Origin of the sequence: Ruegeria sp. HKCCD7303 (genome assembly GCF_013111185.1) — a bacterium.
GTDB lineage: Bacteria > Pseudomonadota > Alphaproteobacteria > Rhodobacterales > Rhodobacteraceae > Ruegeria.
This window is the reverse complement of the sequence record NZ_WVRE01000007.1, coordinates 1-54,461: the sequence shown is the minus strand read 5'-3', so window position 1 is coordinate 54,461 and position 54,461 is coordinate 1. Positions and strand designations below refer to the sequence as shown.

At 56.5% G+C, this 54,461-nt stretch carries 67 protein-coding genes, 1 tRNA gene and 1 pseudogene (1 of these 69 running past the window's edge); 32 read left to right on the top strand and 37 right to left on the bottom strand.

What is annotated here, in order from left to right; genetic code table 11:
* From GS630_RS17070 to GS630_RS17035, 8 genes are all read right to left on the bottom strand, one after another.
* Positions 1-170, bottom strand: the 5' portion of a protein-coding gene (locus GS630_RS17070; protein WP_171619959.1) for a helix-turn-helix domain-containing protein. Its footprint begins 358 nt before the window's first position; 170 of the gene's 528 nt are visible here — the first part of the coding sequence; its start codon is at positions 168-170; its stop codon lies off the left edge, out of view.
* A 517-nt stretch (positions 171-687) separates the two neighbouring features.
* The gene (locus GS630_RS17065; RefSeq protein ID WP_171619961.1) at positions 688-897 is read right to left on the bottom strand and encodes a MerR family transcriptional regulator; all 210 of its coding nucleotides are present in this window, start codon (positions 895-897) and stop codon (positions 688-690) included.
* Positions 898-1,008: 111 nt separating this feature from the next.
* A complete protein-coding gene (locus GS630_RS17060) occupies positions 1,009-1,989 on the bottom strand; it encodes a hypothetical protein (protein ID WP_171619963.1) in 981 nt (326 codons plus the stop codon).
* A 22-nt stretch (positions 1,990-2,011) separates the two neighbouring features.
* Positions 2,012-3,181 (bottom strand): site-specific integrase, encoded by a 1,170-nt coding sequence (locus tag GS630_RS17055; RefSeq protein ID WP_171619965.1) that lies wholly within the window; start codon positions 3,179-3,181, stop codon positions 2,012-2,014.
* Between the two features lie 148 nt (positions 3,182-3,329).
* Positions 3,330-3,406 (bottom strand) — tRNA-Arg (locus GS630_RS17050).
* Between the two features lie 64 nt (positions 3,407-3,470).
* Positions 3,471-4,856, bottom strand: coding sequence for an ATP-binding protein (locus tag GS630_RS17045; RefSeq protein ID WP_171238474.1), 1,386 nt, complete (start codon positions 4,854-4,856; stop codon positions 3,471-3,473).
* A gap of 15 nt (positions 4,857-4,871) precedes the next feature.
* Positions 4,872-6,290 (bottom strand): NAD(P)/FAD-dependent oxidoreductase, encoded by a 1,419-nt coding sequence (locus GS630_RS17040; protein ID WP_171619967.1) that lies wholly within the window; start codon positions 6,288-6,290, stop codon positions 4,872-4,874.
* 3 nt (positions 6,291-6,293) lie between these two features.
* On the bottom strand, positions 6,294-7,052 hold the full coding sequence (locus GS630_RS17035) for a TVP38/TMEM64 family protein (protein ID WP_371809086.1): 759 nt from the start codon (positions 7,050-7,052) through the stop codon (positions 6,294-6,296).
* 269 nt (positions 7,053-7,321) lie between these two features.
* On the opposite strand from GS630_RS17035, the gene rpmH reads away from it, so the two are divergent.
* The 11 genes from rpmH to GS630_RS16980 all read left to right on the top strand — a co-directional run bounded on the left by rpmH (position 7,322) and on the right by GS630_RS16980 (position 16,167).
* On the top strand, positions 7,322-7,456 hold the full coding sequence (gene rpmH / locus GS630_RS17030) for a 50S ribosomal protein L34 (RefSeq protein ID WP_005980833.1): 135 nt from the start codon (positions 7,322-7,324) through the stop codon (positions 7,454-7,456).
* A 25-nt stretch (positions 7,457-7,481) separates the two neighbouring features.
* Positions 7,482-7,907 (top strand): ribonuclease P protein component, encoded by a 426-nt coding sequence (gene rnpA / locus GS630_RS17025; RefSeq protein ID WP_171619969.1) that lies wholly within the window; start codon positions 7,482-7,484, stop codon positions 7,905-7,907.
* Positions 7,904-8,143, top strand: coding sequence for a membrane protein insertion efficiency factor YidD (yidD, locus tag GS630_RS17020; protein WP_171619971.1), 240 nt, complete (start codon positions 7,904-7,906; stop codon positions 8,141-8,143). Before rnpA ends, yidD begins: the two co-directional genes overlap by 4 nt.
* Positions 8,144-8,205: 62 nt before the next feature.
* Positions 8,206-9,099 carry a tRNA 2-thiocytidine(32) synthetase TtcA gene (gene ttcA, locus GS630_RS17015; RefSeq protein WP_171619973.1) on the top strand — a complete coding sequence of 298 codons (894 nt, stop codon included), beginning with the start codon at positions 8,206-8,208 and terminating at the stop codon, positions 9,097-9,099.
* 65 nt (positions 9,100-9,164) lie between these two features.
* On the top strand, positions 9,165-10,700 hold the full coding sequence (locus tag GS630_RS17010; RefSeq protein WP_171620157.1) for a GGDEF domain-containing phosphodiesterase: 1,536 nt from the start codon (positions 9,165-9,167) through the stop codon (positions 10,698-10,700).
* Positions 10,701-10,826: 126 nt separating this feature from the next.
* Positions 10,827-12,656 (top strand): membrane protein insertase YidC, encoded by a 1,830-nt coding sequence (yidC, locus tag GS630_RS17005; protein WP_171619975.1) that lies wholly within the window; start codon positions 10,827-10,829, stop codon positions 12,654-12,656.
* Positions 12,653-13,390, top strand: coding sequence for an MOSC domain-containing protein (locus GS630_RS17000; RefSeq protein ID WP_171619977.1), 738 nt, complete (start codon positions 12,653-12,655; stop codon positions 13,388-13,390). The genes yidC and GS630_RS17000 overlap by 4 nt, the downstream gene beginning before the upstream one ends.
* Positions 13,387-14,040 carry a ribosome biogenesis GTP-binding protein YihA/YsxC gene (yihA, locus tag GS630_RS16995; RefSeq protein ID WP_171619979.1) on the top strand — a complete coding sequence of 218 codons (654 nt, stop codon included), beginning with the start codon at positions 13,387-13,389 and terminating at the stop codon, positions 14,038-14,040. Before GS630_RS17000 ends, yihA begins: the two co-directional genes overlap by 4 nt.
* A 60-nt stretch (positions 14,041-14,100) precedes the next feature.
* On the top strand, positions 14,101-14,964 hold the full coding sequence (gene argB, locus GS630_RS16990) for an acetylglutamate kinase (protein WP_171619981.1): 864 nt from the start codon (positions 14,101-14,103) through the stop codon (positions 14,962-14,964).
* Positions 14,965-14,986: 22 nt separating this feature from the next.
* A complete protein-coding gene (locus GS630_RS16985) occupies positions 14,987-15,673 on the top strand; it encodes a ferredoxin (protein WP_171238458.1) in 687 nt (228 codons plus the stop codon).
* On the top strand, positions 15,670-16,167 hold the full coding sequence (locus GS630_RS16980; RefSeq protein ID WP_171619983.1) for a histidine phosphatase family protein: 498 nt from the start codon (positions 15,670-15,672) through the stop codon (positions 16,165-16,167). The genes GS630_RS16985 and GS630_RS16980 overlap by 4 nt, the downstream gene beginning before the upstream one ends.
* A gap of 44 nt (positions 16,168-16,211) precedes the next feature.
* On the opposite strand, the gene GS630_RS16975 is transcribed toward GS630_RS16980, so the two are convergent.
* From GS630_RS16975 to rplO, 20 genes are all read right to left on the bottom strand, one after another.
* Complete coding sequence (locus GS630_RS16975) at positions 16,212-17,003, bottom strand: amino acid ABC transporter ATP-binding protein (RefSeq protein WP_280922860.1); 792 nt, start codon at positions 17,001-17,003, stop codon at positions 16,212-16,214.
* Between the two features lie 12 nt (positions 17,004-17,015).
* The gene (locus GS630_RS16970; protein ID WP_171181646.1) at positions 17,016-18,314 is read right to left on the bottom strand and encodes an amino acid ABC transporter permease; all 1,299 of its coding nucleotides are present in this window, start codon (positions 18,312-18,314) and stop codon (positions 17,016-17,018) included.
* A 3-nt stretch (positions 18,315-18,317) separates the two neighbouring features.
* A complete protein-coding gene (locus GS630_RS16965) occupies positions 18,318-19,550 on the bottom strand; it encodes an amino acid ABC transporter permease (protein ID WP_171181644.1) in 1,233 nt (410 codons plus the stop codon).
* A gap of 123 nt (positions 19,551-19,673) precedes the next feature.
* The gene (locus GS630_RS16960) at positions 19,674-20,690 is read right to left on the bottom strand and encodes an amino acid ABC transporter substrate-binding protein (RefSeq protein WP_171181642.1); all 1,017 of its coding nucleotides are present in this window, start codon (positions 20,688-20,690) and stop codon (positions 19,674-19,676) included.
* A 205-nt stretch (positions 20,691-20,895) separates the two neighbouring features.
* On the bottom strand, positions 20,896-21,603 hold the full coding sequence (locus GS630_RS16955) for an ATP12 family chaperone protein (RefSeq protein WP_171235897.1): 708 nt from the start codon (positions 21,601-21,603) through the stop codon (positions 20,896-20,898).
* Positions 21,604-21,606: 3 nt separating this feature from the next.
* Positions 21,607-22,278, bottom strand: a complete 672-nt coding sequence (locus GS630_RS16950) for an HAD-IA family hydrolase (RefSeq protein ID WP_171235896.1) — start codon at positions 22,276-22,278, stop codon at positions 21,607-21,609.
* A complete protein-coding gene (locus GS630_RS16945) occupies positions 22,275-23,318 on the bottom strand; it encodes an RluA family pseudouridine synthase (RefSeq protein ID WP_171238477.1) in 1,044 nt (347 codons plus the stop codon). The genes GS630_RS16950 and GS630_RS16945 overlap by 4 nt, the downstream gene beginning before the upstream one ends.
* Positions 23,319-23,438: 120 nt before the next feature.
* Complete coding sequence (locus GS630_RS16940; protein WP_171619985.1) at positions 23,439-24,245, bottom strand: crotonase/enoyl-CoA hydratase family protein; 807 nt, start codon at positions 24,243-24,245, stop codon at positions 23,439-23,441.
* Between the two features lie 98 nt (positions 24,246-24,343).
* Entirely contained in the window at positions 24,344-25,654 is a 1,311-nt protein-coding gene (locus GS630_RS16935) for a replication-associated recombination protein A (protein ID WP_171619987.1), read from the bottom strand.
* 3 nt (positions 25,655-25,657) lie between these two features.
* Positions 25,658-27,043, bottom strand: coding sequence for a trypsin-like peptidase domain-containing protein (locus GS630_RS16930; protein WP_171619989.1), 1,386 nt, complete (start codon positions 27,041-27,043; stop codon positions 25,658-25,660).
* 74 nt (positions 27,044-27,117) lie between these two features.
* Positions 27,118-28,173, bottom strand: coding sequence for a TauD/TfdA family dioxygenase (locus GS630_RS16925; RefSeq protein ID WP_171619991.1), 1,056 nt, complete (start codon positions 28,171-28,173; stop codon positions 27,118-27,120).
* A 123-nt stretch (positions 28,174-28,296) separates the two neighbouring features.
* Positions 28,297-29,187 (bottom strand): DUF2950 family protein, encoded by an 891-nt coding sequence (locus tag GS630_RS16920; RefSeq protein WP_171712136.1) that lies wholly within the window; start codon positions 29,185-29,187, stop codon positions 28,297-28,299.
* Between the two features lies 1 nt (position 29,188).
* Positions 29,189-30,511: a DUF3300 domain-containing protein gene (locus GS630_RS16915; protein WP_171619995.1), complete on the bottom strand. Its 1,323-nt coding sequence runs from the start codon at positions 30,509-30,511 to the stop codon at positions 29,189-29,191.
* Between the two features lie 139 nt (positions 30,512-30,650).
* Complete coding sequence (gene rplQ, locus GS630_RS16910) at positions 30,651-31,073, bottom strand: 50S ribosomal protein L17 (RefSeq protein ID WP_171181624.1); 423 nt, start codon at positions 31,071-31,073, stop codon at positions 30,651-30,653.
* A gap of 117 nt (positions 31,074-31,190) precedes the next feature.
* Positions 31,191-32,207, bottom strand: coding sequence for a DNA-directed RNA polymerase subunit alpha (locus GS630_RS16905; RefSeq protein WP_050605850.1), 1,017 nt, complete (start codon positions 32,205-32,207; stop codon positions 31,191-31,193).
* Between the two features lie 114 nt (positions 32,208-32,321).
* The gene (rpsK, locus tag GS630_RS16900; RefSeq protein WP_008757289.1) at positions 32,322-32,711 is read right to left on the bottom strand and encodes a 30S ribosomal protein S11; all 390 of its coding nucleotides are present in this window, start codon (positions 32,709-32,711) and stop codon (positions 32,322-32,324) included.
* 15 nt (positions 32,712-32,726) lie between these two features.
* The gene (rpsM, locus tag GS630_RS16895; protein WP_170328762.1) at positions 32,727-33,095 is read right to left on the bottom strand and encodes a 30S ribosomal protein S13; all 369 of its coding nucleotides are present in this window, start codon (positions 33,093-33,095) and stop codon (positions 32,727-32,729) included.
* A gap of 201 nt (positions 33,096-33,296) precedes the next feature.
* Positions 33,297-33,941, bottom strand: a complete 645-nt coding sequence (locus tag GS630_RS16890) for an adenylate kinase (RefSeq protein WP_171181622.1) — start codon at positions 33,939-33,941, stop codon at positions 33,297-33,299.
* Positions 33,938-35,302, bottom strand: coding sequence for a preprotein translocase subunit SecY (gene secY / locus GS630_RS16885; RefSeq protein WP_171181620.1), 1,365 nt, complete (start codon positions 35,300-35,302; stop codon positions 33,938-33,940). The genes GS630_RS16890 and secY overlap by 4 nt, the downstream gene beginning before the upstream one ends.
* Positions 35,303-35,411: 109 nt before the next feature.
* Positions 35,412-35,885, bottom strand: a complete 474-nt coding sequence (gene rplO / locus GS630_RS16880) for a 50S ribosomal protein L15 (protein WP_171091991.1) — start codon at positions 35,883-35,885, stop codon at positions 35,412-35,414.
* A gap of 318 nt (positions 35,886-36,203) precedes the next feature.
* Between rplO and GS630_RS16875 the strand changes: the two genes are divergently transcribed.
* Positions 36,204-37,238 (top strand): fatty acid desaturase, encoded by a 1,035-nt coding sequence (locus GS630_RS16875; RefSeq protein ID WP_171181618.1) that lies wholly within the window; start codon positions 36,204-36,206, stop codon positions 37,236-37,238.
* A 45-nt stretch (positions 37,239-37,283) separates the two neighbouring features.
* On the opposite strand, the gene GS630_RS16870 is transcribed toward GS630_RS16875, so the two are convergent.
* Both GS630_RS16870 and GS630_RS16865 read right to left on the bottom strand, forming a co-directional pair.
* A complete protein-coding gene (locus GS630_RS16870) occupies positions 37,284-38,000 on the bottom strand; it encodes a PIN domain-containing protein (protein WP_171619997.1) in 717 nt (238 codons plus the stop codon).
* Entirely contained in the window at positions 37,997-38,464 is a 468-nt protein-coding gene (locus tag GS630_RS16865; protein WP_171181615.1) for a helix-turn-helix domain-containing protein, read from the bottom strand. The genes GS630_RS16870 and GS630_RS16865 overlap by 4 nt, the downstream gene beginning before the upstream one ends.
* Positions 38,465-38,939: 475 nt before the next feature.
* Between GS630_RS16865 and rplB the strand changes: the two genes are divergently transcribed.
* The 19 genes from rplB to GS630_RS16770 all read left to right on the top strand — a co-directional run bounded on the left by rplB (position 38,940) and on the right by GS630_RS16770 (position 47,966).
* Positions 38,940-39,782, top strand: coding sequence for a 50S ribosomal protein L2 (rplB, locus tag GS630_RS16860; RefSeq protein WP_008757664.1), 843 nt, complete (start codon positions 38,940-38,942; stop codon positions 39,780-39,782).
* A gap of 3 nt (positions 39,783-39,785) precedes the next feature.
* Complete coding sequence (gene rpsS / locus GS630_RS16855; protein WP_005980699.1) at positions 39,786-40,064, top strand: 30S ribosomal protein S19; 279 nt, start codon at positions 39,786-39,788, stop codon at positions 40,062-40,064.
* Positions 40,065-40,067: 3 nt separating this feature from the next.
* On the top strand, positions 40,068-40,448 hold the full coding sequence (gene rplV / locus GS630_RS16850; protein ID WP_039538267.1) for a 50S ribosomal protein L22: 381 nt from the start codon (positions 40,068-40,070) through the stop codon (positions 40,446-40,448).
* A complete protein-coding gene (gene rpsC, locus GS630_RS16845) occupies positions 40,448-41,155 on the top strand; it encodes a 30S ribosomal protein S3 (RefSeq protein WP_171091997.1) in 708 nt (235 codons plus the stop codon). Before rplV ends, rpsC begins: the two co-directional genes overlap by 1 nt.
* A 12-nt stretch (positions 41,156-41,167) precedes the next feature.
* Positions 41,168-41,581: a 50S ribosomal protein L16 gene (gene rplP / locus GS630_RS16840; protein ID WP_117872242.1), complete on the top strand. Its 414-nt coding sequence runs from the start codon at positions 41,168-41,170 to the stop codon at positions 41,579-41,581.
* 235 nt (positions 41,582-41,816) lie between these two features.
* Complete coding sequence (locus GS630_RS16835; RefSeq protein WP_171181613.1) at positions 41,817-42,437, top strand: 2OG-Fe(II) oxygenase family protein; 621 nt, start codon at positions 41,817-41,819, stop codon at positions 42,435-42,437.
* A gap of 108 nt (positions 42,438-42,545) precedes the next feature.
* Complete coding sequence (locus tag GS630_RS16830) at positions 42,546-42,968, top strand: ester cyclase (RefSeq protein WP_171181611.1); 423 nt, start codon at positions 42,546-42,548, stop codon at positions 42,966-42,968.
* Between the two features lie 195 nt (positions 42,969-43,163).
* Positions 43,164-43,370, top strand: coding sequence for a 50S ribosomal protein L29 (gene rpmC / locus GS630_RS16825; protein WP_010437082.1), 207 nt, complete (start codon positions 43,164-43,166; stop codon positions 43,368-43,370).
* A gap of 4 nt (positions 43,371-43,374) precedes the next feature.
* Positions 43,375-43,605, top strand: a complete 231-nt coding sequence (gene rpsQ, locus GS630_RS16820; protein ID WP_171181609.1) for a 30S ribosomal protein S17 — start codon at positions 43,375-43,377, stop codon at positions 43,603-43,605.
* 75 nt (positions 43,606-43,680) lie between these two features.
* On the top strand, positions 43,681-44,049 hold the full coding sequence (gene rplN, locus GS630_RS16815; protein ID WP_008757934.1) for a 50S ribosomal protein L14: 369 nt from the start codon (positions 43,681-43,683) through the stop codon (positions 44,047-44,049).
* A gap of 2 nt (positions 44,050-44,051) precedes the next feature.
* The gene (rplX, locus tag GS630_RS16810; protein ID WP_171092002.1) at positions 44,052-44,363 is read left to right on the top strand and encodes a 50S ribosomal protein L24; all 312 of its coding nucleotides are present in this window, start codon (positions 44,052-44,054) and stop codon (positions 44,361-44,363) included.
* A complete protein-coding gene (rplE, locus tag GS630_RS16805; protein WP_171181607.1) occupies positions 44,356-44,916 on the top strand; it encodes a 50S ribosomal protein L5 in 561 nt (186 codons plus the stop codon). The genes rplX and rplE overlap by 8 nt, the downstream gene beginning before the upstream one ends.
* A 19-nt stretch (positions 44,917-44,935) precedes the next feature.
* Complete coding sequence (rpsN, locus tag GS630_RS16800; RefSeq protein ID WP_068340744.1) at positions 44,936-45,241, top strand: 30S ribosomal protein S14; 306 nt, start codon at positions 44,936-44,938, stop codon at positions 45,239-45,241.
* A gap of 13 nt (positions 45,242-45,254) precedes the next feature.
* Positions 45,255-45,647: a 30S ribosomal protein S8 gene (gene rpsH, locus GS630_RS16795; RefSeq protein ID WP_171181595.1), complete on the top strand. Its 393-nt coding sequence runs from the start codon at positions 45,255-45,257 to the stop codon at positions 45,645-45,647.
* Between the two features lie 11 nt (positions 45,648-45,658).
* Complete coding sequence (gene rplF / locus GS630_RS16790; protein WP_170467582.1) at positions 45,659-46,192, top strand: 50S ribosomal protein L6; 534 nt, start codon at positions 45,659-45,661, stop codon at positions 46,190-46,192.
* Between the two features lie 11 nt (positions 46,193-46,203).
* Complete coding sequence (rplR, locus tag GS630_RS16785) at positions 46,204-46,563, top strand: 50S ribosomal protein L18 (protein WP_039523386.1); 360 nt, start codon at positions 46,204-46,206, stop codon at positions 46,561-46,563.
* A 116-nt stretch (positions 46,564-46,679) separates the two neighbouring features.
* Positions 46,680-47,249 carry a 30S ribosomal protein S5 gene (gene rpsE, locus GS630_RS16780; RefSeq protein ID WP_155148691.1) on the top strand — a complete coding sequence of 190 codons (570 nt, stop codon included), beginning with the start codon at positions 46,680-46,682 and terminating at the stop codon, positions 47,247-47,249.
* A gap of 12 nt (positions 47,250-47,261) precedes the next feature.
* On the top strand, positions 47,262-47,450 hold the full coding sequence (rpmD, locus tag GS630_RS16775; RefSeq protein WP_050605831.1) for a 50S ribosomal protein L30: 189 nt from the start codon (positions 47,262-47,264) through the stop codon (positions 47,448-47,450).
* A 303-nt stretch (positions 47,451-47,753) separates the two neighbouring features.
* Positions 47,754-47,966: a DUF1127 domain-containing protein gene (locus tag GS630_RS16770; protein ID WP_171181592.1), complete on the top strand. Its 213-nt coding sequence runs from the start codon at positions 47,754-47,756 to the stop codon at positions 47,964-47,966.
* Between the two features lie 266 nt (positions 47,967-48,232).
* Here the strand turns inward: GS630_RS16770 and GS630_RS16765 are convergent, their stop codons facing one another.
* Genes GS630_RS16765 through rpsJ form a run of 5 tightly spaced genes read right to left on the bottom strand, consistent with a single transcriptional unit; the run spans position 48,233 to position 50,827 of the window.
* The gene (locus GS630_RS16765; RefSeq protein ID WP_171619999.1) at positions 48,233-48,865 is read right to left on the bottom strand and encodes a hypothetical protein; all 633 of its coding nucleotides are present in this window, start codon (positions 48,863-48,865) and stop codon (positions 48,233-48,235) included.
* On the bottom strand, positions 48,862-49,158 hold the full coding sequence (locus tag GS630_RS16760; protein WP_008757532.1) for a 50S ribosomal protein L23: 297 nt from the start codon (positions 49,156-49,158) through the stop codon (positions 48,862-48,864). The genes GS630_RS16765 and GS630_RS16760 overlap by 4 nt, the downstream gene beginning before the upstream one ends.
* Positions 49,155-49,772 (bottom strand): 50S ribosomal protein L4, encoded by a 618-nt coding sequence (gene rplD / locus GS630_RS16755; RefSeq protein WP_068340788.1) that lies wholly within the window; start codon positions 49,770-49,772, stop codon positions 49,155-49,157. Before rplD ends, GS630_RS16760 begins: the two co-directional genes overlap by 4 nt.
* Entirely contained in the window at positions 49,769-50,494 is a 726-nt protein-coding gene (gene rplC / locus GS630_RS16750; protein ID WP_170574972.1) for a 50S ribosomal protein L3, read from the bottom strand. The genes rplD and rplC overlap by 4 nt, the downstream gene beginning before the upstream one ends.
* 18 nt (positions 50,495-50,512) lie before the next feature.
* A complete protein-coding gene (gene rpsJ / locus GS630_RS16745; RefSeq protein WP_008756422.1) occupies positions 50,513-50,827 on the bottom strand; it encodes a 30S ribosomal protein S10 in 315 nt (104 codons plus the stop codon).
* 346 nt (positions 50,828-51,173) lie between these two features.
* Here rpsJ and GS630_RS16740 point away from each other — a divergent pair, with 346 nt between their 5' ends.
* Positions 51,174-52,238: a DUF1214 domain-containing protein gene (locus tag GS630_RS16740; protein WP_216599166.1), complete on the top strand. Its 1,065-nt coding sequence runs from the start codon at positions 51,174-51,176 to the stop codon at positions 52,236-52,238.
* Positions 52,239-52,331: 93 nt separating this feature from the next.
* On the opposite strand, the pseudogene tuf reads toward GS630_RS16740, so the two are convergent.
* Together tuf and GS630_RS16730 are read right to left on the bottom strand one after the other, a co-directional pair.
* Positions 52,332-52,472, bottom strand: a pseudogene (gene tuf / locus GS630_RS16735) (elongation factor Tu); the annotation flags it as partial.
* 34 nt (positions 52,473-52,506) lie between these two features.
* On the bottom strand, positions 52,507-54,333 hold the full coding sequence (locus GS630_RS16730; RefSeq protein WP_171620001.1) for an amidohydrolase: 1,827 nt from the start codon (positions 54,331-54,333) through the stop codon (positions 52,507-52,509).
* Positions 54,334-54,461 lie beyond the last annotated feature (128 nt).

Sequence of the window (54,461 nt, the reverse complement as noted above, 5' to 3'; positions counted from 1 at the left end):
AAAACCTTGCCGTTGTTGCCACCGTGGTAGCGGGTGTGAAGCTCCAACCAGAGCTTCACTGCAGGTCCGGACAACGCTCGCCATGCCGGAGATTTGATCATTGCATAAGGCAGAGGAACATATTGACCCTCATTCGACCGTTTACCCTCGGGAGGTCGCCGCCTACTCATGGCGACAACTCCGTGGGAAATGCTCGGGCAAACCATTCAGTTCAGGGATATCAAAACTGATATGCGCCCGGACGAGCCGGGTTAGGCCGGATTTGGACACACAATACCCGAGCGTATCCCAGGCCGCTCCCCCGGCCGGAAATTGGGGTCTCTGGCGCTGAAACAGCCATTGGATACCATCCCGGCAGACAGAGACGCGGTAGATACCATGGCGAAAGAGCTCACCGCTGTAGGTCTCAGCGGTTTCCCAATGATCAGTTCGTGAAAGAGAGCCAGTGTCTGGTTCCCCGTGATGACTGGTACTGTTCGACTTTGGAAAGGACATATCAGCCATGTTTGATCCGTCCTTTCCGTATGATCACCCGTTCGACTGAATGGCTTCGGGGCGACCAGTAGTACCGGCGCTCGTTTTGTCTTGTCTGCGCGGGGCATCCTGTGGCATCAACTGGACTTACTAGGGTGGCAGTTGATGTCACTGGAAAAGCCCCATCTCCGCGCTTGGAGGTGGGGTTTTTCATTATGCAGCCTTGTTGTTGGGATCGGTGCGTCGGGTCGAAAGCCAGGCATTCAGATCAGCGCCGTGATAGGCGATCCGCCGACCGATGCGGATAAAGGCCGGACCACACATGCGGTGGCGCCATTGAGCCAGCTTTTCGCGGTTTCCCAGCAATTGCATTTCAGGGTCTTCTGGGAAATAGACCCGGTCGTCATTGAAGACATTTGCCATCGTTGAAATCCTCTTGGATCAGTTGCGATGGCTCCCAATTATGGGCAGCTTTGTCGAAGTGTCACCAGACATTTTCCAGCGCTTAAGCGTCTTCCCGAAGTAAGAATATGCTTAAGCGTTTTTCCTGAACACCGCTTCGTACCTTGATTTGAAAGGCTCTTCTGAACGCAACGCCGTTCCATAGTCCGCATGAGTTTTTCGCGATTTTGGGAAGTCCAGTTGTTTATCAACTGACTTTTCCAAGGCTTGCTCGATTATTCTTTCTTCGCTGATCAAACCAACCGCGCCAGATAGTTGCTCGATTTCTTGCATCAGCAGTTCCAGGTTCTGAAGTCTACGATCCCGGGATGCACGTGCCCCGGCTTCGCCAGCCTTCTTTCGGGTGTTTGCCGCCAGAATTGCTGCAGCTTCAGTGCCACCTGAGATAGCCTCAATTTCCTTAGTTATGTAGCCCGCAGTAAAGTCGTCGTTTGTTACGAACTGAGACAAGAATAGTTTCGCTGAGAGACTAGCCAGAGACGAGTCAGGGAAATGGTTCAAGCAAAACTCAAATTTTGCAACTGCTGACCAATTTTCACCAAAGGTGTTTCTCATCCAAGCAACATGTTCGTCGCCCAACCAATCGAGAACACTTGGCAGAATACTGTAGTCCTTTTTTGATATGACACCCGCCTCGGCAAGCGCTTCGTAATAGACAAAATGAACCGCATCGTGATCGCCAGATCCAAACATAAATGACAGCATTCCGGAGGGGTCCAGGCCACCCTTTTCAACTATTTCTTTCAATCTCTTGGGAAAACCATAGTGGTCTCCGTATGTCATCCCAACTGGCATAGACTCTAAAGCCGCTAAAGCCGCTTCTTCTGTCGCGAAATAGCTTAATCCCACGACCTCTTTGTCTAGTCCTGTCCTAGTCCTTACCCAAACTTCCCATACTGTATCTCCGTCCCTTGTTTCGCTGAAATCATCACTAAATGAGTTTTTCAGAGAGGCTACAGACGGGCCTGGGAACGCCCCCACAATGACGGGGGATGCTTCGTGATGAATAACCTCTGTAAGCCGATTAGGCTTTGTCCATTTTTTATCCGTCATCAACTCATATCTATCTAAAATGCTAAACTGAAACAGACCTGCACCACTCTTCCATCAATTCTCGCCGCCTTTCCAACAAATCCGACCGTGCATAGGCGCGCTCCACATCTGAACCAACCTGATGGGCCAAGGACGCCTCTGCCAGTTCGCGTGGTGCATTTGCAGCCTCCGCAGCCCAATCCCGAAACGAACTGCGAAAGCCATGCACAGTAACGCCATCCTGCCGCATCCGGCGCAGCAGCATCAACATGGACATGTTTGACAAGGGCTGGTGCCGCTTTTGGCCCTCGAACACATAGTCAGAGGCCAGCGCGCGCAACGGCTCCAGAATGGTCAGCATTTCGTCGGTGAGAGGGACGCGGTGGACCTGCCCGCCCTTCATGCGCTCCGCTGGTATGGTCCAAAGGCGCGTATCGATATCGACCTCGGGCCATTTCATCTCCAGCACCTCTGAAGTCCGGCAGGCGGTCAGAATGGTGAACTGCAGCGCCTTGGCGGCCATGGCTGAGCGGGTCTGCAACTCGGCAAAGAACGCGGGCACCTCTTGCCACGGCATCGCATCATGGTGCTGGACCTTGGCTTTGACGGTGGGCAGCACCTTGCCTTCGCGGATCGCAGTCACCGGGTTCTCACCCGAGCGGAAGCCCTTGGACTTTGCCACGTCGAGCACTGTCTTGATCCGTTGCGACAATCGCTTTGCGGTTTCGTGTTTCTCGGTCCAGATTGGCGACAGGCACATCAGCACTTCGGGCTGATCGATGCTGTCCACGGGCATACGGCCGATCTTTGGGAACGCGTAGTCGCGCAAAGTGTTGAGCCACTGCTGCCCGTGTTTGGCATTCTTCCATGTCGGCAGGCGGTCGATGTGGACCTGTCTGCTGAGCTCTTCGAAGGTCGGGATCTCGCGCTTTGCATTGAAACGCGGGTTCAACCCGGCTTTCGCCATCCGACGATATTCGAGCGCTCTTTCTCGGGCCTGGTTCAAAGTCACGACATCAGCGCCGCCCAAACCGAAGTCCGTTCGCAGCGGTGCGCCCTTTCGGTTCTTCTGTCCTTTGACCGTTACGCGTACGATCCAACGCCGCGCGCCCGAGGGATCGACAACAAGGTACAAGCCAGAACCGTCGCCATGCCGACCCGGACCGAGATTCTCCACCAGCTTCTTTGTCAGCTTTCCGCTGAGCGCAGCCATGAAAATACCACAAAATATACCACTCAATGAAAGCATACTGGGATAATCAGATAAAATCCAACGAAACCCTCTAGCGCGGCCTCAGCCATAAAACACAAAGGTTTAAGCAACCTAGTGTGTTTCATCAAAATTTGGGAAAATCACCAAGTGGCGGACCGAGGAGGATTCGAACCCCCGACCCCTTGATTCGTAGTCAAGTACTCTATCCAGCTGAGCTATCGGTCCGCGTTGGTGAGGCGGTGTTTAGACCTGCCGCCCAGGACGTGCAAGTCGATTCTTCAAAAATATTTCAAAAAGTCATGTCGCCGCGCGGAAGGCTTATTTCGAACACGGTTCCTTCGGGTCCAGTCTGTTTCAAACTCAGGTCTCCACCATGTCCGCGCACAAGTTCCTGCGAAATCGCCAGCCCCAAACCCGAACCGCCCTTTCGAACTCCGCCCTGGAATGGTGTAAACAGGTTTTCGCGCGCTTTTGGTGGAAGACCCGGGCCTGTATCGCTGATTTCAATGCACCAGGTGTCTCCATATTCGCAGCCGGCAATTGTAACGCGCCCAGGCTTGCCCGCCGCAACCAGGGCCTGACGCGCGTTGCGCACGAGGTTCATGATAACCCGAAAAAGCTGCTCGGGGTCTGCGCGGACAATCAGATCTTCGGGAACTTCATTCACAATTTCGACGCAGGCATCGGCGACGGCAAGTTGTTCACTGGCTGCCACATCCGCGGCCAGCGACCGCACTGGAACCATCGTCAGCGTCGGGGCCGGTTCTTCCGCGCGCCCAAAGGCCAGCGTGCTTTCACACAAAGATACGGCACGGGTGATGGAATTCACCAATTTAGGGGCCATCCGACGAACCAGTGGATCATCGCTGGATTCGATCCTGTCCGTGAACAGCTGTGCCGATGTCAAAATATTGCGCAAATCGTGACTGACTTTGGCGACGGCACCACCCAGCTGCGCCAACCTCTCGCGCTGTCGCAGCGCCTGTGTGAGGTCAGTCTGCAGCATTTGCAGCGCCTCTTCAGCTTCGCGCAGCTCTGTCACTTTCGAGTTCGGCGAGATGATCCCCCGCGCGTCTTCGGGCGCGCTGGCATAGCGCTGCATATACCCCACTACGCTTTTGATTGGCCGTACAAGCACAACCCGTACAGCTAGGAAAAGCAGCGAAGCGGTGATAATCGAAATGACAAAAGACAAGCCAAGAATACGCAGGCCGTAGTCCACCATCGCCATTCGCAATGGCGCGCTGTCTGTGGTGACTTCAATCAGCAAGCCCGCACCTTTGACCGGCTCGCCAATAACTCGAATGATTTCATTTTCGGGCGTGACAATCCGGCTCATGGCGTCCCGGATCAGAACCCAGGGCCCCGCATCGCGCAGATCGTATGTCTTGGCAATTGAATCCGGAATCGGTGAAGACAACATAAGCTGCCGAACTTCGTCCCGACGCAAAACCACGTTATAAACACCCGCATTCGCCAACAGTTCGGCCTCGAGGTCATCAGCCAGCATATCGTCTGCCAGCAACGCCAGCGAAGCAATCTGGGCGCGCTCCAGACGGTTCAGCAGGAAATCCTCACGGAACCGAGCGATAGACGGGACAAAAATCAGGATTTCGGCCAACATAACGAAGACCGTCGTCAGGATCAGAAATCGGCCCGACAGCGAGTTCAAAATGCGCCCCTCCTCAGGTCAGGGAATCCAACGCTGGACGAACCTGACCACACGTTTAACTGTCTGATTCTCAAACAGCCTTGGCGTGAAATAAGCACCCGCCACGCGTTTGTTAAGCTCTCCGATCGTCGGATAGGGCGAAACCATTGCAGCAATCTGCCCCATCTTCAGGTTATTGGCCAATGCAAGCGACCACAAGTTGATCAACTCGCCTGCCTGATGACCCACGATTGTGGCCCCAACAGGACGGCCTTTGACAACCATGACCTTGATGAAGCCGTTTGTCCTACGCTCGGAAATGGCCCGGTCGTTGTGATGATAGTCAAAGCGGGCAATTTCGAGCCTGTCGCCATGCTGGTCGTGCGCTTGAGCTTCGGTCAGACCAACTTGCGCCAGTTCAGGATCTGTGTAGGTCGCCCAGGGGATATGAGCGGTCTTGGCTTTGGACGGCAGACCAAACAACGCCGAGCGAATTATGATACCCGCATGGTAGCCCGCCACATGAGTGAACTGCATCCCACCTGCAACATCACCAATGGCATAGATCCGGCGATTTGTCGTCCTGAGGGCTTCATCTGTCTTAATGCCGGTCCGGGTGCGGTCAATACCCGCCGCTTGCAGATTCAACCGGTCAATGTTTGCCTTGCGCCCGGCCGCGATCAAAAGATGAGATCCCTTGAGAATCTCACTGTTTTCGGTCACCACTTCTACCGCGCCTTCGCTGCCTCGGATCTGTGCCACCATGGCGCTTTCGCGGATATCGATACCTTCGCTACGTAGCGCTTCCAGCACCACCGCCGCGGCTTCGGGGTCGTCTTTGCCCAGCGCCCTTTGACCCTCTATGACCGTGACCTTACTGCCGAGGCGTCGATGGGCCTGCGCCATTTCCATACCGATCGGGCCACCGCCAATGATAAGCAAATGATCCGGCCGCTCGCGCAGGTCGAAAATAGTTTCATTCGTAAAGTAAGGAACCGCATCCAGCCCGGGAATCGGCGGCACCAGGGGCGATGACCCTGTTGCAATCACGATCCGGCGCGCAGTGACGAAGTGATCTCCTGCCTGCACTTGGTTGGAAGAGATAAAGGCACCGTATTCTCGGATCACCTTGACGCCAAGTCCTTCAAAGCGCTCTTGGCTGTCCATCGGTTCGATCTGGGCGATGACGTTATGCACATGGTCCTTGGCCGCCCCATAGTCGATCTGAGGAGTCACATCCGCTACCCCAAACGCCGCGGAATGCGTCTGACCATAAGCGGCCTTCCCGCTTGCGATCAGCGCCTTGGACGGGACGCAGCCGAAATTCAGGCAATCGCCGCCCATCTTGTGGCCTTCCAGCAAAACGACATCTGCACCCATCTGGCTGGCCCCAGCTGCAACTGACAGGCCGCCGGACCCGGCCCCAATGACCAGGAGGTCTGTTTTCAGTTCGGTCATGGCTCAGCTGTCCTTATTTGCGCGCAAGGCTTTGATGACGATGGGCAAAGCGGCCAGAACGCACAAGCCGATAATCGGTCCGATCACGAACGGCTCCCACAACAGAGACACATCCGGTGTTCCGCCGCGATCGAATACACCACCAAGCCCGACACCAATCCACGTGTAGACAATCCCCCCGGGAATAATGCCCAGGGCAGTGGTGATCAGGAAGTTGCGAAACTTCACGCCGACCAGAGCAGGCACCAGATTTGCAACAAAGAACGGAACAACCGGGACCAGCCGCAACAGGAACAGGACCGAAATCTCATTCTCGCGCAGACCATCCTTCAGCTTCTTGACCGTCCCTTCCGACGATTCCAAACGGGCGGTCAGCGACTCACCCAATCCCCAGCGTGCCGCCAGGAAAATAGCCGAAGCTCCGATGGTTGCAGCCACAACATTGAGAACCGTGCCCGCAAACAATCCAAACAAGAACCCGCCTGTCATCGACGCGACCGCCGCCCCCGGCAGCGAGAACGCTACAATGACGATATAAATGGCCACAAACGCTGCGGCCATGACCCAATAATGACCATCCCGCCAAGCCAAAAGCGCCTCGCGGTTGTCCCGCAAGGTTTCAAAGCTCAGGTAATCCCCCAGCGTGAAAAAGCCCGCAACGGCAACACCAAGGATCACCAGCAACGGAATATGGCGCGCAAACCCGCTGCGCGGTGCCTGGCTTGTTTCAGACATCAGGTTTTCCGGTTCTTTCTGTTTCATTCTGTGCCCAAGATGCGCTTCCAATCGGTCAAGCAACAGAGGGATCACGGGGCCTTGATCTTTGTGGCGCTGAATGTGAGAGATTTCATCGATAATTGGGTGTTTTGAAACCTTTTCAGCTCTGCGGGTACAGAATTGTTGCAAAAGGCGCGAAAACCCCACTGTTGGGGTTTGACTTACCACCCGCTTAGCAGTAGAGGACGGGCTTCGAACACTAGGGCCAGGCGAATCCGCGCCGCACCCCACCGCTATAGATTGGAGACGGAGCGATGAAACGCACCTATCAGCCTTCGAACCTGGTTCGCAAACGCCGCCACGGTTTCCGCGCGCGCATGGCCACCAAGGCCGGCCGCAAGATCCTGAACGCACGCCGCGCACGCGGCCGCAAGTCGCTGAGCGCGTAAACCGCTCACCGATCAGGTTATGAACATGACGCCGCCGGAGGCCCCTGAGGATGGTATGCACCAGCCCGGGAATACGCCCCCGGCGGCGTCCGTTTGTGCACCTGAACCTCTTGTCGTTCTTAAAAAACGGTCCGACTTTCTGAAAGCCGCACGCGCGCGCAGGCAAGGAACGTCGTCGATGATGGTCCAGGCGCGCAGACGCACTCCAGAAGAGGCATCCGGGATTCGCGTAGGTTTTACCTGCTCGAAGAAGGTCGGCAACGCCGTGGCCCGCAACCGCGCCAAACGTCGCTTACGCGAAGCCGCGCGGGCCATACTGCCCGAATCTGGTCGCGATGGGTGGGATTACGTTCTGATCGGCCGGGCCGAAGTCACGGCCAACCGCTCCTACGACGCACTGTTGAGTGACCTGCGCTATGCGCTGCGCAAGGTTCACGCACAGGGCAAATGACATTTCTGGCCCATATCGTCGCCCTGCCCGTTCGGGCCTATCGGTTGATTTTCAGTCCGTGGGTTGGCTTTAACTGTCGATATCAGCCAACGTGTTCAGCTTATGCGCTGGAGGCATTGGAAAAGCACGGTGCGATAAAGGGCGCATGGTTGGCCGCGCGTCGGATCGGGCGCTGTCATCCGTGGGGTGGCGACGGCTATGATCCGGTCCCCGACTCCGATACCTCGACTGACTAGGACCAGAGCCGGCATTCAGTCAACATCTTGCCCGGTTGCGCCATCTGCTGTAGGGGCAGCGCATGTTTGATGATGCAGACGATATCCACCCGCTTTTTGCTGGCGCGCCCTCGACCACCGAGTTCAAGAAGCTGCGCAAGCGTATCGTACGGCAAACCCGCGAAGCGATCGAGCAATACGGGATGGTAGACCCGTCTGCCCACGACAAGGACGGCAAACCGCCACGCTGGCTGGTCTGCCTGTCAGGCGGCAAGGACAGTTATACGCTGCTGGCCGTTCTCTACGAATTGAAATGGCGTGGCCTGCTGCCTGTGGATCTGCTGGCCTGCAATCTGGATCAAGGTCAGCCCGGATTTCCCGCGACAGTCCTGCCCGAATTTCTTGAACGCATGGATGTACCGCACCGGATCGAGTACCAGGACACCTATTCCGTTGTGATGGACAAGGTTCCGCAGGGCCGAACCTACTGCGCCCTGTGTTCTCGCCTGCGCCGTGGCAACCTGTATCGCGTCGCGCGTGAAGAGGGGTGCTCGGCGGTTGTTCTGGGCCATCACCGCGACGACATTCTTGAGACATTTTTCATGAATCTCTTCCACGGCGGTCGTCTGGCCACCATGCCGCCGAAGCTGGTGAATGAAGAGGGCGATCTTTTTGTCTTCCGACCGCTGGCCCATGTTGCCGAAGCCGATTGCGGGAAATTTGCCAATGCAATGCAATACCCGATCATACCCTGCGATCTTTGCGGCAGTCAGGACGGGTTGCAACGCCAGCAGGTGAAACAGATTCTCGATCAATGGGAAAAGAACAGCCCGGGTCGGCGTCAAGTTATGTTCCGCGCCTTAACAAATGCACGCCCTTCGCATCTGCTGGACGCGAAACTGTTTGATTTCCTTAACCTTTCAATAAATTCTGACAAAATAACCGAAAACTTGGACGGAATTCCGCAGCTGCGTTAACGACTGACTCAGACTGGTTTCCTAGGCTCAACGGCGTGTCATTCATGCCCAAGGCCAAAAGCACGATGCGGAACCATTCTTCTATCGACCGTTTTATCCGTTCTTTGAACACCGTTTTTAACAGTCCATCAGCGCTGGCGTTTATTCCCGCGCTCAGTTTGGGTGCGTTCTGGATCGGGGGCGAACGCGCTTTGGTTTCAATGGCATTGGGCCTCCCCTTGGCAATCACAGGCCTTGGTGCGTTTTCGTCCAAACAAACCCGTCCGCGCTTGGGGCGGTCGGTTGGCCTATTGTCAAACGACCACTTTGCATCCGCATTAAACGAAGTGTTTGCTGAAACCTGTCGCAAAGGCGAAGACTCTGCATGTTTTGCCGTGGTTCTGGATGATTACACTCAGTTGCTTGATCTTCATGGTCAGGCAGCCGCAAACCACGTTGCACAGCAGTTTTGCGCGCGTGTCATGTCCATGATCCGCACGAACGACTGCGCGACGCGCGTTGGCGGGAATAAGATGATGGTGGTCTTGCGCCCCGCTGGCCAACTGGATCTAGAGGCCTGCATTCAAATGTCGGGGCGTATGCAATCGGCGGTGGAAGAGCCGATCATGTTAAATGGAACCGGCGTCTACATGTCGAGCTCGATCGGTTTCTGCCTAAGCGGCAGCTTTCCGGACGGGTCGGCTATGGACTGGCGCGATGCTGCGAATAACGCCCTGCTTGAAGCGCAACAGAATGGCCCATCCACGATTCGCGCCTTTTCGTCCGAAACCCGCCGCCGGGCTCAGGTCCGCTCCAATCTGCGCAAGGAGTTTGAAACTGCCCTGGACAGCGGTGAGATTCGTCCTTGGTTTCAACCTCAGATATCCACCGACACCGGGCGCGTCACTGGCTTTGAGGCACTGGCCAGATGGGAGCACCCTAAAAAGGGGGTTCTGGGCCCCAACGTCTTTCTGCCGTTTGCAGAACATGCCGATCTTATGGGTCGGCTGGGGCAGACCATGCGGCACTACGCATTTTCTGCCATGCGCGACTGGGATCAGGCAGAGCTTTATGTGCCGCGTATCGGCATCAACTTTTCCTCGGACGAGCTGCGCGATCCGGGCCTGATCGACCGCCTAAAATGGGAGTTGGATCAATTCGACCTGACACCCGACAGGTTGGCAGTCGAAGTGTTGGAGACCGTTTTTTCCCGTCGACCTGATGACGTCATAACCCGCAACGTCACCGGGTTGGCTACGATGGGCTGTTGCATTGATTTGGACGATTTTGGAACCGGCCATGCCTCGATCGCATCCATAAAACGATTCAACGTGTCGCGCATAAAGATCGATCGGTCTTTTGTCGCAAAAGCCGATCAAGACCCCAGCCAGCAGCAACTGGCAAGCGCCATTCTGACCATGGCTGAACGTTTGAATCTGGAAACACTGGCCGAAGGCGTCGAAACGCCAGGCGAGCATGCATTGATGGCCCAGTTGGGATGTGACCATGTTCAGGGTTTTGGTATCAGCAAGCCGATGCCAGTCGAAAAAACCAGGGACTGGATCATGTCCTATCGCAGCAAATTGAACCGAGTACCCAAAATTGGGCGGGAAACAGGTTAAAGAACCCCAAATCAAGCCAAAGAAGACCGGTACGTGACGAATTGAAGGGCGATTCCGCTTGACCTTTGGGCCCGCACTCTGTTGAACCCTGCGGGTGTCTTTCACTGCTCAAGGTGGCTGTCCCCTATGGACGATCAGAACAAGAATCTCATCCTCGCAACTGCGCTCAGCTTTCTCGTGATCCTGGTCTGGTTTGTACTGTTCCCTCCGCCGGAACCGACACCTGCTCCTGAACAGGCTGAAATTTCCAATGTTGAAGGCAATGAGGTTCAGACGCCCAGCGCTGCAGGTACAGGCGCTGTGGGGGAAGCAACTGCGGCTGCGACAGAAGCTGAGCCCGAGGCCCAAGCGCCACGGATCGATATCGACACCCCGCGCCTGACCGGCAGCCTGTCGCTGGCCGGTGGTCGCATCGATGAGCTGTCGCTGAAAGACTATAAGGTTTCGCTGGCCGACGATTCTCCGATTGTCGAACTGATGTCACCGGTGGGGTCCGAGTCCGCGTATTATGCCCTATACGGTTGGGCCCCTGGCGCTGGCTTGAGCGGTGCCGACGTTCCCGGACCCAACACAATCTGGTCCGTTGAGCAGGGCGAGACCCTTGGCGTTGACAGCCCGGTGACGCTTGTTTGGGACAACGGCAATGGTTTGACCTTCCGCCGCGCTATCTCGGTTGATGAGAACTATATGTTCAGCATCACACAGTCGGTTGAAAACGCCACCGAGGCCGAGGTCGGCATGGCCCCCTACGGCATCCTGGCACGCCACGGTATCGGCGAAGACGGTGATCTGCCTGGCTTGAAGAATTTCTTCATTCTCCATGAAGGCGTCATCGGCATGGCCGACGGGACACTGACGGAGGTGGACTATGGCGACGTCCGTGATTTCGACATCGACCCGAATGAGCGTGCGCAGGCCGAGGTATATCAGGTAAAGGAAAATGGCTGGATCGGTTTCACCGATCATTATTGGATGACCACTCTGATCCCTGAGCCTGGTTCCGCATTCAAAGCTGCCGCCAAGTATGACTCGCGCCGCAAAATCTATCAGACAGAAACGGTTCTGCCGACGCTGACAGTTGCGCCGGGCGCGACCGAGCAGGTCACCACCCGCCTTTTTGCCGGTGCAAAAGAATGGGAGGCCATTCGGGAATACCAGTCAGAAGGCGTTCAGAAGTTCATCGACAGCATTGATTGGGGCTGGTTCTTCTTCCTGACCAAACCGATCTTCTGGCTTCTGCACAACATCAACGTGCTGATTGGCAACATGGGTTGGTCGATTATCGGCCTGACGCTGATCATCAAGGCGATTCTGTTCCCGCTGGCGTTCAAATCCTACGTCTCGATGGCGAAGATGAAAGAACTGCAGCCGCAGATGGAGGCCCTGAAAGAGGCCGCCGGCGACGACCGGCAGAAGATGCAGCAAGGCATGATGGAACTGTACAAGAAGGAAAAGGTGAACCCGGCTGCGGGCTGTTTGCCGATCCTGTTGCAGATTCCGATCTTCTTCTCGCTGTATAAGGTGATTTTCGTCACAATCGAATTGCGCCAGGCACCCTGGTTCGGACCGTTCCAGGACCTGAGCGCACCTGACCCGACATCGATCTTCAACTTCTTTGGCTGGCTGCCATGGGCGGCACCCGCGCCTGAAAGCTTCATGGCGCTGATCTTCATCGGTATTCTGCCGCTGTTGCTGGGTATCTCGATGTGGTTGCAACAGAAGCTGAACCCGGCACCAACAGACGCCACTCAGGCGATGATCTTTGCATGGATGCCTTGGGTCTTCATGTTCATGCTGGGTGGTTTTGCCAGCGGTCTGGTTGTCTACTGGATAGCGAACAACACGATCACATTCACGCAGCAATATCTGATCATGCGCAGCCAGGGCTACACCCCGGACGTGTTCGGAAATATAAAATCCGGCTTCAAGAAAACGCCGAAAACGGACAACAAATGAGCGGGACAGTCTCAGACCTCTGGCGTCACCCGATCAAAAGTCACGGGCGCGAGGCGCTGAGCCAGATCACAGTCATCCCCGGGCAGACCATGCCCGGGGATCGCGTTTGGGCTGTTGCTCATGAAGCTGCCAAGACGGATGGATCGGATTGGGCCCCTTGTTCGAATTTCACCCGGGTCGCTAAAGCACCCGAGCTGGCAGCGATCTCAGCCGAACTCCAAGACGAGCGTGTAACTTTACGCCATCCTGACCGGCCTGATTTATTATTTGCCCCGGATACCGAACAGGAGATTTTCCTGGATTGGGTAAAACCTCTGATGCCCGCCGACCGCGCGGCACCTGCCAGAATAGTCCGGGTTCCGGGACGCGGGATGACCGACAGTGATTTCCCATCCATCAGCTTGTGCAACATGGCGTCTCACCGCGCGGTCGAGCAAAAGCTTGGCCAGTCGCTGTCAACCGTCCGCTGGCGCGGGAACATCTGGTTTGACGGCCTGCCCTTGTGGGAAGAGTTTGACTGGTTGGGGCGTGACATCCGCATTGGGCAGGCCGTGTTCCGTATCCGCGAACGCATTACCCGTTGCATGGCCACCACCGCGAACCCAGAGACTGGCGCACGTGACGCAGACACTCTGGGTGCGCTGAGCAATTGGGGCCATCAGGATTTCGGTGTTTACGCCGAAGTCATTCAGGGTGGTGAAGTCCGCCTGCATGATGAGGTGCGCGTGCTATGACATCGCTTCCATTTCCACTGGCTGAAGAGCCGGATGACCTTACCAAAGAACACGGGCGCAAGCTGTTTGCTGGCCCTTCTGAATTTGTCAAAGGCGTGGTCGCCATGAACGGCCTGCCCGCCCCTGATCGGTTGGAGGTCTGTTTTGCAGGCCGGTCGAACGTCGGCAAATCCAGTCTGATCAACGCGCTGACCGGAACCAAGGGTTTGGCGCGCGCCTCGAACACGCCCGGGCGCACGCAAGAGATCAATTTTTTCACCCAAGGCCCCGAACTCTATCTGGTGGACTTGCCCGGCTATGGATACGCCAACGCCCCGCTGAAAGTGGTGGAGAAATGGCAGAAGCTGCTGAAACAGTATCTCAGTGGTCGCCAGACCCTGCGACGTGCCTTTGTACTGATCGATGCGCGCCACGGCGTGAAGCCAGTCGATGCCGAGATCATGAAGCTGCTGGACACCAGCGCCGTGACCTTTCAATGCGTTCTGACCAAGTCGGACAAGGTCAAGGCCAAGGACCGCGAAAAGGTGCTGGACCAAACACGTGCGGCCCTATCCAAGCACCCCGCAGCGTTCCCGGAAATCGTGCTGACCTCTTCCGAAAAAGGCGACGGTATCGCGACCCTGCGGTCCATCATTGCGCATCTGGAATAGCTTCACACTTGGCAGGGCCGGACAAAGGCCCTAACACAGGTCTCCAAAGGGACTTTAGCCATGAAGACAAGAGATATGAACCGGGACTGGATCGCCACCGCAGCCACACTCAACAGCGCTCTGCCCTATCTGCAGCGCTATGACGGGGCCATTGTCGTCATCAAGCTGGGCGGTCACGCAATGGGCAGCGATGAGGCGATGGAAAGCTTCGCCCGTGACGTGGTTCTGATGCGTCAGGTTGGGGTTAATCCAGTTGTGGTTCATGGTGGCGGTCCGATGATCAACGCGATGCTGGACAAGCTGGATATCCAGTCTGAATTCGTGAACGGCAAGCGTGTGACAGACACAGCAACCGTCGAAGTGGTCGAGATGGTTTTGTCCGGTCTTGTGAACAAGCGCATTGTCCAGGCGATCAACGATCAAGGGGGTTCTGCCGTGGGGCTGTCTGGCAAGGATGCAAACCTGATGGTCTGCGACCAGACGGACGCATCTCTGGGATATGTGGGCACCCCCTCTGACATGAACCCGAAGATTCTGTATGACTTGTTCTCTCATGATGTGATCCCGGTGATTGCCCCGTTGGGTGCCGGCCGCGATGGTGAAACCTTCAACGTCAATGGCGATACGGCGGCGGGCGCAATTGCCTCGGCCCTGAAAGCCGACCGTCTGCTGCTGCTGACCGATGTCTCAGGCGTCAAGAATGCCGCCGGAGATGTTGTGACCGAACTGAAGGCAGGACAAATTCGCGAAATGACCCGCGAAGGCACGATCGCGGGCGGCATGATCCCCAAAACTGAAACGGCCCTGGACGCGCTGCACAGCGGCGTCCGGGCCGTGGTGATCCTGGACGGGCGCGCACCGAATGCCGTGTTGCTAGAATTGTTTACAGAACACGGGGCCGGGTCGCTTATAAGGCCGGACTGACCCGTTCAAGGAAGGATGAAACATGGCCAATCTTGCGCAGCCTTCCTCTGACCCAAATGCGATATCCTATGACCACATCGTTGAGGTCGCTCATCGTGAGGGACTGATTGTCATGGGAGCACTGCGTCCCCGTAAGGTGGAAGCCAAACAGCTTGAATCCGGTACGTTGGTCCTTTTAGGCGCCGGAGGGGACTTTTGGCCTGTTTTGAAGGCCGCACCAGAATGGGGGGCACCGGACCCGGTTGACCGCTGGTCCGCTAGGATCATTGGCGAAATAGCCCAGACATTTAATGCCGAGGCCTATTTTCCTTTTGGCGGGCCACCTTATGCCCCTTTCATCGATTGGGCCCTGAAATCAGGACGGACCTTCAGCAGCCCGGTGGGCGCTTTGGTGCATGACACGGTGGGCATGATGATCTCATATCGAGGTGCACTGCACTTTGCCGAAGAATTCAGTATCCCGGACACACCCGGACAATCTCCCTGCATTACCTGCGTCGCGCCATGTACGCAGGCCTGCCCGGTCGGTGCCCTGAACGCTCAGGAATTCTACAACATCTCAGCCTGCCACAGCCACCTTGACACAACCCAAGGACAGACCTGCATGACCGGCGGATGTCTTGCCCGCCTTGCATGCCCTCTCAGTGCAGGAGCGGAGCGCACATCAGAACAGTCGGCCCATCACATGAGGTCGTTCCACACGTCATGACCCGCACGCTGATCCTGACACGCCACGCCAAATCCAGCTGGGATAACCCGATTTTGGATGATCATGCGCGCCCGTTGAACAAACGTGGACGCAAGTCAGCCTCCGCAATTGCCAAATGGCTGCGTACACATGGTTGGGTGCCGGATGAGGTTCTCAGCTCGACCTCGACCCGAACCCGCGAAACCTGGGATAGGATGTCCATGACGGCCCGGCGCGCGAAGTTTCGCGACGCGCTCTACCTGGCGGGGCCTGACCAGATGATACGCCAGTTATTCGAAGCAAAGGGGCAAACCGTTTTGATGTTGGGGCACAATCCTGGGATAGCGCAGCTTGCCCACCAGCTGGTGCGGGAAGCTCCGACACATCCGCGATTTCTGGACTATCCGACCTGCGCAACGACCGTCATGGAATTTGACATCACCAGTTGGACCGAGGTGCAATGGCACAGCGGAAAAATCCTTGGATTCGCCATTCCGCGCGAGTTGCTGGAATAAAAAAGGCGGGGCAAAACCCCGCCCTTTCTTCAATTTCAGGCCGTTTAGTGCCCCAAAATCTGGCTGAGGAACAGTTTGGTCCGTTCGCTCTGCGGATTGTTGAAGAACTCTTCCGGCTCGTTCTGTTCCACGATCTGGCCCGCGTCCATAAAGATCACGCGGTTGGCGACTTGACGGGCAAAGCCCATCTCGTGGGTCACACAGAGCATGGTCATACCTTCCTCGGCCAGTTCGATCATGGTGTCGAGCACCTCTTTGATCATCTCGGGGTCCAGCGCCGATGTTGGTTCATCGAACAACATGATCCGCGGCATCATGCACAGCGAACGCGCAATCGCCACACGCTGCTGCTGACCACCGGACAGCTGACCGGGGTACTTCAAGGCCTGATCGGGGATCTTCACCTTCTCGAGGAAGTGCATCGCGCGTTCTTCGGCTTCTTTCTTGGGCGTCTTGCGTACCCAGATCGGGGCCAGCGTGCAATTTTCCAGAATGGTCAGGTGTGGGAACAGGTTGAAGTGCTGGAACACCATGCCAACCTCAGACCGGATCTTGTCGATGTTCTTCAGATCATTCGACAGCTCGATCCCGTCCACGACAATCTTGCCCTGCTGGTGTTCTTCCAGCGCGTTCAGGCAGCGGATCAGGGTGGACTTACCCGAACCCGACGGGCCCGCGATAACGATCCGCTCGCCTTGATTGACGGTCAGATTGATGTCGCGCAGCACGTGGAATGATCCGTACCACTTGTTCATGCCGTTGATTTCGATGGCGACCTCATCGCTCACCTGCATCTTCGAGCGGTCGATTTCGCGTTCTACTGCAAGTTCAGACATGTGTTGAACTCCTTAACGATGATCTGTGGCAAGGCGACGCTCGAGCCACTGAGAATATTGAGAAATGCCGTAACAGACGACGAAGAACAGAAGCGCGGCAAAGCCCAGAAGCTCCCAATAGACGCCGTTCCATTCGGTCGACGCCAGAATGGGACCCCGGATCATGCCCACCAGATCGAACATCGAGATGACCGAAACCAGTGTGGTATCCTTGAACAGGCCCACGGCCACGTTCACGATCCCGGGAATCGAAATCTTCAGAGCCTGCGGCAGGATGATCAGCCGCATCGCTTGCGGGTAATCCAGACCCAGACTGTCTGCTGCTTCGTACTGTCCACGCGGAAGTGCCGCCAGACCGCCACGGATCACCTCGGCGATATAGGCGGCTGAGAACATGGTGATCATGATCACAACACGCAGGAACAGGTCGACTGTGCTGTCAGGCGGGAAGAAATACGCCAGCATCACCGAAGCCACGAACAGCAGCGTGATCAGAGGCACGCCACGGATGAATTCGATAAAGATAACGCAAACCCACTTGATCAGCGGCATGTTCGACTGACGACCCAAGGCCAGCGCGATGCCCAGCGGCACCGACAGAGACACACAGGTCACACCCAGCATCATGTTCAGCATGAAGCCACCCAGATCACGGCTGGGAACAGCTGTGAGCCAAGCATTCTCTGATGCACTTTCCGGGATCAGAGCTCCGCCGACATTCCAGATCACCAACGCAGTCACAATAGCCCCAAAGAACCCGGCAGCAAAGCTGTTGTTGCCCAGTTTCTGGAATACGGCACCTGCTGCAATGAAACCAACCAGCGCCACCAGAGGAACCAGGATCGTGCCGCCCCAGATCAGCCAAAAGGCCACAAACGGGTAAACCGCAGTGAACAGCAGCATCTTGCGTGGCAGGTCAAAGAACAACACCGGGGCAAGGGCAACCAGCATCAGCACAAAGGCCAGGTTTGGTCTCCAATAAGCGTCGGCCGGGTACTTGAAGCCATAGATCAGCTGAGGCCAGCGTTCCGTCAGAACCGCAAAACAGGCGCCGGTCTTGCCGTCCAGGATCTCGCGACATTCCGCCAGAGAGTTGGCATTCCACACCCCGTTCAAAATCCACGGCAACGTGTTTTTCAACAGAATGTAGATCAGCACCAGCGACAGCACCGTCAGGATGGTGTTTGTCACGCCCGAGAAGAGGTTCTCGCGTAGCCACTTGACCACTCCGACTTCATTTGCAGGTGGCGGTGAAGGCGGGATAGTGCCTTCGGCCACAAAGGCGATCGGGTTTGTTGTTTGATCACTCATGGCTCAGCGCTCCTTCAACTTAACGGAGGCGTTGTAGATGTTCATCGCCATCGAAATCAGCAACGAGGCTGTCAGATAGAAGAGCATCAGCAGCAGCACACATTCGATCGCACGACCGGTCTGGTTCAGCGTGATGCCGCCCAGCGTGGCTGTGATGTCTGCATAACCAACAGCGATCGCCAGCGACGAGTTCTTGGTGATGTTCAGGTATTGCGAAATAAGCGGCGGTATGATGACACGCAGTGCCTGGGGCAGAACGACAAGGTTCATGATCCGTCCGGGACGCAAACCCAGCGCGGCGGCGGCCTCGGTCTGACCTTTGTTGATCGCCTGAATACCCGCACGTACGTTTTCCGCAATGAAGGCACCGGTGTAGATCGACAGGGCGAACCACAATGCAATCAGCGGGCCGCCAACCTTGATACCACCGCTGAAATTAAAGCCTTTCAGAGCGGGAATATCCCAGGTCAAACCCATGATGAGCATCAGCAAGGCAAAGGGCACCAGCCAAACAGCCAATTTGACCAAGAATGTCTTCGGACGTTCGCCGGTCTCTTCCTGTTTCAATGTGGCCCGCTTTTCGATCTCGTGCGAGGCGAACCACGAACCGATCAAAACGACAATCACCAGCAACCAGTTCAGAATGGTTGCGCCAAACAGCCCGTTTGCGAACTCGGGCCGCGGGATATAGACACCCCGGTTGGTAAAGGCAAAGGCGTCGAACAACATACTGGATGTGGCGGCATCGCCCCGGAACGCGCGTGGCGCGGGCAGTACAGCCGTCATTATGGTGAAGATTATGATGATCCAGATCAGAACCGGAATATTCCGGAAGATCTCGACATAGACCGCCATCAGTTTCGACACGAGCCAGTTGTTCGAAAGCCGCAGAACCCCCGCGATCACGCCGAACACCGTGGCCGTAATACATGCCAGAAAGGCAACCAACAGCGTGTTGAGAATACCAACAACAGCCGCACGCCCGTGACTGGACTGGCTGTCATATTCTATCAGTCTCTGGTTGATGTCATACCCGGAGGAGTCGCCCAAAAACGAGTAAGAGATGTTGAGCCCTGCGGCCCGAAGGTTCTGGATCAGGTTGTTTCCGAGATACCAGATGGAAAGCGCAATAACGATCGCCGCGATCACCTGAAACGTCAGGGAGCGATAGCGAGTGTCGTTAATGAGCATGGACAACCGAAAGTCAGCTTTCGGTGGATCAGTCATAGTCGACATATTTTGAAATCCCCGTAGCGTGCGGTTTTTTTGTCTTGGCGAGTTTTTCCCGCTCTGAATGCTTCCGCAGCTCTTTGATGTGAAGAGGGCGCAGGTTATACCCTGCGCCCATCTCCGTAGATTTTAGCGGAACGGCGGCGAATACAGCAGGCCGCCTTCGGTCCACTGAGCGTTCAAGCCGCGCGCCAGACCAATCGGAGTTTCTTCACCGATGTTCTTGGCGAATACTTCACCATAGTTGCCACCTGCTTTGATGGCTTTGGCAGCCCAGTCAGCGTCCAGGCCCAGCATCTCACCCAGAGTACCTTCGGTACCCAGCAGGCGGTTGATTTCCGGGTTGTCGGTGCCACCGCTCAGCTCATCGATATTGGCCGAGGTCACACCCAGTTCCTCTGCCGAGACCAGCGCGTTCAGAGTCCAGCGGACAACGTCGCCCCACTCGTGGTCACCGTGGCGAACCAGCGGTCCCAGAGGCTCTTTCGAGATGATTTCGGGCAGCAGAACGTGCTCGTCCGGTGCTTCAAACGTGGCGCGCGTCGCTGCCAGACCCGATGCGTCAGTGGTGTAAACGTCACACGAACCAGCCAGATATTGTTGCTGCGCTTCGGCGTTGGTTTCGATCGGAACCGGCTCATAGCTGATGTTGTTCGAGCGGAAGAAGTCCGCCAGGTTCAGCTCGGTTGTGGTGCCGGTCTGGATACAAACGGTTGCGCCGTCCAGTTCCTTGGCCGAGCTGACGCCCAGCGCCTTGGGAACCATGAAGCCCTGACCGTCATAGTAGTTCACACCAGTGAATTCGAACTTCAGGTCGACGTCGCGGCTGAAGGTCCATGTGGTGTTACGGGCCAGCATGTCGATTTCGCCGGATGCCAGCGCAGTAAAGCGTGTTTTACCGGTGGTCGGAACAAACTCAACGGCGTTTGCGTCGCCCAGAACGGCAGCAGCAACAGCGCGGCACAGCGAAACGTCAAAGCCTTGCCATTCACCATTTGCGTCGGGTGCAGCAAAACCAACCAGACCGGTGGTCACGCCGCAATTCAACTTGCCGCGCGCCTTGACGTCGTCAATGGTGCCCGCCGCAGCTGCACCAGCAGCCAGACCGGCAATCGTCGCCGCGCCCAAGATTACGGATTTTTTCATTTTTACCTCTTCCTGATTTTCCGTCTCATAAGAAACGGCTCTGCCCGGCAAGTGGATGCCGGATAGGTTACCCCAAAGGTGTCTCCCCTTTAGTGGGACTGAGTTTGGGCGTATTCATAAACAAACGTCAAGGGTCGGATCATCGAAATCGATGGTTCACCCCCCAAGCCCTTTGCACAATTGCCCAAATATCAGGAATTATGGCTCAAACCGACATATCAAAGAAGCGTTTTGCATGTAGAAACGCCGCCCTTTTGACCTCAGCAACCTCATGCGCCTCGTCATCATGGCCCCATTGCTCGATCTGCCAGATTTCGTCCAGTCGCGAAATGCGCCATATCTCGTCCGGATTGCGCCAATCCAAGGCTGCCGCGAACCCAAGAATCAACGACCCTGACAGGCTGACAAGATCGTGGAAGGCCGCCAGTTGAAACGCATTCAGCGCATGGACCCGTGCGCGCAGCGTCTCCAAGGCCGGACGCGCTTGTGGTTGGTGCAGCACCCCTGCGACCGGTACCAGACGAACGGACAACGTAGATTCGGCCCAATCCAAGGCCGGGTCCCATTCGTCCCTTTGGCGGTTCTGCAGCTCTTGCGGGTGCGTGGCACGGTAACACAGCAGATCAGAATCGCCGTAATCGGCCAGCATGTCGGCCACTTCTGCATGCTGAACGCGCACTTTGTCGATTGCGGCATTGGCAGAACGTGTGAACGGCATTGTCGCAGGATCAACTTCTTTTTCCTGCGCATCCCATTCTACCGCGACCGCTTCGGCCATGCTGCGGGTCGGTAAGATCAAACCTTTCTTGGCGGGCGTTTTGACACGTCGACCGTCCAATTCAACCGCAAACCCGCCGTCGGCCTCGACAACGGCACTGTCTTTCCAGAAGCGTTTTGGTTTCCAGTCGCTCATTTCCTAGTTCCATATTCCAGCCAGCGCCGTGGGCAACTGGTCAAATGTCTCGATCACGCAAGTCGCCGAAGCCAAAGCCGAGCGATCATGGTATCCCCAGGTCACCCCAATTCCGCGCACACCCGCCGCCGCAGCCATGTCCATGTCAAAGCTCGTGTCACCAATCATCACTGCGCAATCCGGATCAACACCGGTTTCAGACAAGGCGGTCTGCACCATGGACGGGTGTGGCTTGGACGGGTGATGATCTGCAACCTGACGCGTCACAAAATAAGCCTCCAGCCCGTGCGCCTCGATCAACGCATCAAGACCGCGCTGTGACTTGCCGGTGGCTACTCCTAAAAGTACTTCGGGCACAGCGTGTAACGCTTCAATCGCCTCACGCGCGCCGGGATAAAGCGGCGAACTGGCCGCACCCAGGTCCAGCCGATGTGCGTGGTAAGCCTCTTTGTACCCTTCAACCAGATCACCCTGGACCAAGGATGGTTGATCCGGTGCCAGTCGCGCAATGGCGTGTGGCAAGGACAGACCCACAATCGAAAGGATCGCGTCGCGCGACGGGACAGGCACCGAAGCAGCCTGAAAGCTGGTTGTCATGGAGTGAACGATACTGCCCTGACTGTCGACCAGCGTGCCGTCGACATCAAACAGAACCAGCCGTAAGGGTGCGCTCATTGCAGATCCTCAAACGGATCGTCAGCAGCCAGATCCTCGGTCCACCCGAACGTATCCCAGCTGTGCTTCATATGATCCGGCAAAGGTGCCGTGACTGTCACAGGCTTACGGGTCATTGGGTGTTGAAACGACAGTCGCCGGGCATGCAGGTGAAGCTTTTTACTAATGATCCCACCCAGTTGCGCGCCCCAGCCGTCGCCAAGGTTTTCCTGGCCCGAGCCGCCATATTTTCCATCGCCAATAATCGGATGCCCGATGGCCGCCATGTGGGCCCGCAGCTGGTGCGTCCGCCCGGTGATCGGCTCCATTGCAACCCATGCGGCACGGCCGGCCACCCGGTAGAGGGTCGCGTAATGCGTGTGCGCGCGTTTGGCGCCTGGTGTGCTGTCGATTTCGTTCATATGCACGGGGATCATCTTTTCGCCTTCGCCGTGCTTGCCATGACCCGGTGCTTTGACAAGGCCCGTCTTGATCTCACCCAGGTAGGGAGTCGGAACACCGGCCACCAGTGCCCAATAAATCTTGCGCGTGTCGCGGTGACGGAAAGCGGCCGTCAGGCCCTTGGCGGCCTCACGCGTGCGGGCCATCAGCAGAACACCTGACGTATCTTTGTCCAAGCGGTGGACCAGACGCGGGTTCTCGTCATAGCCGAACCGCAACGCCTCGGACAGGCTGTCGACATGCCGGGTCTGCCCGCTGCCGCCCTGAACCGGCAGGCCCTGCGGCTTGTTGAGCGCCAGAATGTGATCGTCGCGGTAGATCACGCAGGACTGGATCATCTTGGCATCGGCATCCGAGATACGATGTTTGACCTCAGCCGGTTTGTGATCTGCGTCAGGCAAAGGCGGCACACGCACCACTTGCCCGACCTCCAGCCGGGTCGAGGCTTTGGCGCGGCTGCCATCGACACGCAGCTCACCCTTGCGGCACATCTTTTCAATGCGGCCCTGACTGACATGCGGAAAAAGACGGCGCAGCCAGCGGTCAACGCGCTGGTCGCCATCCCCTTCAGCGACTGTAATCATCTGTACGCCACTCATGCCATTAACCCTTGCACCGCGCGGGTGAGCCGCCCGGATTGCACCTTTGTCCGTGTCCCAGAAATCATGGGCGTCTGTCGCGCGCAATGCGCCAAGAGTCAAGGTATCTGGCTGTTGCGATCAGATGTTCGAGAAATCCCCGTGTCGCCCCGCCCCGTCCCGGAAACGCCCCGCGCCCGAGGTTCCTTCACGGCGGATCGCCTCCAACCCGTTGGCCCATTCCACCTTGAGCGCTTCGCGCACCGGCATACCCCGCGTTTCGATGATCGAACGGCGGTCAGCCCGCACAGCCTCTTGCGGAAAACGTGCAATTTCATGGGCCGTTTCTTCAGCTGCAGAACGCGCTTCACCATGCGGGACGACCTTTTCTGCCAGCCCGATCCGATAACATTCTTCGGCCTCGACTTTCCGACCTGTCAAGGCGATCTCCAGCGCTTTGCCTTGCCCCACCAAACGCGGCAACCGGACCGAGCCGCCATCCATCAGCGTAATCCCCCAGCGGCGGCAGTAAACACCCAGATATGCCGTTTCCGCCATCACGCGGATATCGCACCAAAGAGCAAGCTCCATGCCTCCGGCCACGGCGGCACCCTCAATCGCGCCGATGACCGGTTTCGAAAGCTCCAGCCGGGACGGTCCCATCGGCCCAAGTGTCGAAGTGGCTGAACCTATTGGAAAGGTATGTTTGTCGAAATACGCCTCACGCAGTTCAGGGTCGGCCAGCGAGGCGGCGAGTTTCAGATCCCAGCCCGCGCAGAAATTGCCACCTTTGCCCCAGAACACAGCGGCTTTGGCAGAACTGACTTCAAAACTCAGGAATGCGTCAACCAGAGCTACAGCGTGTTCCGTATCAACGGCATTTCGTGCATCCGGCCTGTCATGGATGATGGTCCAGACGTCTTGGGTCTTTTCAATTGAAACCGGCATTTCCCGTCCTCCCTTGCTGGTATTGACCCAAGGGAAACGATCTATTGCGAACCTGTCGCCTGTGACGCGGCGGCATGTCCAATACTGACCCTGCGTAACTAACTGTTGCGCTGTGTCCGAAGCTTGGCAAAGTAATCGAGGCGCTTTTTCAGCTCTCGCTCGAACCCGCGTTCCACCGGCTGATACAGGACCGGGCGTTTCATGGATTCCGGGAAGTAGTTCTGACCCGAAAACCCATCCTCGGCGTCATGGTCATAAGAGTAACCCGCACCATATCCCTGATCCTTCATCAACGAAGTGGGCGCATTCAGGATATGCTTGGGCGGTGGTTCGCTGCCGGATTGTTTGGCCAGCCGCATGGCCGCTTTGTAGCCGACATAAGCCCCGTTGGATTTTGGGGCCAGCGCCAAATAAACCAAGGCTTGCGCCAGCGCCAATTCTCCTTCGGGAGACCCCAGCCGTTCATACGTTTCCCACGATTGCAGGCAAATGGCCTGCGCCTGAGGATCCGCCAGACCGATATCCTCAACCGCCATCCGCGTAATCCGGCGCGCCAGATAGCGCGGGTCTTCGCCGCCGGTTAGCATTCGTGCGAACCAGTACAGCGCAGCATCCGGGTCAGACCCACGTACCGATTTATGAAGGGCCGAGATCAAGTTGTAATGCTCATCACCCGACTTGTCGTATTTCGCAGCCCGCCGCATCAGCCGCGTCGACAATGCATCGGGATCCAGCGGCGCGTCCACTTTCCAGGCCGAGACCTGTTCGATCAGGTTCAGCAACGCCCGCCCATCGCCGTCTGCCATTTCCTGCAACGCATCGCGCGCAGCCGGGGTCAAAGGCAAAGCGCGGTCCAACTCTTTCTCGGCGCGCTGCGTCAGGCGTTCAAGGTCGGCAAGGCTGAGGCGTTCCAGTACCAGAACCTGCGACCGGCTTAGCACAGCGGCATTCAGTTCAAATGACGGGTTTTCGGTTGTGGCACCGACCAACAAGATGGTGCCGTCTTCCATATGGGGCAGAAACCCGTCTTGCTGCGCCTTGTTGAAACGGTGGATCTCGTCCACGAACAACAGCGTCCCCTGCCCGTTCTGTCGGCGAATCTTGGCGGCCTCGAAGACCTTCTTCAGGTCAGGCACACCCGTGAAGATCGCACTGATCTGGACAAAATGCAGATCGGTTTCCTGCGCCAAAAGCCGCGCTATGGTCGTCTTTCCTACTCCGGGCGGACCCCAAAAGATCAGGCTGGACAGGCTGCCCGCCGCCAGCATCACACCCAGCGGGGCTTCAGGCCCCAGCACCTGCTCCTGACCGATGACGTCACCCAGCGATTGGGGCCGCAATCGATCTGCCAAAGGGCGGCGCGGGGCATCGACGGGTTCGGTTGGCCCGGTATCGAACAGATCGCTCATACGTTACAGCCGGAATCGCAGGGACACGGACCGGCCTTCGCGTTGAAGCCCCATCTGCACACGGCGTCCCGGGTTTGTCATTGCGCGTTCGACATCACCGGGGCGCTGAATATCGACCGCATTGATGGTCTCGATTACATCGCCAGGTCGTAACCCGGCCCGCGCGCCATAAGGGCCCGGATCAACCACAACAACGCCGGTCAGAGACAGGGGCAGGCCCAGCTTGGTGATCACCGCCGGATTGATCCGGGACACGATCAAACCCGGCAGAACGGTCGTATCGTCCAGCGCGGTTTCTTCGGCAGCGGGTGTTTCAGGTGCTTTGATCAAGGCCACCTCGACCTCATCGCTTTGGTCGCCGCGCAGCCGCGTCAGAACCGAGCTTCCCCCCACACCTGCAATAGACATGCGGAACTTCATTTCAGCGGGGGAGTTCACCTCGTCCCCGTCCACATGGGTGACGACGTCGCCCACCTTCAGCCCCGCCTCGCGCAGCGGGCTGAGGTCATGCAGGTCCGAGATCACAACGCCCAGCGGGATAACTAGCCCCAAAGATTCCGCGATATCCGCGCTCATGTGCTGACCCGACATTCCCGCCCAAGGGCTGACAAAGCTGTCATTGCCTTGCTGCGCCTGTTTCAGGAACTCGGCCACCAAATTTGCCGGGATGGCAAAGCCGATACCGTTGGAACCACCGGACCGCGTCAGGATCGACGTGTTGATCCCGATCAGATCGCCATTCACGTCGATCAATGCGCCGCCGGAATTACCCGGGTTGATCGCCGCATCCGTCTGAATGAAATACCCGCGACCGTTGCCAGTTGCCGTTCCCGTGCGCGCCAGACCCGAGATGATGCCCGAAGACACGGTTTGCCCAACACCAAAGGGGTTCCCAATGGCCAGGGCCAGTTCGCCAACTTCAACCTGATCGGAATCCCGCAGGCTCAGGAAAGGCAGGTTTTCGGCCTCTTCCAAACGCAGAATCGCGATGTCGCTTTCTTCATGGCCCAGTACAACTGTGGCCGAAAACTCGCGTCGGTCCGTGGTGACGACCCGGATCTCTGTCGCGGATCCAACCACGTGATAGTTAGACACGACATAGCCGTCATCGGACAGGATCACACCAGAACCCAACGAGTTTTGAACGCGCGGCTGTGGCGTGCCAAAGCCCCGGCCAAAGAAGTCTTGAAAAAACGGGTCCGAAAAGAACGGACTGGCCCGCCCCTGCCGCACGATCTTGGCATAGATATTCACGACCGCAGGAGAGGCTTTTTTCACCACAGGAGCAAAGCCCAGCGAAATCTCGGCCTGCGACTGCGGCACGCGTGTTTCAGCCGTCGCAAATGTGGAAACTGCACAGGTCAAAGCGATAAGTGTCGCGCGAAGCATGGATACCTCTACCTCAAAAGCTGCGTAGGATATGCGACTACGCGCGCGCTAATGCAAGCACCTGTCCGGCGTGCTCAATCCAGCGGCGCGTGCAGGCGGGTCCCTTTTGTAATGATCCCGCCCCGATTACCCACTTCGATCGACCCGTAGCGCTGTTTGAAAACGTCAGGCAACTCCCGGTCTCCGTCGGGTGAGAGCCATAGGCGAAAAAGATGCCGACGCTTGGCCGGATCAGGCCAGTCCACGAAACCCGTCCGGTCATGCAACTGAGAATGGTTGTAGACAAATTGCATATCGCCGGGCTGCAACCGCATGGTCAGATATAGATCTGGGTCGTTCGACAAGGAGTCGAACTTGTCCAAAGCAGCGACATGCTCTGGGGTCAGGCGCATGGCTTCGGGAAACCGCTGCGCACTGTCGATATACTGCCGCTGATAGAACACGGTCAGCTTGCCATCATGCCAGTTGAAGGGCGGAATGGTCATAAAGGGCTGCATCCCTTCCGGCACTTCGCCGCGCCGGTCAGTCACTATCGGGTCGAACAATCGCTCCAGCAGGTCCGGGCATTCGTTGCGCATCCGGTTATAGATGGCTTCAGCGCTGACCAGCAGTGAATCCCCGCCCTCCTTGGCGTCCCGAAGGCACAATAGTCCTACGATATCGGCGCTGTCTGTGTGAAATGTCTGGCGCTCGTGAGTCTGATAGATCCGCGTGTTCGGGTCATTTGCGTCCGCACCGATATCCCGGACATGACCCAGAATATGCCCCTGTGCATTCTGGGATCGCGCCGATCCCAAATGGGCACCCACCCCGCAGAAGATCGCGGCGGCCATCTCCTGAGAATAGGTCTCGACCGGCAGGCCCCGGATCACTTCGAACCCAATACCGTTGATCAGCGTGTCTTTTAGAGTCTCAAGATGGCCGTTGAACCGGCGCAACGGAAAATCTGTTTTGGTGATTTCGCCGATATCTCGCCCCAGGCTTAGATAATGGCGCGCGGCTTGCTCAAGGTCAGCGACATCCCCAGGGCTCAGATGCAACAGCCATTCATTCTGCCGCGCTGCCATTTCCCGTCCGTTCCAAACAGATGGACCGGTGATTTGTGCTGGTAATTCAGAAAACACGGTCATCGCTGCCTCCAATCACGCTGTTTCCATATTCACGCGTGAGAAAGCACAGTTCATCATCTGAAGTCACCGAAACTTGTTAAAATACGACACCCATCTGGTCCGCGTTCGCAAACGCTTTTGGTTTTACTCTGCTGGCGACCAATCAGGGCCCGGGTCATACTCTTGGATATCCGCAGCGCGTTCGAGCGTGTCAGGACCGAAGTCCGCCTCGAAAATGATCCCGTTCTCACCCACAAGAAACGAGTGAATTCCGGTCTCGCCATACTCGGAAGGAACGGCCAACAACGCATGACCTGCTACAAAATGATCTCCGACAAAGTACGAATACGCACCACCCAGAGCATTGGGCCCCTGCCCCTGAAGGATCGTGTAGTAATAACCCAAGAAGGGTTCAGGTTCGTAATCCTCTTCACCGTCGCTCCACCCCGAGGCCACCGCCCGCGCAAGGGCTGCGCCGACAAAGCTGTCTTCCTCGGGCCAGAACAGACCATCTTTCACACCCGGATCGGAAATGATGTTGCGCGCGAATTCCATCACGCCGTCGCCATTATGGTCGGCCAAACGGAACGCGGCCTGAAGATCGACATAAGCATCAAGCAATTCCATCACTTCCAGCTCATTCAAGCCAATCTCGCGGGCCGAAACCTCTTCGATGCCCGCTTCGAGGTCAAAGTGCCATTCCTCACCGGCCCGAGAAATCGGGATCGGGAAGGGCCAGCTGCCTTCTCCCAGCAAGACGACAACACCGTTCTCGTCCGGCTGGAAACGATAGCCCTCGGCATACATACCAAGCACTTCCTCTCGTCTGGCGCGGTCTTCTTCGGGGTCGCCGGTTGCAAGCAAGTCTTCGGCCTCAGCCCCAAACACGTCCAGCAACTGGTCCCGATCATCCGACTTCAGAGCACCGACAAACGCATCCAACGCCGCTTGCGGGCTATTGTATCGGGCACCCTCGGATGCCGCTGTGCTCGCCGTGATCAAAAGAATGGCAGAAGAAATTATGAGTTTCCGCATCTTATCTCCTCCGCTTTCCCTTGGCTGCGTGCCCGCGTTTTGACGCGCTGTGGGTTCTCTTGCCGGACGCTTTTTTTTGCATGGCTTTCCCTTTGGCCGCAGGTTTTTTCTGCTGAACTGCAGCCCTTTGGGCCTGAGGTTTCTTGGCGGTCTTGGCGTTGCTTTTAACCGGCTTCTTGGCGGCACCAGAGGGTTGCTTGGTTCTGTCCACAGCCTTCTGTTTCGCGGCGGCTCTGTCAGTGTCGACATTCCCCCGATTGACCTTGGGCAATTGCTTGTCATTGCCGCGGTTGGCCAGTGCACCACCCGCAATCGCCCCGGCGCCCGCCCCGGCCGCCAACGCCGCAGCGCCCGAGCCGTCCCGACTTATGTCGGCAGCCCCGGATTCTCGGCTGAGCTTTGAGCGCAACTCATCTGTGCGGCCGTTTGGCCGGTCAACGGGCAATGTTCCGGCACCGCCACCAGTGCGTTTATGATCGGCGATTTTGTTCCGCGCTTGTTGCTGACGGTTCGTATCAGGCTTCCATTCAACATCTTTGCGATTAATGTTGTTACCGATATTGACGTTACCATCGACGTCTATGTCGATATTCGGGTTTCTGTAGATCGGGCCACCGCCCCATCCACCGCAGTTTCGGCACCCCCAATAATCGTACCAATCATCGTCATCGTCGAAAATCTCGTCAATCAACGCCACGGTGCCAAAGGTCAGCAGAGCGGCCCCAACGACGTCACCCGTTGATGGCCCGGTATACACCGTGGCAGGATCATATTGCGGAACGTAAACGGTTTCCGTGTTGGTCGGTGTGATGACGACGGTTTCATCCTCTTCGACCTCAACGGTTTGTTCCGGGCCGGACACCAGTGCACCGCTATCGATTGCCTGATCCCGCATCACCTGGACGGCATCCATCACATCGTCAGATTGGGCCAACATCGCTGTTCCCATCGTTTCGGTCCAGTCGACATGTGTCGCCATTTGCCCAACGATCTCGGGGAACGCTGTTGCAAGCACGCTGACGGACGGGTCCCAGCCCATCGCTTCGATTTCAGGCTCAAGCTCAGCCGGATCTCGGTCTGCATTGTCGATCAGAAAACGCTCGGCCTTCACAATCTCCAGCGGCTGGGTCGAGGCGACAAGTATCTGGATGAGCAGAGTATCCGGGTACAATGCAACCGGCGCGACCAGAGTTTGCAGCTCTGCGTCGGTCAGAAGGTCCGTTGTTTCTTGCGACGCCGCCTCGGTCGTTTCATCTGTGGTTTCCTGCGCGAAAAGCGCAGTGCTTGCGCAAAACAGGGGCGCAAAAATCAGATATCTAAACATATAGTGATCCTTCAATTTCTTTGAGGATCGCCCAAGTTCATGATTCTGGCAACAAATCTCGGAATTTGGCCCAAAGCCAAAAACCAAAAAGCCCCCGCGTCCGGGACGCAGGGGCCAATTATTCGAAAGCAGGGCTTTCTTATTCTTCGTCTGCAGCCTCTTCGGCGGCGACGCGGGCTTTGTCGGCTGCGCCTTTGGCGTCGATGTCACGATCAACAAACTCGATGATCGCCATCGGGGCCATGTCGCCATAGCGGAAGCCAGCTTTCAGGATGCGGACATAACCGCCCTGACGCTCGGCATAGCGGGGGCCCAGAACTTCGAACAGCTTCGCGACGTCTTTGTCTTCTTTCAGCTGAGATGCGGCCTGACGGCGGGCGTGCAGGTCGCCGCGCTTGCCCAGAGTGACCAGCTTTTCGATGATCGGGCGCAGTTCTTTTGCCTTGGGCAGAGTTGTCTTGATTTGCTCATGCTCGATGAGCGAGCCGGCCATGTTCGCAAACAGCGCCTTGCGGTGCTCATGAGTACGGTTCAGGCGGCGATAACCACGTGCGTGACGCATTTTCTAGTTCCTTCTTTCGCGTTTTGCTTTGTCTGGCCAGCGATGCGTGTCACCGGCTCTCCTTGGGGCATCATCGCCCAGACAGTCCCCGGAAAGCCGGGCATTGGGAAGACGCGCTTAGAACGCGTCTTCGAATTTCTTAGCCAAATCTTCGATGTTGTCGGGCGGCCAATCCTCGACATCCATGCCGAGGTGCAGACCCATGCCGGACAGCACTTCTTTGATCTCGTTCAGCGACTTGCGGCCGAAGTTCGGGGTGCGCAGCATCTCGGCTTCGGTTTTCTGGATCAGATCGCCGATGTAAACGATGTTGTCGTTCTTCAGGCAGTTTGCCGAACGGACCGACAGTTCCAGCTCGTCCACTTTCTTCAGCAGCAGCGGGTTGAACTCCAGACCATCGTCCTCGTCCTGACGGCTCGCCGATTCCGGCTCGTCGAAGTTGACGAAGATCGACAGCTGATCCTGCAGGATGCGAGCGGCAAAGGCCAACGCGTCTTCAGGTGTGATCGAACCATCGGTTTCGATCTTCAGGGTCAGCTTGTCATAGTCCAGAACCTGACCTTCACGGGTCGGCTGAACGTCATAGGCGACCTTTTTGACCGGCGAATAGATCGCGTCGATCGGGATCAGACCGATAGGTGCGTCTTCGGGCTTGTTCTTCTCAGCCGAAACATAGCCTTTGCCGGTGTTGACGGTCAGTTCCATGAACAGATCGGCGCCATCATCCAGGTGACAGATGACGTGATCGCGGTTCAGAACCTCGATGCCAGCGCTTTCGCTGATGTCACCCGCAGTGACAATTGCCGGGCCTTTGGCATTGATCGACAGGCGCTTAGGGCCTTCGACTTCCATGCGAAGAGCAACCTGCTTGAGGTTCAGAATGATATCGGTAACGTCTTCACGAACACCTGCGACCGAGGAAAACTCGTGCAGGACGTTGTCGATCTGAACGCTGGTGATTGCCGCACCTTGCAGCGAGCTCATCAGAACGCGGCGCAGGGCGTTGCCCAGGGTCAGACCAAAGCCACGCTCCAGCGGTTCGGCAACCAGGGTCGCCTGGCGTGCGGGATCGTTGCCCGGCTTGGCTTCCAGCTGAGTCGGCTTGATCAATTCTGCCCAATTCTTGTGGATCATGTAATCCCTCCATTCCTGTCCGCGCCCCATGACCAACAAGGTGCAGACGCCCGAGGTTCAAAATGACGTGCTGGGGCCGTGCAAAAACACAGCCCCAGCTCAATTCAAAATCGCTTAGACGCGACGACGCTTCGGCGGACGGCAGCCGTTGTGAGCAATCGGGGTCACGTCGCGGATCGACGTGATGTTGAAGCCCACCGCAGCCAGCGCGCGCAGAGCCGATTCACGACCCGAACCGGGGCCCTGAACTTCGACTTCCAGCGTCTTGACGCCATGTTCCTGCGCCTTTTTGCCTGCATCTTCTGCAGCCATCTGAGCGGCGTAGGGGGTCGATTTCCGCGATCCTTTGAAACCCATGGTACCGGCAGACGACCACGAAATGGCGTTGCCCTGTACGTCCGAGATCAGGATCTTGGTGTTGTTGAAGGTCGAGTTCACATGGGCAACGCCCGATGCGATGTTCTTACGCTCTTTGCGTTTAACGCGAGTCTTATCACGTGCCATCAGTCAGACCCTCCCTTATTTCTTCTTACCAGCGATGGCCTTTGCGGGGCCTTTGCGGGTACGAGCGTTGGTGTGGGTGCGCTGACCGCGAACCGGCAGGTTGCGGCGGTGACGCAGACCGCGATAGCAGCCCAGGTCCATCAGGCGCTTGACGTTCATCTGAACTTCACGACGCAAATCACCTTCGACGGTGTAGTTGGCGTCGATGTGTTCGCGGATGGCCAGAACTTCGGCGTCGGACAGTTCATTGACGCGACGAGTCGCTTCAATGCCCACGGCTTCGCAGATTGCTTTGGCCGAAGTGTTGCCGATACCGGTGATATATGTGAGGGCGATTGGTACCCGCTTTGCAGTCGGGATGTTTACGCCGGCAATACGTGCCACGTGTCACTTTCCTTTTCGTTGCGGTTCCGTAACTCCAGAACCTTTTTTCACAACGCTTGACCGTGGCAGTGTCGCCAGAGGGTCCAGCATTATTCGAGGTGGTCGGGGCGTTTGGGACGAATCCCTCACACAGACTTGATTCCCTTTAGGGATGGGGGTCGATATGGGCTTTTGGTGGGGCCGTCAAGCCCCAACCTGAAGTCAGCCGAGAATAGCCTCAATAGAGGCGGTCACTTCTTTGATCTCGGCCAGGCCATTGACCGGGCGCAGATCGCCTTTGGCATAGTAATACCCGATCAGCGGCGAGGTCTTTTTGTAGTATTCCATCAGGCGCGTGCGCAGGCTGTCTTCGTTGTCGTCTGCGCGGCGCTGGAAATCGTTTTCCTTGCCACAATTGGTACATTTGCCGTCGGCCGGGATCGGCTTGGTGATATCGTTGTAAACCTCACCACAACCACCACAGGTCGAACGCGCAGTGATCCGCTGCACCAAGGCTTCGTCATCCACACGCATCTCGATCACTGTGTGCAAGGACTGGCCCAGCTTGGTCAGCAATGCCGACAGGGCATCGGCCTGAGCCAGCGTGCGCGGGAAGCCGTCAAAAATGAAACCAGCACCGGTTTCAGTTGTCAGCTTCTCTTCGATCAGGCCGATCACGATTTCGTCTGTGACCAGCTTGCCCGCATCCATGATCGCCGCAACCTTCTGGCCCATCTCGGTGCCCGAGGTTTTGGCTTCGCGCAACATGTCGCCGGTGCTCAGCTGCACCATGCCGCGTGTTTCAACCAGGTGACGCGCCTGCGTCCCTTTACCAGCGCCCGGAGGGCCAAGAAGAATGATGTTCATCGACGAGCGGGTCCCTTCCTGCCGCGTTTCTTGCTCTTACCGCGCAGTTGTGACTTTTCGATCAGCCCTTCGTATTGATGCGCCAGCAAATGGCTCTGCACCTGTTGGATCGTGTCCATAGTCACAGAGACGATAATCAGAACAGAGGTGCCGCCAAAATAGAACGGGATGGCGAACTGGTTCCGCAGAATCTCGGGCAGCAGGCAAACCGCTGCCAGATAGGCTGAACCCAGAACCAGCACGCGGTTGACCACGTATTCCAGATACTCGGCGGTCTTCTTACCCGGGCGGATACCCGGTACAAAACCGTTTTGCTTTTTCAGATTGTCCGCAACATCATCGGGTTTGAACGCCACGTTGAACGTGTAGAAATATGCAAAGAACACGATCATCGACGCAAAGAACAGCAGATACAGCGGCTGTCCGGGGCCAAAGTTGGCCAGCATCCACGACATGATCGGTCCGTTTGTAGCACCCGCCGAGAAGGTCGAGATTGTCACCGGCAGCAACAGCAACGAGCTGGCAAAGATTGCAGGGATCACGCCTGCCGGGTTGACTTTGACCGGAAGGTGGCTGGATCCGCCCTCATAGACTTTCATCCCGGCCTGACGGCGCGGGTACTGGATGTGAACCTTGCGCAGCGCGCGCTCCATGAACACCACGAAGGTAATCACGGCGATGACCATCACGATCACCCCAACGATCACTGCAGGGCTGATTGCACCCGAACGACCCGAAGCAAAGAACTGTGCCAGTGCTGCCGGAACCTCAGCAATGATGCCCACAAAGATGATCAGCGAGATACCATTGCCGATGCCGCGCGCGGTGATCTGTTCACCCAGCCACATCAGGAACATGGTGCCGCCAACAAGAGTAATCATGGTCGACATGCGGAAGAACAGCCCCGGATCTGTCGCCAAATCACCAGCTTCAAGCGAAACCGCCAGACCATAGGCCTGTACAGTGGCCAAGGCCACGGTACCGAACCGGGTGTACTGGTTGATCTTCTTGCGGCCCTGCTCGCCCTCTTTCTTGAGTTGTTCAAGCGCGGGAACCATGGATGTCAGCAGCTGCACGATGATCGAGGCCGAGATATAGGGCATAATGCCGAGGGCAAAGATACCCATCCGCCCCAGCGCACCGCCGGTGAACATCGAAACCATGCCGCCGATGCCTTGCCCCGCCTGCTCCATGAACTCGCGCAGCGCCTGCCCGTCAATCCCCGGCACCGGAATAAAAGTGCCTAGGCGATAGACGATCAGCAAACCCAGCGTGAACAGGATGCGGTTGCGCAGATCGGTGGCTTTGCCCAGAGCAGCCCAGCTTGTATTGGCTGCCATTTGTTCTGCTGCTGATACCATAAATCGGTCTCTCTTATGCAAACGCCGCCCGGAACCGTTTTCCGGCTCGGACGGCGTCTTGGAAAACTCTGAGGTCTATGTAAGCGGGTCTTGGCCCGCTCACAAGCGATTACTCTGCCGCAGCAGCTTTTGTGACCTTCAGTGAACCGCCCGCTTTTTCAACTGCCTCAACGGCAGACTTCGAAGCACCGGTTACTTCCAGGTTCACTTTGGCGCTGATTTCGCCTTTGGCCAGAACGCGGATACCGTCCAGCTTGCGGCGGACCAGACCGGACGCAACCAAAGCGTCTTCGGTGATCGCAGCCGAAGCGTCCAGCTTGCCGGCTTCGACAAACTTCTGGATCAGGCCCAGGTTAACAACGGCGAATGCCTTGCGGTTCGGCTTGCTGAAGCCACGCTTGGGCAGACGCTGGTACAATGGCATCTGACCGCCTTCGTAGCCATTGATGGCCACACCCGAGCGGGATTTCTGGCCTTTGATACCACGACCACCCATTTTACCTTTGCCAGAACCCGGACCACGGCCAACGCGAGTGCGTTTAGGTGCGGCGCCTGGATTGTCGCGCAATTCGTTCAGTTTCATTTCGCTTCTCCTAAGCCGGATATGACCCCCGAAGCGTGATGGGCCAAACACGGCATTTCTTGGTTTTGATTCTCATGGCGGAAAGCCACCGCAGGCGTATAGGCCCGATGGCCAAGCTTGGCAAGTCTGTAGATTGCCGTCCGCTCTGCGGCGCAGTCAAAGGTACCCGAACCAGACTGTAAACTGCTCCCAAAAGGGCGACCTCGCCGGTTTCTAACCGTTATTTGAGCACGAATTCCACCAACTTTGGCAGAAACCCCTTGCCATACCGAAGTGGTAGTCTATCGGGATGCCTGTAAACACCAGACTGGCAGGCGCATGACTCACCCTTCTCACTCGCTTCGGGACAAGCCGGAGACAACCGCCGCACGTGACTGGGTAACAACGCTTGCCAAATATCGCGAACCGGACCAACTGCGAAGCACGTTCGAGTTGGGCGTCAGCATTGTTCCCTTCTTCGCGCTTTGGGCGTTGTCCTGGATGTCGCTGTCTGTCAGCTATTGGCTGGCCTTTGCGATTTCCGTGCTCAATGCGGCCTTTCTGCTGCGCCTTTTTGCCATCCAGCATGATTGCGGACACGGCGCGTTCTTCAAGAACCGGACGGTCAGTGACTGGATCGGGCGCGGAATCGGCGTTCTGACCCTGACACCTTATGATGTCTGGCGTCGCACGCATTCCACGCATCACAACAGCTCGGGCAATCTGGGCAAGCGCGGGATGGGCGATATCCACACCCTGACTGTGGCCGAGTATCAAGCCAAAACGCCAATGAACCGGTTCTGGTATCGCGTCTATCGGAATCCGATCACCCTGTTCGTGTTTGGCCCCGGCTATCTGTTTCTGTTTCAGAACCGCCTACCCTTGGGCCTGACCGACAGCGTCAGGTTCTGGGTCAGCGCCATGGCCACCAATGTCGCCATTCTGGCCATATTACTGACGGTCTATTATTTTGGCGGCCTGATGCCGATGCTGCTGATCTTCCTGCCCTCAACCCTGATTGCCGCAGCCGCCGGAGTATGGCTGTTCTACGTGCAGCACCAGTTCGAGGACACACATTGGGAGTCGGATGAGAACTGGCAGCTGCACGAAGCGGCGCTGCACGGAAGCTCTCATTATATATTGCCGTCGGTCTTGCAGTGGTTCACCGCCAATATCGGCATCCACCACGTGCATCACCTCTACAGCCGTATTCCCTTTTATCGCCTGCCCGAAGTGCTGCGCGATCATGATGAGCTGGCCAACAGCAACCGGATGACCATCCGCGAAAGCCTCGCCAACGCACGGCTGCATCTGTGGGATGAGCAAAGCCGCCGCCTGCTGTCCTTCGCCGAGGCGAGGGCGCTTTATGGGTGAGGGGTTCCGTGGCCAGCTGGTTCGTCGGAAAGACGCCAAGAAATCCTATGTGACCCTGGAAAAGGGCAGCTCCATCGCCGTGTCCTCCGGTCGCTGATCGGACCCGTCCTTGGAGAGAGTTAAAGACCCCGCGAAAGCGGTTTTTTTGTACCGGTCGTCTGAACAGTTTTGCAAGGCAGCCTTGTATTCGTGGATTAGTGAAGCAGTCTTTAGCATCGCTTCACCCTCGCAGAGTGTAACAAGTTTTTCCGGTGTGATTTCAGGGTTTTTGAGACGTTCGCGCATTCTTCTGAGTGTCGCCATGGTTTCTGATGGTGACAATGAAATGCAGTCGGCAAAAAAGCTATCTGCCGACAGTGGCTCTATATCAAATGGCGCGCAATATTCCGGCGGGAAATCTTTCAGATTGTCGGTCACGATAACCGATGCGCAGGTCTTAATTGCCGCTGCAAGAACGTGCCGATCTTTCTCGTTAATGCCATCTAGTGAAGGTTCAAGAACCTCGAAATCCTCGACCATAGCTTCCTCAAACGCTCGGCACATATTACTGCGCTGGCGTTTCGCACCCTTATCGGGTTCGGCGATTTCTTTGCGTTGAAGCAGCTTCACTATAGTTCGTTCAGTCTCATCCATGATCTTGTTAGACCATCGAACGCGATAAAATTCAGCTTGGGCAAAGGAAAGTAAAATATTTCGCTTAAGGGCGCTGGATAACACGCAAGCGTCAGCCAGCGCCGTGAAGCGGTCAGCTTGATAGTTCAAAGTAGGCCGTGCTCTCCGTCAAATTCCGCAAGGTCTGCAAGAGCGTCAGCACGCTCAGTGTCACGTTTGTCTTTGTATGCCATCAAGTCGCTTGCTTTGATGCGCCTATGTCTCCCAACGCGATCAAAGGGGATTTCATCTCTTTCAAGCAATTTGATTAGATGAGGGCGTGAAACGTTCAGTATATCAGCTGCTTGTTGCGTGGTCAGTTGACTATCCAGTGGAATCAGTTGGAAGCCTCGACCACTGCTAACTAGCCGCAACAACTCTAAAAAAGAGTGCGCAAGTGCGGGCGAGAGCGTGATTGGCTGCGTCTCACCCTCGACATTAGATATGTTTATTACTGTTTCGCCGTCCTCCTTGATTTGCGAGGCGACGATTTGTCTAAGCGTCTCGGCGTTTGTGCTTTCCAACTCAGTTGGCAAGCGTTCGTCAAAGGCCGGCGCATTTAACGCGGCATTCATAGCGTGTTCTCTCTTATTGTATATGTTGGTTCGATAGAGTTACTTGTCTGGGCTCGGTAGTTTTCCACACACCGTTGTGTATTTATATGGATCTATTCGCAATATTCGCAACAACTTTCTGACAGTATCAAGTAAAAAATGTGTTTAAATTGTGGTGCGATGCATTCAAAAGTTCTTTACAGATAGCGATTTGGCCTAGCCATTGGGATTTGCGCGTAGCATCGAAAAACTTATGCGTGCAAGTTGGCTGGCCGTTCGTAAACTACCTTTCTCAGCATTGCAGAACGCAAGTAATTCCCTATAGACACCCACCGCCAACACTGCTAAACGCACCCAATCTTGCGGCCTCGGATTCGTTCCGGGGCCTCTGATATTTGTAACCGGGGACCTTCGGGGCCCTATACCCTTGGCACCTACGGGGGCCTATCACATAGCAGGGAAAACCCCTGCACTTGCTAAACGGAAGACAGAAAGCATGGCACTCAAGTCGTACAAGCCGACGACGCCGGGCCAGCGCGGGCTGGTGCTGATCGACCGTTCGGAGCTTTGGAAAGGACGTCCGGTCAAGTCTCTCACTGAGGGTTTGACCAAATCGGGCGGCCGGAACAACACCGGACGGATCACTTCACGCCGCCGCGGCGGTGGCGCAAAGCGTCTCTACCGGATCGTTGACTTCAAACGGAACAAATTTGATGTCGCGGCAACCGTCGAGCGGATCGAATATGACCCGAACCGGACCGCATTCATCGCACTGGTAAAATACGAAGACGGCGAGCAGGCATATATCCTGGCTCCGCAACGTCTGGCTGTTGGTGACAAAGTCGTGGCATCCGCCAAGGCCGACATCAAGCCGGGCAACGCAATGCCGTTCTCGGGCATGCCCATTGGTACCATCGTCCACAACATCGAGATGAAGCCTGGCAAAGGCGGTCAGATCGCACGTGCGGCCGGTACTTACGCTCAGTTCGTTGGTCGCGATGGCGGCTACGCTCAGATCCGTCTGAGCTCGGGCGAGCTGCGCATGGTCCGTCAGGAATGCATGGCCACCGTCGGTGCCGTGTCCAACCCCGACAACTCGAACCAAAACCTCGGTAAAGCCGGTCGTATGCGCCACAAAGGCGTGCGTCCGTCGGTTCGTGGTGTTGCAATGAACCCGATCGATCACCCGCACGGTGGTGGTGAAGGTCGTACCTCGGGTGGCCGTACACCGGTTACGCCGTGGGGTAAGGACACCAAGGGTAAGCGTACCCGCAACAAGAACAAAGCGTCCCAGAAGCTGATCATCCGCTCGCGGCACGCCAAGAAGAAGGGACGTTAATCTATGTCTCGCTCTGTTTGGAAGGGTCCTTTCGTCGATGCTTACGTGCTGAAAAAAGCCGAAGCAGCGCGCGAGTCGGGCCGCAACGAAGTCATCAAAATCTGGTCGCGTCGTTCCACCATTCTGCCCCAGTTCGTGGGTCTGACCTTTGGTGTGTACAACGGCCAGAAGCACATTCCCGTCAACGTCTCGGAAGACATGATTGGTCAGAAGTTCGGTGAATACTCGCCGACCCGTACCTATTATGGCCATGCCGCAGACAAAAAAGCGAAGCGGAAGTAAGTCATGGGCAAGGAAAAGAACCCCCGCCGCGTGGCTGAAAACGAAGCAATGGCGAAAACGCGCATGCTTCGCACCAGCCCGCAGAAACTGAACCTGGTTGCGCAAATGATCCGCGGCAAGAAAGTTGAGAAGGCTCTGACCGACCTGACTTTCTCGAACAAGCGTGTCGCGCAGGACGTCAAGAAGTGCCTGCAGTCCGCAATCGCGAATGCCGAAAACAACCACAACCTGGACGTTGACGAGCTGATCGTCGCCGAAGCATGGGTTGGCAAGAACCTGGTCATGAAGCGCGGTCGTCCGCGCGCCCGTGGCCGTTTCGGCAAGATCATGAAGCCGTTCTCGGAGATCACCATCAAGGTGCGTCAAGTTGAGGAGCAAGCCTAATGGGACATAAAGTCAATCCGATCGGCATGCGCCTTCAGGTCAACCGCACCTGGGACAGCCGTTGGTACGCTGATACCAAGGACTACGGTGATCTTCTGCTGGAAGACATCAAGATCCGTGAGTTCATCAACAAAGAGTGCAAGCAGGCCGGTGTTGCACGTGTGATCATCGAACGTCCGCACAAGAAGTGCCGCGTCACGATCCACACCGCACGTCCGGGTGTCATCATCGGCAAGAAGGGTGCAGACATCGAAGTTTTGCGCAAGAAGCTGGCCAAGATGACCGACAGCGAACTGCACCTGAACATCGTCGAAGTGCGCAAGCCGGAACTCGACGGTCAACTGGTTGCCGAGTCGATCGCTCAGCAGCTGGAACGCCGTGTCTCGTTCCGCCGCGCGATGAAACGTGCCGTTCAGAACGCCATGCGCATGGGCGCCCTGGGTATCCGGGTGAACGTCGCTGGTCGTCTGGGTGGTGCCGAAATCGCACGGACCGAGTGGTACCGCGAAGGCCGCGTGCCTCTGCACACCCTGCGTGCCGACATCGATTACGCACATGCCGAAGCGATGACCCCTTACGGGATCATCGGGATCAAGGTCTGGATCTTCAAAGGTGAGATCATGGAGCACGATCCGCAGGCACGTGACCGTAAAGCACAGGAACTCCAGGATGGTCCGGCACCTCGCGGTGCAGGCGGCCGTCGCTAAGGGGGAATTGAGATGCTTCAACCAAAGCGTACAAAATTCCGCAAGATGCACAAAGGCCGGATCAAGGGTGAAGCCAAAGGCGGCTCTGATCTGAACTTTGGCACTTACGGTCTGAAAGCTCTGCAGCCTGAACGCGTCACCGCGCGTCAGATCGAAGCTGCACGTCGTGCCATGACCCGTCACATGAAACGTCAGGGTCGTGTCTGGATCCGTATCTTCCCCGACACTCCGGTCACTGCAAAGCCGATCGAAGTTCGTATGGGTAAAGGTAAGGGTTCGGTGGACCGCTGGGTTTGCAAGGTCAAGCCTGGTCGCGTGATGTTCGAGATCGACGGTGTCAATGACGACATCGCCCGCGAGGCCCTGCGCCTGGCCGCGATGAAGCTGCCGATCAAGACCCGCGTCGTGGTTCGCGAAGACTGGTAAGCGATTGGGGCTAAGGCCCAGTTCGCAAAAAGATTGACCCCCGTCGGGACACCGGCGGGGGTTTTATGTTGGGGGCGCTGCCCCCGCCGCGGCAAGCCACGCCTCCCCCGGGGTAGTTTTAGCCAGATGAAGCAGGAATCCATTTTTCATCTGGCCAAAAATACCTCGGAGCGCGAGGCAGAGCCTCGCATTTCCGCCATCGCCTTCCCCGCATCACTGGTCTAAGACAGGACGCATGGCACAGATTGAATCACTTTTCGTTACCCGTCTCTATCGCGCAGCTTTGTCCGAGTTTGATCCCAAAATAGACTCGGAGGAGCTTGAAAACTCTTGCCTTGTTATCGCGGAAGATGACGAGGCCGGACAGGATTGGTGTGAAGAGAATGGCTATCCCGGCTATACCAGCTATGCCTCGCTGACGGATCTGCCCTGGCGGTTCCCGATCTTTGCCGATCTGGTGAAAGTGCTGGATCAACACGTGGCGGCCTTTGCCAAGGATCTGGAGTTTGATCTTGGTGAAGGAGAGCTGAAGCTGGAGGATCTGTGGATCAACATCCTGCCCGAAGGTGGTATGCACTCCAGCCACCTGCACCCGCACAGCGTAATTTCTGGCACGACCTATGTGGCGATGCCCGAAGGGGCGAGCGCGTTGAAACTGGAAGATCCGCGCTCAGGCCGCATGATGGCAGCGCCGACGCGTCTCAAAGGTGGTCGGCGGGAATTGCAGCCGTTCATTTATATGAAGCCACAGGTAGGGGATGTCCTACTGTGGGAAAGCTGGCTGCGCCACGAGGTGCCGATGAACATGGCCGAGGACGAACGGATTAGCGTCAGCTTCAACTACAAGTGGGAGTAGCGTGCACTCTGTTAGGGGTTCTCTTAGAACTCTGTGGGGTCTGGTAAACTAGGACAAGCCAATCTCAATTACAGCCGTTACTCTCTCATTAATAGAGGAGTAACGGTAATGAGAGAAGCAGAGCGTGTTGTACGCCAATTTCACGAAAGCTGGGGCATGCGCGACCCTGAACGTGGCGCGCAGGTTATTTCTGATGACTGTAAGTTTGAGGATGTAGCCCGTGGTGAAAGGCAAATAGGAAAGCTCGCGTATAAAGAAGACTATGCGCGTTGGCGAAAAGCATTTCCAGATGGGGAGTGTATCGTTGACAATGTCATCGTGAGCGATTGTGGCGAGTGGGCCATTGTAGAGTTTCACAATACCGGTACGCATACTGGTATCCTGCATTCCAGTTTGGGAGAATTTGAACCTACGGGTAAGCGATACGAAGTACGCTACTGTTCTGTAATGCGCGTAAAGAACGGTATGGTTGTCGAAGGGCGCGACTATTATGACAGTGCCACAATCGTTCGAAACCTCGGTTTAATGTAAGGATCGTGTGTATTTTTTGCGGATGTTCTTCCTTTAGAAACTTCCTCTTGCCACCCACCCCCTAAACCCTTATACGGCGGCATCCTGCAAGTCCCCCGGCCGAGTCGGGGGATTCGCATGTCTATCATTCATCCACCAGGTCCAAGGTGACCCTGCAAGGGGGCCTTCTGGTGTTTTGAGCAAAGGAAAAAGGCGATGAACGCCCAAGAACTGCGTGACAAGACCCCGGACCAGCTCCGCGAGGAACTGGCCAACCTGAAGAAAGAAAGCTTTAACCTGCGCTTTCAACAGGCAACCGGTCAGCTGGAAAATACAGCTGGTATCAAAGCGGCCCGCCGCAATGCTGCCCGCGTCAAAACCATTCTGAACGAAAAGGCCGCTGCTGCGGCATCCGAGGAGTAATCAGATGCCCAAGCGTATCCTGCAAGGCACCGTGACCAGCGACGCCAACGAACAGACCGTAACCGTATCTGTCGAACGCCGCTTCAAGCACCCGCTGCTGCAAAAAACCGTTCGTAAGTCCAAGAAATACCGGGCTCACGACGAAAAGAACGCCTTCAAGGTCGGCGACACCGTACGCATCATCGAATGCGCGCCGAAATCGAAGACGAAACGTTGGGAAGTTCTGGAAGCATAAGCTTCCGGGATTTTTCATTTGTCGAAACCCTGGGGGATTTAACAAGACCAGCCCCCACAGGTCGGGAGAAACCACATGATCCAGATGCAGACCAATCTGGATGTTGCTGACAACTCCGGCGCACGCCGAGTTCAGTGCATCAAGGTCCTGGGTGGTTCCAAGCGTAAATACGCCTCCGTTGGCGACATCATTGTCGTCTCGGTGAAGGAAGCCATCCCGCGCGGCCGCGTGAAGAAAGGTGACGTCCGCAAGGCCGTCGTCGTACGCACCGCCAAAGAAGTCCGTCGCGAAGACGGCACCGCGATCCGTTTTGATCGCAACGCCGCCGTCATCCTGAACAACAACAACGAGCCCGTAGGTACCCGTATCTTTGGCCCCGTTGTTCGCGAACTGCGTGGCAAGAACTTCATGAAAATCATCTCGCTGGCTCCGGAGGTGCTGTAATCATGGCTGCTAAACTCCGCAAAGGCGACAAGGTCGTCGTGCTGGCCGGCAAGGATAAGGGCAAAGAGGGAACCATTTCCTCGGTTGACCCGAAAGCCGGTAAAGCTGTTGTCGATGGCATCAACATCGCCATCCGCCACACCCGTCAGTCGCAAACCTCGCAAGGTGGTCGCCTGCCTCAGGCAAACCCGATCGAGCTGTCGAACCTGGCGCTGCTGGACAAGAACGGCAAAGCAACCCGCGTTGGCTTCCGCATGGAAGGTGACAAGAAGGTCCGCTTCGCCAAGACCACAGGGGACGTGATCGATGCTTGATAACGCAACCTACACCCCGCGTCTGAAAGCTCAGTACGTTGAAACCATCCGTGCCGCTCTGAAAGAAGAGTTCGGCTATAAGAACGACATGCAGCTGCCCAAGCTGGAAAAAATCGTTCTGAACATCGGTTGTGGTGCTGAGGCGGTCAAAGACTCGAAGAAAGCGAAAGCTGCTGTCGAGGATCTGACTGCGATTGCTGGTCAAAAGGCCGTTGCAACAAAGGCGAAGAAGTCGATCGCGGGTTTCCGCGTCCGTGAAGACATGCCGCTGGGTGCAAAAGTGACCCTGCGCGGCGACCGGATGTACGAATTCCTGGATCGTCTGATCACCATCGCGCTGCCGCGCGTTCGTGACTTCCGCGGTGTTAAGCCGTCTTTCGATGGTCGTGGCAACTTTGCCATGGGCATGAAAGAGCACATCGTGTTCCCGGAAATCGACTTCGACAAGGTCGACGAGGTCTGGGGCTTGGATATCGTAATTGCCACCACAGCGAAAACCGACGCTGAAGCGAAGAGCCTGTTGAAAGCATTCAACATGCCATTCAACGCGTAAGCGCCGGGAGGATTGAGACATGGCTAAAAAAGCAATGATCGAACGCGAGAAGAAGCGCGAACGCCTGGTGGCCAAATATGCCGCAAAGCGTGCCGAGCTGAAAGAAATCGCGAATGACGAGAGCCGCCCGATGGAAGAGCGCTTCAAGGCGCGTCTGAAACTGGCGAAACTGCCGCGCAACAGCTCGGCTACCCGTCTGCACAACCGTTGTCAGCTGACCGGTCGTCCCCACGCTTACTACCGTAAGCTGAAGGTCAGCCGTATCGCGCTGCGCGAGCTGGGTTCTGCTGGTCAGATCCCCGGCATGGTGAAATCGAGCTGGTAAGGGAGACATAGATATGAATGATCCTATCGGCGATATGCTCACCCGTATCCGCAACGCGCAACTGCGCGGCAAATCCACCGTTTCCACCCCGGCTTCCAAGCTGCGCGGTTGGGTTCTGGATGTGCTGGCGGACGAAGGCTACATCCGTGGCTATGAAAAGACGACCGGCGAAAACGGTCATCCGGCCATCGAAATCAGCCTGAAGTACTACGAAGGCACCCCTGTTATTCGCGAACTGAAGCGGGTCTCAAAGCCCGGTCGTCGTGTTTACATGGGCGTCAATGACATCCCGCAGGTCCGTCAGGGTCTGGGCGTGTCGATTGTCAGCACTCCGAAAGGTGTGATGTCGGACGCAAACGCTCGCTCCAACAATGTTGGCGGCGAAGTGCTCTGCACCGTCTTCTAAGGAGGTCTGCAATGTCTCGTATTGGTAAAAAACCGGTCGAGCTGCCCAGCGGCGTTACCGCCTCTGTGTCCGGCCAGACCATCGAAGTGAAAGGTCCGAAAGGCACCCGCAGCTTCACCGCCACCGACGACGTAACGCTGTCGGTTGAAGACAACGTGGTCAAGATCGACCCCCGTGGCATGTCCAAGCGTGCCCGCCAGCAGTGGGGCATGAGCCGCACCATGGTTGCCAACCTGGTAACCGGTGTGACCACAGGCTTCAAAAAAGAGCTGGAGATCCAGGGTGTCGGTTACCGGGCTCAGATGCAGGGCAACACCCTGAAACTGAACCTGGGCTACAGCCACGATGTTGATTTCACTGCTCCGGAAGGTGTCACCATCACCGCGCCGAAGCAGACCGAAATCGTTGTGGAAGGTATCGACCAGCAGTTGGTGGGCGAAACCGCGGCCAAAATCCGCGAGTGGCGCCGTCCCGAGCCGTACAAAGGCAAGGGCATCCGCTATAAGGGCGAGTTCATCTTCCGCAAGGAAGGCAAGAAGAAGTAAGGACGCAAACAATGGCAAACAGCAAAAGAACCCTGTTTCTGAAGCGCCGCCTGCGCGTTCGGAACAAACTTCGCAAAGTCAACGCCGGCCGTGTACGCCTGTCGGTTCACCGTTCGAACAAAAACATCAGCGTTCAGCTGATCGACGACGTTCGTGGCGTGACCCTGGCGTCGGCCTCGACCCTGGAAAAAGATCTGGGTGTTGTTGGCAAGAACAACGTCGAAGCGGCCACCAAAGTGGGCGCAGCCATCGCCGAGCGTGCCAAGAAGGCAGGCGTCGAAGAGGCCTATTTCGATCGTGGTGGCTTCCTGTTCCACGGCAAAGTGAAGGCAGTTGCCGACGCTGCGCGTGAAGGTGGTCTGAAGATCTAAGACTTGCGGGCAGCTTTGTGGCTGCCCCGATGATCCGGGGGCCTCGGCAACAGTCGGGGCTCACTTGGATTGAAGCAAACGGCGTCACAAGCGCCACATGAGAAAAGGGATGCCAAATGGCAGAACGTGAAAACCGTCGGGGCCGTGGCCGCGACCGTGAAGAAGCACCGGAATTTGCAGATCGTCTGGTCGCAATCAACCGCGTGTCGAAAACCGTAAAAGGTGGTAAGCGCTTTGGCTTCGCCGCTCTGGTGGTTGTCGGCGATCAGAAAGGCCGCGTCGGCTTTGGCAAAGGTAAAGCGAAAGAAGTACCTGAGGCCATCCGTAAGGCGACCGAACAAGCCAAGCGTCAAATGATCCGCGTGCAGCTGCGCGAAGGTCGGACCCTGCACCACGACATCGAAGGCCGTCACGGCGCTGGTAAAGTGGTTATGCGCACCGCACCTGAAGGTACTGGTATCATCGCCGGTGGTCCGATGCGTGCCGTGTTCGAAATGCTGGGCGTTAAGGACGTTGTGTCCAAGTCGCTGGGCTCGCAGAACCCGTACAACATGATCCGCGCCACCATCAACGGCCTGCAGAAAGAGCAGAGTCCGCGTTCGGTTGCCGCGCGTCGTGGTAAAAAAGTTGCTGACATCCTGCCCAAGCGGGACGAAGCACCGGCTGCTGCTGAAGCAGAAGCATAAGGAGAGCGACCCATGGCAAAAACCATCGTCGTCAAGCAGATCGGTTCACCGATCCGCCGCCCCGCCGAACAGCGCGCAACCCTGATCGGCCTGGGCCTCAACAAGATGCACAAAACCCGTGAGCTGGAAGATACTCCTTCGGTTCGTGGTATGATCCGCAAGATCCCGCATCTGGTAGAGATCGTCGAAGAACGCGGCTAAGCGCGAAGCCTTCGAGAATTTCCAAGAACGCCTCTGACTTCGGTCGGGGGCGTTTTTTCTTGCCTTTAACAGCAACCGACGTGTCGCTTTGATCCATTGTGTTAAAAGGATGAGAAACGATGAAACTATTCCTATCCGTTCGGCGCAAGGATTGACGTTGGACATACCGAAAACGCATAGCCGGTAGACCGAAAACTCGGTTGTTAGCGATACCTCTCAACCCTATTTCACGCTTGTCCAATGAAGGAACACGAAAAAGGAAACGTCAGGGAATACGCCCTGATTTGAGAAAGGAATAAGAAGATGACAACTGCTACACTGACACACTCCGGCTTCGGCTTCAGCGCCCGGATTGCAAACATGATCGAACGGATGAAAACCGCGCGCGCCCGTGCGGCTGAGTATCAGCGCACTTACCGCGAACTGCAAAACCTGACCAACCGCGAGCTGGATGACATCGGCGTCCGTCGCTGTGATATCGCGGACATCGCGCACAAGCACGTTTATTGCTCATAATCGCGGATACCCGAAGCAAAAACACAAAGGCGCCACAGGGCGCCTTTTCTGTTTCAACCAGAAGCCCACAGTGCGATCAGACAGCGCCGGATGACCCATATCTCTCGAGAAGGTCGAAAAGCGGCTGTAAGGCGCTAAATTCGGGCTCTGCGTCGTTTGTCACCCAACAGGAGCAGCCGGTGCACTGTCATAAGCAGGACAAATGCCATCAGGCACCTCATAAGCTGCCTGGAATGTGTCTCCCCAACTTCAGCGACCTCATGGCCCTACCCTAAAGATCGCCTGCGGCAGAGAGGTTCGGATTCCACAGCCAGCCGCTGCTGACGCTTGATGTATCCTAATACTTCGCGAAACGCGCGGTGCTTGGGTTTCCCTTCCAGATAGTCAGCCAGTTTCAGCAAGTTGATCGGGTGTTTCTTAACAAGCAACTCGATCCGCTGCACGGCACCGTCCAGCTCGTAGTGGTCCACGAACTGGCAAGCAACTTGTGTGGGGGTCAGCAGGCAGTAATCTTGCGGGCGCTTGTCTGTGTAGCGCGCAATGTCAAACGGCGACGCGCCCAGGGCGTGGAATTTGGGGATGTGTACGCGCATGTCCGCCTCGGCGTGTTCAAGCACCGTACCAGAGGTCTGACGGAACCCCAATGGGCCAAGCTTGCCGACCACATGACGACGCATCGCCGGAGAGATCATGTCTACGTCGGCCCGGTCGTACTTCAAATCATCGAAAACAGACAAAAGCCCCAGTTGCTCGTCAGCAATCTGGAAATACGGTTCGGCGCTGAACGCGCGCATTTTCTCCAGCACTTGTGTACGCGTGATCTCAGGGTCTGAAACGAAATCGGCCTCGGCGGGTTGATCCGCCGAGGCCGTAAATAGTCGCAGTAAGCGTCGGATCAAAGACCGGTGCTCACGTCGATTGTGTTGCCCTCTTCCAGGGTCACATATGCTTTTTTGACGTCTTTCCGACGGCCCAGTTGGCCGCGGAACCGCTTGACCTTGCCTTTGGTCACGGTGGTGTTCACCGCCTTGACCTTCACACCAAACAGAGCCTCAACGGCCTCTTTGATCTGCGGCTTGTTGCTGTCGATCGCCACTTCAAAGACAACCGCGCCGTTTTCGGACGCCATGGTCGACTTTTCGGTGATGATCGGCTTGCGGATCACGTCGTAGTGTTCTGCCTTCGCGCTCATTTCAGACGAGCCTCCAGTGCTTCGACAGCCGCTTTGGTGAGCACCAGGGTGTCACGCTTGAGGATGTCATAGACGTTTGCGCCCATCGACGGCAGGATATCCAGACCTTCGATGTTCTTGGACGCTTTCAGGAACCCTTCGTTCACGGTCGCGCCGTCGATGACCAGAGCGCGTTTCCAGCCCAGGTTTGCAACCTGTTTGGCCAGAGCAGCGGTCTTGCCTTCGGCTTCGGCGTTCTCGATCACAACCAGTTCACCTGCTTTGGCTTTTGCCGACAGAGCGTGGCGCAGGCCAAGCTTGCGGAACTTCTTCGGCAGGTCGTGGCCGTGCGAACGAGGGGTCGGGCCCTTGTAGATACCACCCTTGCGGAAGATCGGCGCGTTGCGGTCACCATGGCGTGCGCCACCGGTGCCCTTCTGGCGATAGATCTTCTTGGTCGAGTAGCTGGTTTCCGAGCGGGTCTTGACCTTGTGGGTGCCGGCCTGCGCGTTGTTACGCTGCCAACGGACCACACGGTGCAGGATGTCCGCACGCGGCTCGAGACCGAACAGATCGGCGTTCAGCTCGATGTCGCCGGCTTTGCCGCCGTCCAGTTTGATTACATCAAGTTTCATGCTTCACCACCTTCCGCGGGAGCTTCTTCCGCAGGTGCTTCGGTTGCAGCCGATTTCACAGCAGCCGGGAAAGGCAGGCCTTCCGGTGCTTTCTTCTTCACGGCGTCCTTGACGGTGACCCAGCCCGATTTCGGTCCGGGAACGGCGCCTTTGATGAAGACCAGGTTCCGGTCGGCGTCGGTTTTGACAACTTCCAGGTTCTGGGTGGTTACACGGGCAGCACCCATGTGACCGGCCATCTTCTTGCCTTTGAACACCTTGCCCGGATCCTGACACTGACCGGTCGAACCGTGCGAACGGTGGCTGATCGAAACACCGTGCGAGGCGCGCAGACCACCAAAGTTGTGGCGCTTCATTGCACCGGCAAAGCCTTTACCGATCGAGGTACCCGAAACGTCAACTTTCTGACCTTCCAGGAAGTGTTCTGCCGAAATCTCGGCGCCCACTTCGATCAGGCCATCTTCAGAGACGCGGAACTCGGCCAGCTTACGCTTGGGCTCGACCTTTGCAGCGGCGTAGTGGCCGCGCATGGCCTTCGAGGTGCGTTTTGCCTTGGCAGCACCGGCGCCCAGCTGAACGGCGGTGTAGCCGTCTTTGTCAGCGGTACGCTGTGCAACGACCTGCAGGTTGTCCAGGTGAAGAACGGTCACAGGGATCTGCTTGCCGTCTTCCATGAACAGGCGGGTCATGCCAACTTTTTTTGCGATAATACCAGAGCGCATAATCTATACCCTCCGATCTTACGACTGCAGCTTGATCTCGACGTCCACACCAGCAGCGAGGTCGAGCTTCATCAGCGCGTCTACGGTCTGGGGGGTCGGATCAACGATGTCGAGCAGACGCTTGTGCGTGCGGATCTCGAACTGGTCGCGGGATTTCTTGTCAACGTGAGGGCCACGGAGAACCGTGAACTTCTCAATCTTGTTCGGCAGCGGGATCGGGCCGCGCACGTTCGCGCCGGTCCGCTTGGCAGTGTTGACGATCTCTTGCGTGCTGGCATCCAGAACGCGATAGTCAAATGCCTTCAGCCGAATACGGATGTTTTGGCTTTGCATATTAACAGCCTTTTATCAGGCGTTGAGGTTGAGAGGAGGACAGACGCGCATCGCCAACCCTCTTCGAACCCAAAAGGCGGGAATCATCCCGCCTTGATGTTCTTATTGAGAACTCGCGCGTATTAGTGGGATTGGTGGGGTTTGGCAAGGGGGGAAATTTCAACACTGCTCGAGGCAGCTACCCGATAGTGAGGCGCTTGCTCGTCATCGCGGGTCAGCCTTTGATTTACCTCAATGCATACGAAAGCCGCAATCATTAAACTCTGTCTCGGATAGTCATAGACCAAATTGAACTGGCACCCCCGTGGGATAGTGGTCGACCCATTTTTACCAAAGGAGAATCACGATGCTTAAGCATGTTGCAACTGCTGTGCTCCTTGGCGCTGCACTGACAATGCCTTTTGACGATTCTGCCGCACAAGGCGCATCGAATGACCTGAGAAAGTTCTTTGACAGTCGCAATGTTCCTGTCACGGTCGACAATTTTGTACGGGCCGCCACGGATATCGAGTTTGGGAAATACGTGGCACTATCTGGCGGTATCAACAAAGTTTTGCACATTCGAGAACCTACCCCGATTGACCAACAACCCACGATCCGCATGAATCGGGACACCCTTTACAGTATGGCAGTCATTGACATCACCGAAGGAGCAACCCTCACCTTACCGGACGGAGGGAACCGCTACATCTCGGCCCAGATCGTCAATCAGGATCACTATATGAACAAGGTGTTTCTGGGCGCTGGAACCTATGAATTGGATTTTGACACGTTCGACACCCCTTTTGTCGTGATGATTGTGAGGCTTCTAGTGGATGCCAGCGATCCCGATGACATCGCGGAAGTTTCTGCTTTGCAAGACAAAATCACTTTAGAGGCAAAGTCCGCAAAACCCTTTATCTCGCCTCATTATGACGAGAAAAGTTTTGATGGCGTATTGCAAGCTGCGCTATCGCTCAGCCGGTTTATTCCTGATAGCCGGGCCACGTTTGGTCCCAAAAGTGAAGTGGACCCCATCCGCCACTTTCTGGGCGCTGCTTTTGGCTGGGGGGGATTGCCGGAAGAATCCGCCTTCTATCTGTCGATTGACCCCAATCGCCCTGTTGGTGAATATAAAATCGATATCCCGGCTGCGGTCCCGGTGGACGCCTTTTGGTCCATCAGCGTCTACAACGCGGATGGCTTTTTTGAGGAAAACGAAACCGGCGTCTACAATGTAAACTCTGTTTCAGGCGCGGAAAACGATGACGGCAGCATGACTGTTCATCTTGGCGGATGCGGTGACGGACGCGTAAACTGCATCCCGTTGACAGATGGGTGGAACTATGCAGTGCGCCTGTATCAACCTGGTCCCGAAATCCTTGATGGAACGTGGACTTTCCCCAAGGCTGTCCCAGTGTCCACGGACTGAACGCAAAAGCCTGATTTATAAGCTGTTGCAAGAAAAGGCCGCCCCGATATGGGACGGCCTTCTTTAGTTCAACCGAGTTGCGGCAAGCGCGCCTTACTCGATGATTTTCGAGACAACGCAAGCGCCGACGGTGCGGTCGCCTCCGCGGGTCGCGAAGCGGAGGCCTATTTCCGTTGCGATCGGTGCGATCAGCTCAACGCTGAACGACGCGTTTTGGTCAGGCATGACTATTTCAGGGCTTCAAGCAACCGAAACCTAAATCCTTAGCCTAATTCCGTACAAGCCACGGCTCTTCTACCTTCATTCCCTGATAGATCGCATGCAAGAAAACATGCGCAATCACCGGGTCATTCGAAAAAGGTGAAAACTGCAAATTGCCTTCTTTCACACTCTCTTGGGCTTCATAGACAACCTCATCCCCTTTGACAGTCACAAGCACCTCCAGTTCGGCCAACGTCTCGGGGTCGATGGATGTTGGATCATCGGACAAGATCACAAAATCGGCGACCTTCCCCACTTCGATCGAACCCTTCTCATCTTCCTCAAAGTGTTGCCATGCGGGCCAAATCGTCATGGCCTTCAGGGCGGTCATGACATCAACCCTCTGATGCGGGCCCAAAATGTCGCCCGACCGTGTGCGACGCGTGACCGTTGCCGCAAGGACCCGCATGCTGTCTGGAAAGGCCACCGGGGCATCATGATGCGTGCCAAACATCATGTCCCGTTCGTGCAGCCACCCGGTGGGTGAGATGTTGTCGGCATTGACCGGCCCAACGGTGTGATCCCGATGCCAGTCCCCCCAATAGAATGTGTGCATCGGGAAAAGGGAGGGGAACACGCCAAGGCGCTTGAAGCTGGCAACCTGGTCTTCTCGTAAGAACTGACCGTGCACCAGAACCGGACGGTTGCCGGGGTCACCATACTTCATCTGCGCTTCTTCCAATGCGGCAATCAGCATGTCAGAGGCCCCTTCACCATTAGAATGCACCAAAATCTGAAAGCCGTTTTCATAACACCAGTTCACGGCATCTTGGAGTTGCTCCATTGTAATGGCTGCATATCCCGCATACCCAGCAGCGTAATTTCCAACCGGATCAAAATAGGGTCGATCCCGCAACGCAGTAAAACCCTGAGGCGAGCCGTCAATCGTAAGCTTGCAGCCCCCGACCCGAACCCGGTCTTCATAGTCCTCTGAGGTATTGGCACCGATAAATTCCCTGGCCTCTAGAACATCCGGAAACGCTACAACGTCGATTGGAAGTCCGTCTTCGGCCGCAACTTTCCTAAGAACTTCTACAATTTCGCCAGAAGAACGGCCTTCTTGTCCGGTCGTATATCCAAACTTTGCCCAAAGTTCGGTTCCAGCTCGGGCGAAGGCAGCCAAGCCGTCCTCACCCAGATTTCCCAACATGGGTACGAGAACCGAAAAGAAGGCGTATTCTTCCAGAACACCGTTTGGCTCTCCTGCTTCATCACGCTGAATTACACCACCGGGTGGTGCCTCAGAAGCGGCGGTGATGCCTGCCAACTCCAGAGCTTTGGAATTTGCGACACCCAGATGCCCGGACTGATGAATGATGATGATAGGCAAGTCTTCGGACACCACGTCCAGTTCTTGCCGTGTAGGGTGGCGCAATTCCTGCAGTTGAGCATTGTCGTAGCCAAAGCCAATGATCATTTTGACCTGTTCAACGGCCTGCGCATTCTCCTCGGCCCAGTCAGTCAGCGTGGATTGCAGACTTGCGATATCAACGACCTCGCCATCGGGTGGCGCGAGAAGGTTGGCTGACAGCGCCTGCAATCCTCCCATGACAACATGTCCGTGGCTGTCCACGAAGCCCGGCAGCATCGCCCGTCCGTTCAAATCGAATGTTTCCGTTCCATCACCTTGATGCACAGACAGGTCAGACAGCGATCCAACAGCCAGAATGCGCCCGTCTTTGACCGCGACCGCCTCGGCAGAGGGGTCATCGTCATGCATCGTGACGATTGGCCCGCCTAGGTAAATGCGATCCGCGATTTGTTGGGACAACGCCGAACTAGATGAAAAAGCAATTGCCGCAACAAGACAGAGCGAACATGCCGATACGTGCATCTTATGACCTCTTTCGAATTGCAATAATCCAATACGAAAGAGTTTAGCATCTCGGTGGACGTTTGCGAAAAAGAAAAAGGCCGCCCCTTAGTGGGACGGCCTTCTTAGTCTCACCGATGTGCCGGGCT

Bases quoted from the DNA above. Each gene is read 5' to 3' on its own strand.
- GS630_RS17065 (WP_171619961.1), bottom strand. From the start codon at position 897: ATGGCAAATGTCTTCAATGACGACCGGGTCTATTTCCCAGAAGACCCT.
- GS630_RS17060 (WP_171619963.1), bottom strand. From the start codon at position 1,989: ATGACGGATAAAAAATGGACAAAGCCTAATCGGCTTACAGAGGTTATT.
- GS630_RS17055 (WP_171619965.1), bottom strand. From the start codon at position 3,181: ATGGCTGCGCTCAGCGGAAAGCTGACAAAGAAGCTGGTGGAGAATCTC.
- GS630_RS17040 (WP_171619967.1), bottom strand. From the start codon at position 6,290: ATGACCGAACTGAAAACAGACCTCCTGGTCATTGGGGCCGGGTCCGGC.
- GS630_RS17035 (WP_371809086.1), bottom strand. From the start codon at position 7,052: ATGAAACAGAAAGAACCGGAAAACCTGATGTCTGAAACAAGCCAGGCA.
- rpmH (WP_005980833.1), top strand. From the start codon at position 7,322: ATGAAACGCACCTATCAGCCTTCGAACCTGGTTCGCAAACGCCGCCAC.
- rnpA (WP_171619969.1), top strand. From the start codon at position 7,482: ATGACGCCGCCGGAGGCCCCTGAGGATGGTATGCACCAGCCCGGGAAT.
- yidD (WP_171619971.1), top strand. From the start codon at position 7,904: ATGACATTTCTGGCCCATATCGTCGCCCTGCCCGTTCGGGCCTATCGG.
- ttcA (WP_171619973.1), top strand. From the start codon at position 8,206: ATGTTTGATGATGCAGACGATATCCACCCGCTTTTTGCTGGCGCGCCC.
- GS630_RS17010 (WP_171620157.1), top strand. From the start codon at position 9,165: ATGCGGAACCATTCTTCTATCGACCGTTTTATCCGTTCTTTGAACACC.
- yidC (WP_171619975.1), top strand. From the start codon at position 10,827: ATGGACGATCAGAACAAGAATCTCATCCTCGCAACTGCGCTCAGCTTT.
- GS630_RS17000 (WP_171619977.1), top strand. From the start codon at position 12,653: ATGAGCGGGACAGTCTCAGACCTCTGGCGTCACCCGATCAAAAGTCAC.
- yihA (WP_171619979.1), top strand. From the start codon at position 13,387: ATGACATCGCTTCCATTTCCACTGGCTGAAGAGCCGGATGACCTTACC.
- argB (WP_171619981.1), top strand. From the start codon at position 14,101: ATGAAGACAAGAGATATGAACCGGGACTGGATCGCCACCGCAGCCACA.
- GS630_RS16985 (WP_171238458.1), top strand. From the start codon at position 14,987: ATGGCCAATCTTGCGCAGCCTTCCTCTGACCCAAATGCGATATCCTAT.
- GS630_RS16980 (WP_171619983.1), top strand. From the start codon at position 15,670: ATGACCCGCACGCTGATCCTGACACGCCACGCCAAATCCAGCTGGGAT.
- GS630_RS16975 (WP_280922860.1), bottom strand. From the start codon at position 17,003: ATGTCTGAACTTGCAGTAGAACGCGAAATCGACCGCTCGAAGATGCAG.
- GS630_RS16970 (WP_171181646.1), bottom strand. From the start codon at position 18,314: ATGAGTGATCAAACAACAAACCCGATCGCCTTTGTGGCCGAAGGCACT.
- GS630_RS16965 (WP_171181644.1), bottom strand. From the start codon at position 19,550: ATGTCGACTATGACTGATCCACCGAAAGCTGACTTTCGGTTGTCCATG.
- GS630_RS16960 (WP_171181642.1), bottom strand. From the start codon at position 20,690: ATGAAAAAATCCGTAATCTTGGGCGCGGCGACGATTGCCGGTCTGGCT.
- GS630_RS16955 (WP_171235897.1), bottom strand. From the start codon at position 21,603: ATGAGCGACTGGAAACCAAAACGCTTCTGGAAAGACAGTGCCGTTGTC.
- GS630_RS16950 (WP_171235896.1), bottom strand. From the start codon at position 22,278: ATGAGCGCACCCTTACGGCTGGTTCTGTTTGATGTCGACGGCACGCTG.
- GS630_RS16945 (WP_171238477.1), bottom strand. From the start codon at position 23,318: ATGAGTGGCGTACAGATGATTACAGTCGCTGAAGGGGATGGCGACCAG.
- GS630_RS16940 (WP_171619985.1), bottom strand. From the start codon at position 24,245: ATGCCGGTTTCAATTGAAAAGACCCAAGACGTCTGGACCATCATCCAT.
- GS630_RS16935 (WP_171619987.1), bottom strand. From the start codon at position 25,654: ATGAGCGATCTGTTCGATACCGGGCCAACCGAACCCGTCGATGCCCCG.
- GS630_RS16930 (WP_171619989.1), bottom strand. From the start codon at position 27,043: ATGCTTCGCGCGACACTTATCGCTTTGACCTGTGCAGTTTCCACATTT.
- GS630_RS16925 (WP_171619991.1), bottom strand. From the start codon at position 28,173: ATGACCGTGTTTTCTGAATTACCAGCACAAATCACCGGTCCATCTGTT.
- GS630_RS16920 (WP_171712136.1), bottom strand. From the start codon at position 29,187: ATGCGGAAACTCATAATTTCTTCTGCCATTCTTTTGATCACGGCGAGC.
- GS630_RS16915 (WP_171619995.1), bottom strand. From the start codon at position 30,511: ATGTTTAGATATCTGATTTTTGCGCCCCTGTTTTGCGCAAGCACTGCG.
- rplQ (WP_171181624.1), bottom strand. From the start codon at position 31,073: ATGCGTCACGCACGTGGTTATCGCCGCCTGAACCGTACTCATGAGCAC.
- GS630_RS16905 (WP_050605850.1), bottom strand. From the start codon at position 32,207: ATGATCCACAAGAATTGGGCAGAATTGATCAAGCCGACTCAGCTGGAA.
- rpsK (WP_008757289.1), bottom strand. From the start codon at position 32,711: ATGGCACGTGATAAGACTCGCGTTAAACGCAAAGAGCGTAAGAACATC.
- GS630_RS16890 (WP_171181622.1), bottom strand. From the start codon at position 33,941: ATGAACATCATTCTTCTTGGCCCTCCGGGCGCTGGTAAAGGGACGCAG.
- secY (WP_171181620.1), bottom strand. From the start codon at position 35,302: ATGGTATCAGCAGCAGAACAAATGGCAGCCAATACAAGCTGGGCTGCT.
- rplO (WP_171091991.1), bottom strand. From the start codon at position 35,885: ATGAAACTGAACGAATTGCGCGACAATCCAGGCGCCGCACCTAAACGC.
- GS630_RS16875 (WP_171181618.1), top strand. From the start codon at position 36,204: ATGACTCACCCTTCTCACTCGCTTCGGGACAAGCCGGAGACAACCGCC.
- GS630_RS16865 (WP_171181615.1), bottom strand. From the start codon at position 38,464: ATGAATGCCGCGTTAAATGCGCCGGCCTTTGACGAACGCTTGCCAACT.
- rplB (WP_008757664.1), top strand. From the start codon at position 38,940: ATGGCACTCAAGTCGTACAAGCCGACGACGCCGGGCCAGCGCGGGCTG.
- rpsS (WP_005980699.1), top strand. From the start codon at position 39,786: ATGTCTCGCTCTGTTTGGAAGGGTCCTTTCGTCGATGCTTACGTGCTG.
- rplV (WP_039538267.1), top strand. From the start codon at position 40,068: ATGGGCAAGGAAAAGAACCCCCGCCGCGTGGCTGAAAACGAAGCAATG.
- rpsC (WP_171091997.1), top strand. From the start codon at position 40,448: ATGGGACATAAAGTCAATCCGATCGGCATGCGCCTTCAGGTCAACCGC.
- rplP (WP_117872242.1), top strand. From the start codon at position 41,168: ATGCTTCAACCAAAGCGTACAAAATTCCGCAAGATGCACAAAGGCCGG.
- GS630_RS16835 (WP_171181613.1), top strand. From the start codon at position 41,817: ATGGCACAGATTGAATCACTTTTCGTTACCCGTCTCTATCGCGCAGCT.
- GS630_RS16830 (WP_171181611.1), top strand. From the start codon at position 42,546: ATGAGAGAAGCAGAGCGTGTTGTACGCCAATTTCACGAAAGCTGGGGC.
- rpmC (WP_010437082.1), top strand. From the start codon at position 43,164: ATGAACGCCCAAGAACTGCGTGACAAGACCCCGGACCAGCTCCGCGAG.
- rpsQ (WP_171181609.1), top strand. From the start codon at position 43,375: ATGCCCAAGCGTATCCTGCAAGGCACCGTGACCAGCGACGCCAACGAA.
- rplN (WP_008757934.1), top strand. From the start codon at position 43,681: ATGATCCAGATGCAGACCAATCTGGATGTTGCTGACAACTCCGGCGCA.
- rplX (WP_171092002.1), top strand. From the start codon at position 44,052: ATGGCTGCTAAACTCCGCAAAGGCGACAAGGTCGTCGTGCTGGCCGGC.
- rplE (WP_171181607.1), top strand. From the start codon at position 44,356: ATGCTTGATAACGCAACCTACACCCCGCGTCTGAAAGCTCAGTACGTT.
- rpsN (WP_068340744.1), top strand. From the start codon at position 44,936: ATGGCTAAAAAAGCAATGATCGAACGCGAGAAGAAGCGCGAACGCCTG.
- rpsH (WP_171181595.1), top strand. From the start codon at position 45,255: ATGAATGATCCTATCGGCGATATGCTCACCCGTATCCGCAACGCGCAA.
- rplF (WP_170467582.1), top strand. From the start codon at position 45,659: ATGTCTCGTATTGGTAAAAAACCGGTCGAGCTGCCCAGCGGCGTTACC.
- rplR (WP_039523386.1), top strand. From the start codon at position 46,204: ATGGCAAACAGCAAAAGAACCCTGTTTCTGAAGCGCCGCCTGCGCGTT.
- rpsE (WP_155148691.1), top strand. From the start codon at position 46,680: ATGGCAGAACGTGAAAACCGTCGGGGCCGTGGCCGCGACCGTGAAGAA.
- rpmD (WP_050605831.1), top strand. From the start codon at position 47,262: ATGGCAAAAACCATCGTCGTCAAGCAGATCGGTTCACCGATCCGCCGC.
- GS630_RS16770 (WP_171181592.1), top strand. From the start codon at position 47,754: ATGACAACTGCTACACTGACACACTCCGGCTTCGGCTTCAGCGCCCGG.
- GS630_RS16760 (WP_008757532.1), bottom strand. From the start codon at position 49,158: ATGAGCGCGAAGGCAGAACACTACGACGTGATCCGCAAGCCGATCATC.
- rplD (WP_068340788.1), bottom strand. From the start codon at position 49,772: ATGAAACTTGATGTAATCAAACTGGACGGCGGCAAAGCCGGCGACATC.
- rplC (WP_170574972.1), bottom strand. From the start codon at position 50,494: ATGCGCTCTGGTATTATCGCAAAAAAAGTTGGCATGACCCGCCTGTTC.
- rpsJ (WP_008756422.1), bottom strand. From the start codon at position 50,827: ATGCAAAGCCAAAACATCCGTATTCGGCTGAAGGCATTTGACTATCGC.
- GS630_RS16740 (WP_216599166.1), top strand. From the start codon at position 51,174: ATGCTTAAGCATGTTGCAACTGCTGTGCTCCTTGGCGCTGCACTGACA.
- GS630_RS16730 (WP_171620001.1), bottom strand. From the start codon at position 54,333: ATGCACGTATCGGCATGTTCGCTCTGTCTTGTTGCGGCAATTGCTTTT.